The sequence below is a fragment of the Acidisphaera sp. S103 genome (assembly GCF_009765975.1).
Lineage (GTDB): Bacteria > Pseudomonadota > Alphaproteobacteria > Acetobacterales > Acetobacteraceae > Rhodopila.
The window spans coordinates 299,207-356,877 of record NZ_LMUJ01000060.1 but is presented as its reverse complement, the minus strand read 5'-3'; the positions used below and the strand labels follow the sequence as shown (position 1 = coordinate 356,877).

The 57,671-nt window shown below is 64.7% G+C and carries 52 protein-coding genes and 2 tRNA genes (1 of these 54 cut by a window edge); 28 read left to right on the top strand and 26 right to left on the bottom strand.

Features of this window, described 5'->3' with window-relative positions; translation table 11 throughout:
• The 3 genes in view from GSQ89_RS20580 to GSQ89_RS20570 are tightly spaced (at most 48 nt apart) and all read left to right on the top strand, a layout consistent with a single transcriptional unit that may run on beyond the window.
• Positions 1-251: the 3' portion of a hypothetical protein gene (locus GSQ89_RS20580; RefSeq protein ID WP_158928640.1), read on the top strand. 76 nt of this gene lie to the left of the window's left edge; only the last 251 of its 327 coding nucleotides appear in the window; its start codon lies off the left edge, out of view; the stop codon is at positions 249-251.
• Positions 235-783 (top strand): DUF6036 family nucleotidyltransferase, encoded by a 549-nt coding sequence (locus GSQ89_RS20575; protein WP_158928638.1) that lies wholly within the window; start codon positions 235-237, stop codon positions 781-783. The genes GSQ89_RS20580 and GSQ89_RS20575 overlap by 17 nt, the downstream gene beginning before the upstream one ends.
• A gap of 48 nt (positions 784-831) precedes the next feature.
• Positions 832-1,308 carry a GNAT family N-acetyltransferase gene (locus tag GSQ89_RS20570; RefSeq protein ID WP_158928636.1) on the top strand — a complete coding sequence of 159 codons (477 nt, stop codon included), beginning with the start codon at positions 832-834 and terminating at the stop codon, positions 1,306-1,308.
• On the opposite strand, the gene GSQ89_RS20565 is transcribed toward GSQ89_RS20570, so the two are convergent.
• The gene (locus GSQ89_RS20565) at positions 1,272-2,186 is read right to left on the bottom strand and encodes a LysR family transcriptional regulator (RefSeq protein WP_158928634.1); all 915 of its coding nucleotides are present in this window, start codon (positions 2,184-2,186) and stop codon (positions 1,272-1,274) included. The genes GSQ89_RS20570 and GSQ89_RS20565 overlap by 37 nt on opposite strands.
• Before the next feature lie 159 nt (positions 2,187-2,345).
• Here GSQ89_RS20565 and GSQ89_RS20560 point away from each other — a divergent pair, with 159 nt between their 5' ends.
• From GSQ89_RS20560 to GSQ89_RS20540, 5 genes are all read left to right on the top strand, one after another.
• A complete protein-coding gene (locus GSQ89_RS20560) occupies positions 2,346-3,065 on the top strand; it encodes an HAD hydrolase-like protein (protein ID WP_158928632.1) in 720 nt (239 codons plus the stop codon).
• A 67-nt stretch (positions 3,066-3,132) separates the two neighbouring features.
• A complete protein-coding gene (locus GSQ89_RS20555) occupies positions 3,133-4,449 on the top strand; it encodes an ABC transporter substrate-binding protein (protein WP_216856297.1) in 1,317 nt (438 codons plus the stop codon).
• A gap of 35 nt (positions 4,450-4,484) precedes the next feature.
• Positions 4,485-5,336, top strand: coding sequence for a carbohydrate ABC transporter permease (locus tag GSQ89_RS20550; RefSeq protein WP_216856296.1), 852 nt, complete (start codon positions 4,485-4,487; stop codon positions 5,334-5,336).
• Positions 5,333-6,175, top strand: a complete 843-nt coding sequence (locus tag GSQ89_RS20545; protein ID WP_158928628.1) for a carbohydrate ABC transporter permease — start codon at positions 5,333-5,335, stop codon at positions 6,173-6,175. Before GSQ89_RS20550 ends, GSQ89_RS20545 begins: the two co-directional genes overlap by 4 nt.
• Positions 6,176-6,183: 8 nt before the next feature.
• Positions 6,184-7,299 (top strand): ABC transporter ATP-binding protein, encoded by a 1,116-nt coding sequence (locus GSQ89_RS20540; RefSeq protein WP_158928626.1) that lies wholly within the window; start codon positions 6,184-6,186, stop codon positions 7,297-7,299.
• A gap of 17 nt (positions 7,300-7,316) precedes the next feature.
• Here GSQ89_RS20540 and GSQ89_RS20535 read toward each other — a convergent pair whose 3' ends face one another.
• Complete coding sequence (locus tag GSQ89_RS20535; protein ID WP_158928624.1) at positions 7,317-7,847, bottom strand: GNAT family N-acetyltransferase; 531 nt, start codon at positions 7,845-7,847, stop codon at positions 7,317-7,319.
• A gap of 170 nt (positions 7,848-8,017) precedes the next feature.
• On the opposite strand from GSQ89_RS20535, the gene GSQ89_RS20530 reads away from it, so the two are divergent.
• Both GSQ89_RS20530 and GSQ89_RS20525 read left to right on the top strand, forming a co-directional pair.
• Positions 8,018-9,097: a nitronate monooxygenase family protein gene (locus tag GSQ89_RS20530; RefSeq protein ID WP_158928622.1), complete on the top strand. Its 1,080-nt coding sequence runs from the start codon at positions 8,018-8,020 to the stop codon at positions 9,095-9,097.
• An 87-nt stretch (positions 9,098-9,184) separates the two neighbouring features.
• Positions 9,185-9,379: a hypothetical protein gene (locus tag GSQ89_RS20525; RefSeq protein ID WP_158928620.1), complete on the top strand. Its 195-nt coding sequence runs from the start codon at positions 9,185-9,187 to the stop codon at positions 9,377-9,379.
• Here the strand turns inward: GSQ89_RS20525 and GSQ89_RS20520 are convergent.
• From GSQ89_RS20520 to GSQ89_RS20495, 6 genes are all read right to left on the bottom strand, one after another.
• Positions 9,370-9,540, bottom strand: coding sequence for a hypothetical protein (locus GSQ89_RS20520; RefSeq protein WP_158928618.1), 171 nt, complete (start codon positions 9,538-9,540; stop codon positions 9,370-9,372). The two genes, GSQ89_RS20525 and GSQ89_RS20520, sit on opposite strands and share 10 nt — an antisense overlap.
• The gene (dapA, locus tag GSQ89_RS20515; protein ID WP_158928616.1) at positions 9,524-10,456 is read right to left on the bottom strand and encodes a 4-hydroxy-tetrahydrodipicolinate synthase; all 933 of its coding nucleotides are present in this window, start codon (positions 10,454-10,456) and stop codon (positions 9,524-9,526) included. The genes GSQ89_RS20520 and dapA overlap by 17 nt, the downstream gene beginning before the upstream one ends.
• Entirely contained in the window at positions 10,453-10,896 is a 444-nt protein-coding gene (locus GSQ89_RS20510) for a hypothetical protein (protein ID WP_158928614.1), read from the bottom strand. Before GSQ89_RS20510 ends, dapA begins: the two co-directional genes overlap by 4 nt.
• 205 nt (positions 10,897-11,101) lie before the next feature.
• Positions 11,102-12,376: an efflux RND transporter periplasmic adaptor subunit gene (locus GSQ89_RS20505; protein WP_158928612.1), complete on the bottom strand. Its 1,275-nt coding sequence runs from the start codon at positions 12,374-12,376 to the stop codon at positions 11,102-11,104.
• Positions 12,373-15,549: an efflux RND transporter permease subunit gene (locus GSQ89_RS20500; RefSeq protein ID WP_158928610.1), complete on the bottom strand. Its 3,177-nt coding sequence runs from the start codon at positions 15,547-15,549 to the stop codon at positions 12,373-12,375. Before GSQ89_RS20500 ends, GSQ89_RS20505 begins: the two co-directional genes overlap by 4 nt.
• A 236-nt stretch (positions 15,550-15,785) precedes the next feature.
• Entirely contained in the window at positions 15,786-16,778 is a 993-nt protein-coding gene (locus tag GSQ89_RS20495; protein WP_158928608.1) for an LLM class flavin-dependent oxidoreductase, read from the bottom strand.
• Between the two features lie 55 nt (positions 16,779-16,833).
• Here GSQ89_RS20495 and GSQ89_RS20490 point away from each other — a divergent pair, with 55 nt between their 5' ends.
• Entirely contained in the window at positions 16,834-18,270 is a 1,437-nt protein-coding gene (locus GSQ89_RS20490; RefSeq protein WP_158928606.1) for a YdiU family protein, read from the top strand.
• Positions 18,271-18,279: 9 nt separating this feature from the next.
• On the opposite strand, the gene GSQ89_RS20485 is transcribed toward GSQ89_RS20490, so the two are convergent.
• From GSQ89_RS20485 to dapB, 6 genes are all read right to left on the bottom strand, one after another.
• The gene (locus GSQ89_RS20485) at positions 18,280-19,287 is read right to left on the bottom strand and encodes a Gfo/Idh/MocA family protein (protein ID WP_158928604.1); all 1,008 of its coding nucleotides are present in this window, start codon (positions 19,285-19,287) and stop codon (positions 18,280-18,282) included.
• The gene (locus GSQ89_RS20480) at positions 19,284-20,327 is read right to left on the bottom strand and encodes a Gfo/Idh/MocA family protein (RefSeq protein ID WP_158928602.1); all 1,044 of its coding nucleotides are present in this window, start codon (positions 20,325-20,327) and stop codon (positions 19,284-19,286) included. The genes GSQ89_RS20485 and GSQ89_RS20480 overlap by 4 nt, the downstream gene beginning before the upstream one ends.
• A gap of 131 nt (positions 20,328-20,458) precedes the next feature.
• Positions 20,459-20,534: transfer RNA gene (locus GSQ89_RS20475), tRNA-Ala, on the bottom strand.
• 87 nt (positions 20,535-20,621) lie between these two features.
• Positions 20,622-21,293: a tRNA (guanosine(46)-N(7))-methyltransferase TrmB gene (locus GSQ89_RS20470; protein ID WP_158928754.1), complete on the bottom strand. Its 672-nt coding sequence runs from the start codon at positions 21,291-21,293 to the stop codon at positions 20,622-20,624.
• Positions 21,290-22,477 (bottom strand): methionine adenosyltransferase, encoded by a 1,188-nt coding sequence (gene metK, locus GSQ89_RS20465; RefSeq protein WP_158928600.1) that lies wholly within the window; start codon positions 22,475-22,477, stop codon positions 21,290-21,292. The genes GSQ89_RS20470 and metK overlap by 4 nt, the downstream gene beginning before the upstream one ends.
• A 120-nt stretch (positions 22,478-22,597) precedes the next feature.
• On the bottom strand, positions 22,598-23,338 hold the full coding sequence (gene dapB / locus GSQ89_RS20460; RefSeq protein WP_158928598.1) for a 4-hydroxy-tetrahydrodipicolinate reductase: 741 nt from the start codon (positions 23,336-23,338) through the stop codon (positions 22,598-22,600).
• Between dapB and GSQ89_RS20455 the strand changes: the two genes are divergently transcribed.
• Positions 23,325-23,543: a hypothetical protein gene (locus GSQ89_RS20455; protein ID WP_158928596.1), complete on the top strand. Its 219-nt coding sequence runs from the start codon at positions 23,325-23,327 to the stop codon at positions 23,541-23,543. The two genes, dapB and GSQ89_RS20455, sit on opposite strands and share 14 nt — an antisense overlap.
• Before the next feature lie 23 nt (positions 23,544-23,566).
• Here the strand turns inward: GSQ89_RS20455 and GSQ89_RS20450 are convergent, their stop codons facing one another.
• The 4 genes from GSQ89_RS20450 to GSQ89_RS20435 form a co-directional block, all read right to left on the bottom strand.
• The gene (locus GSQ89_RS20450) at positions 23,567-24,538 is read right to left on the bottom strand and encodes a quinone oxidoreductase (protein WP_158928594.1); all 972 of its coding nucleotides are present in this window, start codon (positions 24,536-24,538) and stop codon (positions 23,567-23,569) included.
• 25 nt (positions 24,539-24,563) lie between these two features.
• Positions 24,564-25,019, bottom strand: a complete 456-nt coding sequence (locus tag GSQ89_RS20445) for a methylated-DNA--[protein]-cysteine S-methyltransferase (protein ID WP_174254898.1) — start codon at positions 25,017-25,019, stop codon at positions 24,564-24,566.
• Between the two features lie 79 nt (positions 25,020-25,098).
• A complete protein-coding gene (locus tag GSQ89_RS20440; protein WP_158928590.1) occupies positions 25,099-25,653 on the bottom strand; it encodes a cob(I)yrinic acid a,c-diamide adenosyltransferase in 555 nt (184 codons plus the stop codon).
• Between the two features lie 11 nt (positions 25,654-25,664).
• A complete protein-coding gene (locus GSQ89_RS20435; protein ID WP_158928588.1) occupies positions 25,665-26,441 on the bottom strand; it encodes an energy transducer TonB in 777 nt (258 codons plus the stop codon).
• A gap of 107 nt (positions 26,442-26,548) precedes the next feature.
• Here GSQ89_RS20435 and GSQ89_RS20430 point away from each other — a divergent pair, with 107 nt between their 5' ends.
• The 4 genes from GSQ89_RS20430 (at position 26,549) to rpmG (ending at position 30,106) form a co-directional block, all read left to right on the top strand.
• Complete coding sequence (locus tag GSQ89_RS20430; RefSeq protein WP_216856295.1) at positions 26,549-27,610, top strand: phosphotransferase family protein; 1,062 nt, start codon at positions 26,549-26,551, stop codon at positions 27,608-27,610.
• On the top strand, positions 27,607-28,896 hold the full coding sequence (gene eno / locus GSQ89_RS20425) for a phosphopyruvate hydratase (protein WP_158928586.1): 1,290 nt from the start codon (positions 27,607-27,609) through the stop codon (positions 28,894-28,896). The genes GSQ89_RS20430 and eno overlap by 4 nt, the downstream gene beginning before the upstream one ends.
• A complete protein-coding gene (locus GSQ89_RS20420; RefSeq protein WP_158928584.1) occupies positions 28,893-29,825 on the top strand; it encodes a D-isomer specific 2-hydroxyacid dehydrogenase family protein in 933 nt (310 codons plus the stop codon). The genes eno and GSQ89_RS20420 overlap by 4 nt, the downstream gene beginning before the upstream one ends.
• 113 nt (positions 29,826-29,938) lie before the next feature.
• Positions 29,939-30,106, top strand: a complete 168-nt coding sequence (gene rpmG, locus GSQ89_RS20415; protein WP_104519101.1) for a 50S ribosomal protein L33 — start codon at positions 29,939-29,941, stop codon at positions 30,104-30,106.
• On the opposite strand, the gene GSQ89_RS20410 is transcribed toward rpmG, so the two are convergent.
• From GSQ89_RS20410 to GSQ89_RS20395, 4 genes are all read right to left on the bottom strand, one after another.
• Complete coding sequence (locus tag GSQ89_RS20410) at positions 30,099-31,472, bottom strand: PleD family two-component system response regulator (protein WP_158928582.1); 1,374 nt, start codon at positions 31,470-31,472, stop codon at positions 30,099-30,101. The two genes, rpmG and GSQ89_RS20410, sit on opposite strands and share 8 nt — an antisense overlap.
• A gap of 165 nt (positions 31,473-31,637) precedes the next feature.
• Positions 31,638-31,847, bottom strand: coding sequence for a hypothetical protein (locus GSQ89_RS20405; RefSeq protein WP_158928580.1), 210 nt, complete (start codon positions 31,845-31,847; stop codon positions 31,638-31,640).
• Between the two features lie 124 nt (positions 31,848-31,971).
• Positions 31,972-32,670 (bottom strand): glutathione S-transferase N-terminal domain-containing protein, encoded by a 699-nt coding sequence (locus tag GSQ89_RS20400; RefSeq protein WP_158928579.1) that lies wholly within the window; start codon positions 32,668-32,670, stop codon positions 31,972-31,974.
• Between the two features lie 220 nt (positions 32,671-32,890).
• Complete coding sequence (locus tag GSQ89_RS20395) at positions 32,891-34,090, bottom strand: CaiB/BaiF CoA-transferase family protein (protein ID WP_158928577.1); 1,200 nt, start codon at positions 34,088-34,090, stop codon at positions 32,891-32,893.
• Positions 34,091-34,149: 59 nt separating this feature from the next.
• Between GSQ89_RS20395 and GSQ89_RS20390 the strand changes: the two genes are divergently transcribed.
• The 3 genes from GSQ89_RS20390 to GSQ89_RS20380 all read left to right on the top strand — a co-directional run bounded on the left by GSQ89_RS20390 (position 34,150) and on the right by GSQ89_RS20380 (position 35,734).
• Positions 34,150-34,719 (top strand): DUF4337 domain-containing protein, encoded by a 570-nt coding sequence (locus tag GSQ89_RS20390; protein WP_158928575.1) that lies wholly within the window; start codon positions 34,150-34,152, stop codon positions 34,717-34,719.
• A 169-nt stretch (positions 34,720-34,888) separates the two neighbouring features.
• A complete protein-coding gene (locus GSQ89_RS20385) occupies positions 34,889-35,158 on the top strand; it encodes a hypothetical protein (RefSeq protein ID WP_158928573.1) in 270 nt (89 codons plus the stop codon).
• Positions 35,159-35,734, top strand: a complete 576-nt coding sequence (locus GSQ89_RS20380) for a hypothetical protein (protein ID WP_158928571.1) — start codon at positions 35,159-35,161, stop codon at positions 35,732-35,734.
• 181 nt (positions 35,735-35,915) lie between these two features.
• On the opposite strand, the gene aat is transcribed toward GSQ89_RS20380, so the two are convergent.
• Positions 35,916-36,584, bottom strand: a complete 669-nt coding sequence (gene aat / locus GSQ89_RS20375) for a leucyl/phenylalanyl-tRNA--protein transferase (protein ID WP_158928569.1) — start codon at positions 36,582-36,584, stop codon at positions 35,916-35,918.
• A gap of 47 nt (positions 36,585-36,631) precedes the next feature.
• Between aat and GSQ89_RS20370 the strand changes: the two genes are divergently transcribed.
• Positions 36,632-37,039, top strand: coding sequence for a VOC family protein (locus tag GSQ89_RS20370; protein WP_158928567.1), 408 nt, complete (start codon positions 36,632-36,634; stop codon positions 37,037-37,039).
• A 6-nt stretch (positions 37,040-37,045) separates the two neighbouring features.
• Here the strand turns inward: GSQ89_RS20370 and GSQ89_RS20365 are convergent, their stop codons facing one another.
• The gene (locus GSQ89_RS20365) at positions 37,046-37,855 is read right to left on the bottom strand and encodes a hypothetical protein (RefSeq protein WP_158928565.1); all 810 of its coding nucleotides are present in this window, start codon (positions 37,853-37,855) and stop codon (positions 37,046-37,048) included.
• A gap of 100 nt (positions 37,856-37,955) precedes the next feature.
• Here GSQ89_RS20365 and GSQ89_RS20360 point away from each other — a divergent pair, with 100 nt between their 5' ends.
• The 4 genes from GSQ89_RS20360 to GSQ89_RS20345 all read left to right on the top strand — a co-directional run bounded on the left by GSQ89_RS20360 (position 37,956) and on the right by GSQ89_RS20345 (position 41,818).
• Positions 37,956-39,674, top strand: a complete 1,719-nt coding sequence (locus GSQ89_RS20360) for a dihydroxy-acid dehydratase (protein ID WP_158928563.1) — start codon at positions 37,956-37,958, stop codon at positions 39,672-39,674.
• Positions 39,675-39,692: 18 nt separating this feature from the next.
• Positions 39,693-40,271, top strand: coding sequence for a Uma2 family endonuclease (locus GSQ89_RS20355; protein WP_158928561.1), 579 nt, complete (start codon positions 39,693-39,695; stop codon positions 40,269-40,271).
• Between the two features lie 107 nt (positions 40,272-40,378).
• Entirely contained in the window at positions 40,379-40,819 is a 441-nt protein-coding gene (locus GSQ89_RS20350; RefSeq protein ID WP_158928559.1) for a CoA-binding protein, read from the top strand.
• A gap of 69 nt (positions 40,820-40,888) precedes the next feature.
• Positions 40,889-41,818 (top strand): DUF2076 family protein, encoded by a 930-nt coding sequence (locus GSQ89_RS20345; protein WP_158928557.1) that lies wholly within the window; start codon positions 40,889-40,891, stop codon positions 41,816-41,818.
• A 243-nt stretch (positions 41,819-42,061) separates the two neighbouring features.
• Here GSQ89_RS20345 and GSQ89_RS20340 read toward each other — a convergent pair whose 3' ends face one another.
• Positions 42,062-42,838: a slipin family protein gene (locus GSQ89_RS20340; RefSeq protein ID WP_158928555.1), complete on the bottom strand. Its 777-nt coding sequence runs from the start codon at positions 42,836-42,838 to the stop codon at positions 42,062-42,064.
• Between the two features lie 187 nt (positions 42,839-43,025).
• On the opposite strand from GSQ89_RS20340, the gene GSQ89_RS20335 reads away from it, so the two are divergent.
• The 3 genes from GSQ89_RS20335 to GSQ89_RS20325 all read left to right on the top strand — a co-directional run bounded on the left by GSQ89_RS20335 (position 43,026) and on the right by GSQ89_RS20325 (position 56,107).
• Entirely contained in the window at positions 43,026-44,000 is a 975-nt protein-coding gene (locus GSQ89_RS20335; protein ID WP_158928553.1) for a GTP-binding protein, read from the top strand.
• A 67-nt stretch (positions 44,001-44,067) separates the two neighbouring features.
• The gene (locus tag GSQ89_RS20330) at positions 44,068-45,114 is read left to right on the top strand and encodes a WD40 repeat domain-containing protein (protein WP_158928551.1); all 1,047 of its coding nucleotides are present in this window, start codon (positions 44,068-44,070) and stop codon (positions 45,112-45,114) included.
• A 436-nt stretch (positions 45,115-45,550) separates the two neighbouring features.
• On the top strand, positions 45,551-56,107 hold the full coding sequence (locus GSQ89_RS20325; RefSeq protein WP_158928549.1) for a Hint domain-containing protein: 10,557 nt from the start codon (positions 45,551-45,553) through the stop codon (positions 56,105-56,107).
• A 787-nt stretch (positions 56,108-56,894) separates the two neighbouring features.
• Here the strand turns inward: GSQ89_RS20325 and GSQ89_RS20320 are convergent.
• Positions 56,895-56,980 (bottom strand) — tRNA-Tyr (locus GSQ89_RS20320).
• A gap of 225 nt (positions 56,981-57,205) precedes the next feature.
• On the opposite strand from GSQ89_RS20320, the gene GSQ89_RS20315 reads away from it, so the two are divergent.
• A partial coding sequence (locus GSQ89_RS20315; RefSeq protein WP_158928547.1) for an MFS transporter occupies positions 57,206-57,671 on the top strand: 466 nt, incomplete at its 3' end.

Genomic DNA, 57,671 nt, shown 5'->3' with positions numbered 1-57,671 from the left:
ACGACCCGCTGCTGATTGCGACTGCCCGGGATTTCGTGGAAACGGTGATGTTGGCCGATCCGCATCAACGCATCCACGCAGAAATGTGGCGAGCCTTGCTGCGGCGTTCGCCGGCCGAGATTGCCGAGGCGCTGGTCGAGGACACACCACGTGGTCAATTGCTGCGTGAAACACGTCCGGTGTTTGGCAAGGGCCTGTCCTCGCGGGAGGTGGTTGCGTTGCTGGAGGCAGCGGATGCTGCGGCGTCCTGACATCGATCATATTCTGCGTGCCGCGGCCGTTCTCAGCAATCACACACGGTTCGTGGTGGTGGGAACCGGCGCGGTGATCATCACCGCAAAGCATATCCCTGCCGCAATGATGATGACCGCGGAAATCGATTTGTATGCCGACGGTGTGGCCGACCCGGAACCGATCTCCGATCTGATCGACGCTACCATCGGCCACGGATCGATGTTTCACCGGACTTTTCACTATTACGGCGACGGTGTCAGTCCGGGCACCGCGATCATGCCAGCGGACTGGCGCACCCGAGCCACTGAATATGATGTTCCAGATGGCAGTGCGGTGGCGATCTGCCCGAGTGCAGACGATATCGCGGTGGCCAAGCTGTGTGCAGGCCGCGACAAGGATCGGGATTGGTTGCGTGCCGCCTTCCAAGCCGACGTGGCAAATGCCAAGCGCGTAGGGGCGTTGCTGCGAAAAGGTCTGCCCGAAGCAGCGCCTGATGTCAGTGAACTGGAGCGCCGACTGGCGGGACTGACTGCGACCCTACCGGAATAGCGCGGACGATACTTGAAAGCTGACCCTCTATTCCGACAGGATAGTCGGATGGAAATCCGTCAGGCCGTGATCGAGGACGCACCGGCTGCCTGTGACGTGCTCAGGCGGTCGATCGTGGAGCTTTGCGTTGCCGATCATCACAACGACCCGGCGATCCTGGATCGCTGGCTGGCGAACAAGCAGCCGGAGATCATTGCGTCCTGGATTGCGAAGCCGGGCAACACGGTGTTGGTGGCGGTTGGGGACGCTGCGATCCTTGGCGTCGGATCCGTCACCGACGCCGGTGAGATCACTCTGAACTACGTCTCCCCGGATGCTCGCTTTCGCGGCGTCAGCCGAGCGGTGATCGATGGGCTAGAACAACAGGCGATGAAGCAGGGCAACACGCGATGTCATCTGCTCAGCACCGAGACGGCGCGCGGCTTCTACCACCGGGCTGGCTACACCGAGGACGGGTCGCCCGTGGGGAAGTTCGGCTCGACTGGAAGCTATCCGATGTCCAAGCTGTTGGGGCGGACGAGCTGACCCTCGCCGGCAATGTTCGGCCGTTCGCGGCGGAACAGCAGGGCAATGGCATCGGCGACGGCGCGCAGGCGGGGTTCGTGGCGCAGGTCGTCGTTCATCAGGTAGCTCGTCTGATGGATCAGATCCGGTAGGACCTCCGACACGCGCACCAGCACCGGGTCCTGTTCGCCCAGCCACACCGGCAGCAGGCCCAGGCCGATGCCGCCGCGGACGGCTTCCAGCAGCATGAATGCGTTGTCGAACCGATGGGTCGCCGGGGCGCCGTCCGGACGCTGGCGTGCCAGCCATTGTTCGGCGGAAAAGTAACGATGGGCGGCCGTGAAGCCGACCCAGGCGCAGTCGTGATAACGGTCCGGCGAAAACGCCTGTTGCTTGTCCGCGACATAGGTCCGGCTGCCATACACCGCGAAGGCCATGCGACCGAGTTTCCGAGCGATGACATTGGCGGCGGTGGAGGTGTGATCGGTCAGCACCAGATCGGCTTCCCATCGGGCCAGGTCAGGCCAGTGCTTGTAGCCGATCTCGATTTCAATGTTGGGCAGCGCAGCGGTTAGCGCCGGCAAGTGCCTGATCAGGAACAACGCTTCCCATTCACGGGCCAGGATGCGGATTTCGGCGTGGCCGGGGCCGGCGCTGGCACGCAGATCCCCCGCCGCTGCTGCCATCCGGCTGGCGGCGGGCAGCAACGCCTGGGCCTGTGGGGTCAGGCGGTGCCCGTCGGCTCGCCGCTCCACCAGGACCACACCCAGCGATTGCTCAAGGGCACGCAGGCGGCGGCTGACGGTGGCGAGGCTGACCCCGGTGTGCCGCGCTGCTCGGGCGTAGCTTCCCTGGCTGGCGACCGCCAGAAGCAGCCGAATGTCGTCCCATTGCGGCAAAGCTTCCCTCGGATTGCTTGACCATCACAGCATGGCATCGGAAGGCGATCTTGCAAGCCGATACGGTCTGCCTGCTATCGGCAGGGGGTGCATTTCTGCAAATCCGGTTCGCCGCCGTGCGGACTGGTTCTGTCGGTGAAAGGGGCCTGTGATCGGCCGATGCAAAACACACTCCATAATGCCGGTCCGTGGCCGGCGGGGCTGCCGAAACTGTTGTCGTTCGACGTTTTTGGCACGCTCATCGACACAAATTTCGGCACCTATGCCGCCTACCGCTCGATCCTTGACGATGCCGGTGGGCGGGAAATGGAACTGCGCCCATTCTGGGCCTACTGGCAGAAGCGCAACATCGCTCACTACGGCGAGCCTTATCGGTCTTACAAGGAAATCTGCCGTCTCGCGCTTGAAGAGACCTTCGCGCATTTCGGCCTGCATGGCGCCGACGGATCGCTGATCGAGCGCTATTTCGAGGCTTATGCGCGGTTTCAACTCTACCCGGACGTGCCGCGCGCATTGGATGCCCTGGCGCGGCACCACCGGCTGGCGATCGTTTCAAACATAGACGACGATCTGCTCGGTGTTACGCCGATCGGCCGCCAGTTCGATCTGGTTTGCACAGCCGAACGGGCGCATGGCTACAAGCCCGATGGGACGTTGTTCCGGTATCTGCTGGATCATGCCGGCGTGCAACGCGAAGAAATCCTGCATTCCGGACAATCGCAATTCACTGACATGGTCGGTGGCAAGCCGCTCGGTCTGACGATCGCCTGGATCAATCGCCACGGGCTGGAACTGCATCCCAGCGTGCCGAGGCCGGATTTCGTTCTGCCGGAGGTCAGTTCGCTGGTACCGCTGCTCTATCCCGGCAATTACGTCTGAGCCGCTCGGTCCCACCAGGCGTCATCTTCCTGATGACGCCGGTCGAAGGGTTGACTAGGTTTGCCGCATGAGGGTGCCGCTGAAGCGCCCGTCAATGGGGGAAACCATGGCCAACCTGTCTCGCCGAAGTGTTCTGGCAGCCTCGGGTGCAGCGTGGGCGCTGCCGGGTATGGCGCGCGCCGACACGGTGAAGCCGCGCCTGACGGTGATCTCGCAGTGGTCGGCGGGCAGCGACGGGGCCGCGATCACCGCGCTGGGGAAGCTGTTCGAGCAGAATGGCGGCATCTGGCAGCATAACCCGGTACCGGGCTTCACCACTGAGATGATGAACAAGCTGCGGGCGGAGATCATGTCGGGCGATCCACCGGCGGCGTCCCAGCTCAAAGGGCCAGAGATCGCGGCCTGGTCGAAGATCGCGCCGACCGTCGATCTGGATGATGCCGTGGCGGCGGCGGGCTACGAGAAATTCGTCGCGCCGGAACTGGCCGCGCTGCACAAGCCGTATGGCCATTGGATCGCGCTGCCACTGCAACTCTACCGGATCAACACGCTGTTTGCCTCGAAGAAGGCGATGGACAAGGTGGGTGCCACGAAACTGCCGGCGACCTGGGCGGAGTTCAATGCGCTGGCGGCGAAGATGCAGGCGGCAGGGATCATTCCGCTCGCCAACGGCGGTATCCGTTGGGATGACGGTATGAAATGGGAGATCGCCCTGAACGGCATCAGCCCCGCTGCCTATCGCAAGGCGGTGATGCAACTGGACGCCGGCACCCTGATGGGGCCGGAGGTGCTGGCCGCGTTCGAGCAGACCCGCAAGCTGGCGGACTGGATGAACCCGTCGATCGCCGCGCAGAGCTGGAGCGTGCAGGTGGCGCCGTTCATCCGCGGTGAACTCGGCATGGTGCTGATGGGCGGCTGGGCGCAGGGCAATATCATCAACGGCGGCTTCACCTTCGCCGATTTCATGAGCGGGCCGGCGCCGCAGGATAACGGCAAGGCGGCCTACATCATGAATGCGGATGCCTTCATCCTGTGGAAGCAGAAGGCGCCCGATCTGCAAGCCGGCCAGTTGCTGTTCGCCAAGCTGGTGATGGAGCTGTCGACTCAGGAGATGTATTCGCACATCACCGGATCGATCCCGGTCCGCACCGATGCGGACCTCAGCGGCCAGGGTTGGTCGGATGCGCAGCGCAGCAGCGCGCAGGGGCTGAAAGATGCAGTGAAGGAAAACCAGGTGGTGCTGAGCCTGGCGCACAACATGGCACAGCCGAACCAGATCACCGCGGCGATGATCGATGTGCTCACCGAGTTCGTCCACAACAAGGACCTGAAGCCGAAGGAGGCGCAGCAGCGTCTGGCGGACGCGATCGACAGCGCGCGCTGATGCGGCCTGGCTGGTTGCGCCGGTCTTGGGAGGCTGTGGCGCCGGCGCTGGCAATCTGGCCGCCGCTGATCCTGTCGGCCGGGCATGTCGTGGCGTTCACGGTGTGGACGGCCTGGCTGTCGTTCACGCCCTCGACCCTGCTGCCCGAGTCCGGGTATGTCGGCTGGCGCAACTATATTGCCATCATGGCGACGCGGAATTTTCATGTCGCCTACGTCAACATCGTCATCTTCGGCGTCTGCTTCGTCGTCCTGACCAGCGCGTTGGGCCTGCTGCTGGCGATCCTGCTGGACCAACGGGTGCGCGGGGAAAACGTCTTCCGCACGATCTTCCTGTATCCGATGGCGGTGTCCTTCGTGGTCACAGGAACGATCTGGAGCTGGCTGCTCAATCCCGGCATCGGTATCCAGCGTCTGGTGCAGGGCTGGGGCTGGACCGGCTTCCGGTTCGACTGGCTGGTGGACCGGGACATGGCGATCTACACGCTGGTGATCGCCGGGGCCTGGCAGGCTGCGGGGTTTGCGATGGCATTGTTCCTGGCCGGTCTGCGTTCGGTCGATGCGGAGATCATCAAGGCGGCGCAGATCGACGGTGCCAGCGCGTGGCGGATCTATCGCCGCGTGGTGCTGCCGACCATGGGACCGATCGTGCTGGCGGTGATGGTCATCCTGTTGCAGATGGCGATCAAGACCTTCGACCTGGTACGCGCGCTGACCGGCGGAGGGCCCGGGATCGCCACCAACATGCCTGCCACCGTCGTCTACGACTTCATGTTTCAGCGGGGCCAGATCGGGCGTGGCGCGGCGGCGGCAATGCTGATGCTGCTGGCCCTGGTCGTCGTCATCGTCCCCTACAAGCTGCATGAACGCTGGCGGGCCAGGTCATGATCCGTGGCCGTTGGGTTCTCTATGCGGCGTTGCTGGCCTTGGCGGCGTTTTTTCTGACGCCGCTGGTGATCGTCGTGCTGACCTCGTTGCGGCCGAATGAGGAGATGGCGCAGCGCTCGCTGATCGGCTGGCCGCAGACCGTCACGCTGGCGAACTACGCCATGGCGTGGAGCCATTTCTGCATTGCCGAACGCTGCACCGGGGTCGCGCCGTATATCGTCAACTCATTGCTGATGACGGTGCCGGCGACGATCATTTCGACGTTGCTGGGGGCGGTGGCGGGGTTCTCGATCGCGCTATGGCGGTTTCCCGGTGATACCGCGGTGTTCGCGCTGGTGACGCTGGGGGTGTTCCTGCCGGAGCAGATGCGGCTGATCCCCTGGGTGATCGTGCTGCGCGACATCGGCCTGCCCAACACCATCGCCGGCCTGGTCCTGGTTCATGTCGTGCAGGGGCTCAGCTTTACCACGTTGTTCTGCCGCAACTACTACGCCGCCATCCCGCAGGACCTGATCAAGGCCGCTCGGATCGATGGTGCGGGGTTTTACCGCATCTTCTGGCGCATCGTGCTGCCGTTGTCGCCGCCGATCCTGATCGTCTGCACGATCTGGCAATTCACCGGCATCTGGAACGAGTTCCTGTACGGTGTCACCTTCCTGACCGGGCCGGAGCAGCCAATCACCGCGGCGATCATCGCCATCAGCGCCACCGTGACGACGACACCGCAGTACGGAGTCCAAAGCGCGGCGGTGCTGCTGGCGGCGGTGCCGACCCTGGCGGTCTACCTGTTCGGCGGAAAGTATTTCATGCGCGGCCTGACCGCCGGCGCGGTGCGGTAGGGGCAGGCATGGCAGGATTGACGGTACGCCAGGTTTCCAAGCGCTTCGGAGCAGTCGAGGTGCTGAAAGACGTCAGCCTCGATATCGAGGACGGTGCATTCACCGTGCTGGTCGGTCCGTCCGGCTGCGGCAAATCGACTCTGCTCAGCATCATCGCCGGACTGGAGACGGCAAGCGCCGGTGACATTGAAATCGGCGGCCGATCGATGAACGGCGTGGCGGCGAAGAACCGCAACATCGCCATGGTGTTCCAAACCTACGCGCTGTATCCGGCGATGACGGTGCGGCAGAATGTGACGTTCGGGATGGAATGCCGTGGCGTGCCGAAAGCCCGCCAGAAGGAAGCGGTTGAACGCGTCGCGCGCCTGCTGCAGATCGAACCTCTGCTGGATCGCCGCCCGGCGCAGCTTTCCGGCGGCCAGCGCCAGCGCGTCGCGATGGGGCGGGCGCTGGTGCGCGATCCGGCGCTGTTCCTGTTCGATGAGCCGCTGTCCAACCTGGACGCGCAGTTGCGGGTGGAGATGCGTGCCGAGATCAAGCAGTTGCACGCCCGCATCGGCACGACCTGCGTCTATGTGACCCATGACCAGGTGGAAGCGATGACGATGGCCACACGCATCGCGGTGATGAACCAGGGGAAAGTCCAGCAGTTCGCCGATCCCGACACGATCTACAACCGTCCCGCCAACCTCTTCGTCGCCCGCTTCATGGGCGCACCGCCGATGAATACGATGCAGGCTCGGTTGGAAGGCGACGGCGATGCGGTGCAGGCTGTGATCGGCACTGGAGACAACGCGGTCCGGCTGGCGGTATCCGGTGCCGCCGATCGGTTCCTGCCTTACCGGGGCACCGGCGTGGTACTGGGTATCCGTCCCGAGTGCATCGCGGAGCCACAACGGCGCTTCGGTGCCGATGATGCCCCGCCGACAATGATCGATGCGGTCGTCGAAATGACCGAACCGACGGGTGCCGAAACGATCGTGATGCTGGGCCTGGGCGGTCAGCGTACCATCGGTCGTGTCGCCGCCGATATGCGGCTGCCCGTCGGCAGTACGCAGCGGTTTTCCATCGACACGCGGAAACTATGTCTGTTCGATCCGGCCACGGAGCGTCTGATCGCGTGATTCCGGCGCGTCAGCCGTCATCGTACCTTGGCATAGCTGAAGCAGTCTCTCGGCTCTTTACTGATGGCTGGATGGACGAGGTACCGTCGCAACAGTCCCTCCCTGACCAATCCGGACTTTTCCATCACGCGGGCGGAGCCGATATTCTCCACGTCGCACACCGCGCTGATGCGGAAGATCGATGGCTGCGCCAGTCCCCATCGCACGATCTCGGTGAGGGCCTCGGTCATCAGTCCCTGGCCCCAGAATGCCCGAGCCAGCACGTAGCCGAATTCCAGGCGATGCCGGTCGACTTGTCGCAGGTCGAGGCAACCCCGAATCACGCTGTCCTTTCGTCCGACCATCACATAGGTGCGCGCCCGATGCGGCGGGGTATGGAGACAACTGCGAATATAGGCCTCGATATCCTGGCGGGTCCGGTGCGGCCGCCAGATCAGAAACTGAGTGACCTCGGGGTCCCGCGAATAGGCGCTGAAAATCGGCCCCGCATCGGCCATGGCGATCGGGCGTAACGTGAGGCGCGGCGTGCGGAAGGTGGCGGGAAGCATCCGCTTTCTATGACTCGGTTCGATGCTGATAGAAAGCGTTTGATGAACCGGCGGGATGAGGCGTGCCCGAAAATACAGGGAACATTTCAAACGATAGCAGCGATCTGATCAAAATATGACCTTACCTGGCCCTTTATTGCCTATTCTGTCCGGTGAAGGAGGCACCGATCATGCCAGCATCTCGTCCGGCTTTGGTCCGAACGGAAGCGTTCTGCGCGGCGTATGGCCTGCGCATTCCTGTGTTGGTCGCTCCGATGGCCGGTGCCTGTCCGGCGTCCCTGTCCATTGCCGTCGCCAACGCCGGCGGCCTGGGCGGTTGCGGCAGCCTGCTGATGCAGCCGGCCGCGATCAAGGCATGGGCGGCGGAGGTCCGAGCGGGGACGAATGGTGGGTTTCAGGTCAATCTTTGGATCCCAGACCCGCCGCCAATCCGTGACGAAGCGGCCGAGGCCGCGATCCGGACTTTCCTCGGCGGTTGGGGCCCCGCGGTTCCGCCCGAGGCGGGTAACACGACACCACCGGATTTCGCCGCCCAGTGCGAGGCGCTGCTGGAGGTCGGTCCCTCTGTCATTTCGTCAGTCATGGGGGTCTATCCGCGTGACTTCGTCGCGCGGATGAAGGCGCGGGGCATCAGGTGGTTCGCCACCGTCACCACGGTGCGGGAAGCGCTGGAAGCCGAGGCCGCGGGGGCCGATGCCATCGTTGCCCAGGGCATGGAGGCTGGCGGTCATCGCGGTGCCTTCGATCCGGCGTATGCCGAGGCGAGTCAGGTCGGGCTGTTCGCATTGCTGCCGGCGATCGCCGATGCGGTGAAATTGCCGGTGATCGCCGCCGGCGGGATCGCCGATGCCCGGGGTGCCGCTGCCGCGCTGCTGCTGGGTGCGTCCGCCGTCCAGATTGGCACCGGTTTTCTGCGCAGCCCGGAAGCGAAGCTGGCACCGGCCTGGGCCGATGCGATCGGCCGCACTCGGCCAGAAGAAACCGTGGTTACGCGTGCTTTCTCCGGCCGTGCTGGGCGCAGCATCACGACTGCATATGTCCGGGCGGCGGCCGCGCCGGATGCTCCGTCACCGGCGCCTTATCCCGTGCAGCGTGCCTTGACGCAGGCGATGCGCGACGCAGCGGGCAAGGCTGGTGACGTCGATCGCATGCAACTCTGGGCCGGGCAATCGAGCGGCCTCGCGCTGGCTCGGGCCGCCGGCGACATTGCCCGTGATGTTTGGGAAGGCGCGCGCGGCCTGCTGGGGTAGACGCAACCAGGTTGCATCGACGGGCGTTAGGCAAAGGGATGGCGGCGCTGTGCTGGCCACCGCAACCTTCAGTCCGAGGACCTGTGTATGCGTTTTCTGAACACCGCGATCATCCTGACGGCGGCGATCGGGCTGGCCGGCTGCGTTGTCGAGACACCAGACCATCATCGTCCCCCGCCGCCACCGCCTTTGGATTACGGGCATCCGCCTCCGCCGCCGCCCGATGGGCGCGGGCCACCGCCTCCGGGTTATCCGCCGCCGCCCCCCGGTGACTACCGGTAGGGCTGCTGGGCGATGACCATCGACGGCTGGTGGGTGGCGATCCCCACCAGTGTGTCGGTCACGTTGCGCACGACAACCGAACCATAGGCCGCCACCGCCAGGACGAGGCCGGCCCATACCAGGTGCCGAAACAGCCCCGTGCGGTCAACTCGCCAGCGCATAGCGGGGATGGGAGGAGAGCCATTCCTCTTGACTCATGATCGGGGCCATGGCTTCGGCGAGTTTTTCCTTGGTGGCTTCGGTCGCGCGGAGGAGTGGTAGCCGCACCTCGCTTGTCGCCAGGTTCAACAGCGCCAGCGCGGCCTTCAGCGGTACTGGATTACTTTCGGTGAACAGCGCGTCGTGCAGGGGCGCCAGCAGGTCACGGCCATGGGCAAAGGTGGCCAGGTCGCCCTTGTCCCAGGCCAGATGCATCGAGGCGCAAAGGGACGGCGCCACATTGGCGGTGACCGAGATGCAGCCGTGGCCGCCGGTGGCCCGATAGGCGGCGGCGGTGGCATCGTCGCCGCTGAACTGCAGGAACGCCGGCCCACACAACGCCCGCAGGCGCGGCGGACGGGCCAGATCGGCGGTGGCATCTTTGATGCCGGCGATCAGCCCGCGCTCGAACAGCGTGGCGACGGTCTCATCCCTGATCGCAACGCCGGCGCGGCTGGGCACGTCGTAGGCGATCAACGGCAGGTCGGCGGCATGCGCCAGCACGCGCATATGCGCGATGATCCCATCCTGGGATGGTTTGACATAAGGCGTCGGCGCACACAGCAGGGCGGTCGCGCCGCATGCTGCCGCGAGCTGGGCGATCGAAGCGGCTGCCTCGGTGCAGGAACCGCCGCAACCGGCGATCACCGGGATCTGGCCGCCGGCCGCCACGACGGCCATGCGGATCAACGCCGCCTGCTCATCAGGGCTCAGTGCGGCGGCCTCACCCGTGCTGCCGCAGGTGACCAGGGCCGTGGTACCGCGCTCGATCTGGCGTTGGCACAGGCGGACGAAGGCGCGCTCGTCGATTCGGCCGTCCTTGAATGGCGTGGCCAGGGCGGTCATCGAGCCGCCGAAGAGACGGGGTGTACGGTTCATGATGGCCTCCGAACATTGGCACGCAGCAGGATCAGACCGGGCAGGTGGATTGAATGCGGGGCGGAAAACCCGTTCAGCTGCAGGCGGCGCGCCAGGGCGACCGCGGCGGCCGCATGCCCGACGCCGGCGACCAGGCGGCCGTTCGGGGCGAGCGCTCTGCCGGCAAGCCGGATGACGTCATCGGGGGATGTGGCAAGCGGGACGAAGACGACGTCGTAGTTATCCGCATCGGGTTTGTCGCCGGGGTGGAGGACGGTCGCTGCCAGACAGCCTCGCCGGATCAGCCCGCACATCAAATCGAGCCCGTGATCGGCGACGATCAGCACGCGGGCGTTGGTCATATCCCCGGCCAATCGCCCGAGCGGGTCGAGGAGGTCGCTTTCCTTGGTGTCGGGCTGTGGCGGCGCCTGCAAGGGCGCGGCAACGGACGCTTGGATCATTCGAACAAATCCTCTCGGCTCGGGCGCCGATTGCATCGGCGCACTGCGCTTGGGTTTTGCCGGAAGCGGCTGCCGGCCCCCTATGGGTGACCGCCGATCTGGCGCCGAGAAGATTGGTCAGTCCGGCATAGAAGTTCGATGCATGCTGTCGAGGCGGCGAATATCAAAGCCATAGTGGGCGTCGCCAGCCCGCGTCTTTCCTAGGTCAGCGGCTGGCGGTTCGCCTGGGGGCGTTCGGCTGGGGCAGCGGACTTGCCAACTGCACCTTGCTGCCGTCGGCGAGGTCAGCCGGCGGGCTCAGGACCAGGCTTTCCCCGCCCACCAGCCCGTCGCGCAATTCCGCCGTGGTGCCGAAATCCCGGTAGATCGTCACCTTCTGGAACCGCACCCTGCTGTCGGCGTCCACCGTCGCCACTTGCAATCCACTCGCGTTGAACACCAGCGCCGCGTCCGGCACCACGATCGCCGGCGTCTGCCGCGGAATGGAAAATGCCACGTTCACGAACAGACCCGGCCGCAGAATGCCGTCCGGGTTGGGCACATCGACCTCGGTCAGCATCGAGCGTGACGCCGCCTGCAAGGCGACGGCACTGCGGGCCACGCGGCCCCGGAAGATGCGTCCGGGCATCTCCGGCACGGTCACCTGCGTCTCGATCCCGTCGCGGATGCCGACGGCGCTGCTCTGCGGCACATAGACGGCGATACGCAGCACGTCATCGCGGGCAATGCTGAACATGGGTGGGCCGCCGGCGCTGTCCTGGGTCAGCAGGTCGCCCTTGTCGACGTTACGTGCCGTGATCACACCGCCGAACGGCGCCTTCACCAGTTCGAACGCCGTCAGCGCGCTTAGCCGGTCCACTGTCGCCTGTTGCGCCTTCAGATTGGCCTGAGCGACCGCCACGCCGGCCACGGCGTTGGCGATCCCCGCGGCCTGCACCGACAAGTTCGCCGTCGCATTGTCGGCGGTCTGTTCCGGTTCCCATCCTTGCCTTGCCAAAGTTGTTTCGCGATACTTCGTCAGGTTCGCCAGCCTGGTGTTTGCCTGCGCGGATAGCACCTGCGCTTCCGCCTGCTGCACCGCCGCCTGGTTCTGGCCCAACTGCGCCTGCGCCTGGGCAAGCTGCTGGTCGAGGTCGGGGGCCTCGATGCGCAGCAGAAGGTCGCCGGCCTTGACATGGCTGCCGATATCGACCCGCCGCTCCGCCACATAGCCGGTGGCGCGCGGATACAGGTTGGCGACGTCGAACGCCTCGGTCTGGCCCGGCAAGGTCAGTTCGACGGGCGTATCGATCTTCCGCGCCTGCATCGTGCGTACCTGTGGAACGAAATCCTCTTGCTCCTTCTGAGTCTCCGCCGCGTTGGCGTAGGTCCGGAAGTGTTGGTAGCCGCCGACGCTCAGCAGCGCCAGGACGGGCACGAGCACGTAGAGCCCGATGCGCTTACGCGGTGGGGCAGGCGGTGTCCGGTCAGAGTCGGTCATAGGTAATCTTCCAGAGGTTTGGCCTCGCTGCCGCGTAAAAGCGCATAGAGGAATGGTACGAACAGCAACGTCGAGCAGGTTCCCACCGCGATTCCGCCCAGCACCGCTCGGGCCAGCGCGGCGTTCTGCTCGCTGCCCTCGCCGATGCCCAGTGCCATCGGCAGCAGGCCCACGAACATCGCGCCGGCGGTCATCAGCACCGGCCGCAGCCTGGTTTCGCCCGCGGCGATGGCGGCCTGTAACGCGCTGCATCCGGTGCTTTCCCGATGCTCCCGCGCGAAGGTCACCAGCAGGATCGAGTTCGCCGAGGCAACGCCGACACTCATGATCGCGCCCATCAGCGACGGGATGGAGAACGTGGTCTGGGTGATGAACAGGCTGGCGACAATGCCGCAGAACGCCAGCGGTAACGCAGCGAGCACGACGAATGGATCGCCCCAGTTCTGGAAGTTCAGCACCATCAGCAGATAAACGGCGACCATAGCAACGATCAGGCCGATACCGATATGCAGGAACGCCTGGTCCTTGCTTTGGATCTGGCCCCGTACCGCGATCTTGTCCGGTGCCTCCAGTTGTTTCTGCTGGTCGGCGACAATGCGGCCGAGGTCGCTTTCCACCCCGCCCAGGTCGCGGTCCTGCACCGCCGCATAGACGTCATAGGTCGGCTGCGTGTTGACATGATTGGACACCGTCTGCTCGCTGCCACGCTTCAGCGTTGCGACGTTGGACAGAAGCTGCAACGGACTGGGACCCGATGCCGAACCGGCCGAGATCAGCAGCGGCGTGTTGGTCAGCGACGTCATGCTGTCGTTCCGGTACTCCGGTGTCTGCACCCAGATCTGGTAGGGAATGCCGGTCTGCGGATCGGACCAGAAATTCGGACTGACCTGGAAGCTGCCGCTCAGCGAAACGTTCATGTCGGTGGCGACCTGCTGTTCGGTCAGGCCGAGTTCCGCGGCACGCTGGCGATCGACCTGGACAAAGAACTCCGGCGCATTGGTGATCTGCTGCACGTGGACATCGACCGCGCCGCGCACCAGCCGCAGTTTGCTGGCGATCGTCTGGGCGACCTGCAGATCCTTGGCCGGATGGCGGCCGTTAACCTGCACATCGATCTGCGCCGGCACACCGAAATCCAGGATTTGGGTGATCATGTCCGCGGCTTCGAAATAGAAGATCGCGTCCGGAAAGCGCTGGTGCAGGATTGTGCGCAGCCGCTTCTGATAGGCGAAGGTCGAGCCGTGTTCGGGCGCCAGCGTCACCAGGACCTCGCCGTCGTTATAGGCGACGAACGTGCCGTTGCCGAAAGCGAAGTTATAGTTCGACGCGGGCAGGCCGATATTGTCGATGATGGTCCCCAGTTCGTTGCGCGGAACGACCTGGCGGATCGTGTCCTCGACTTGCTGGAACAGGACTTCCGCCTGCTCGATGCGCATTCCGGGTGGCGCGCGCACGTGCAGCGTCATCTGTCCGGCGTCGATCGCCGGGAAGTAGTCCGTGCCCACGAACATGAACAGGACGGCGGCGCAGGCCATGATCGAACCCACCACGCTCAGGGTCATCACCCGGTGCAGCAAGACGGCGTGCAACAGGCCGACATAGCCCCGATGGAATTTTGTGAACCCTCGCTCGAACCCCGCTCTGATATGGCCGAACACGTTGGTCGGGGTGGCGTGGGGATCATGGCCGTGATGTTCGTGCTTCACCAGCACATCGATCAGGATCGGGACCAGGGTGCGCGACAGGACATAGGACGCCAGCATCCCGAACACCACCGCCAGTGCCTGTGGCGTAAACAGGAATTTCGGCGCGTCGGTCAGGAACGTCACCGAGACGAAGGCGCAGCAGATCGATAGTGTCGAGATCAGGGCCGGCTTGGCGATGCCGGCCGCGCCATACACCACGGCGTGCTTGAATTCCTTGCCTTCTTCCAGCAGCCGATAGGTGTTCTCGATCGCCACGGTCGCGTCGTCCACCAGAATGCCGACCGCCAGCGCCAGCCCGCCCAGCGTCATGATGTTGACCGTCTCACCCAGGGCCGCCAGCACCGCCAGCGATGTCAGGATCGACAACGGGATCGATACCAACACGATCAGCGTCGAGCGCCATGATCCCAGGAACAGCAGGATCATCAGCCCGGTTAGTCCAGCGGCGATCGCCCCTTCACGGATCACGTCGCTGATCGCGCCGGCGACGAACGTCGATTGGTCGAACAGCGGTGTGATTTTCATATCTTTCGGTGCCGCGGCCCTGATCCCCGGCAGCAACGACTTCACGGTGTTGACCACCGACAGGGTCGAGGCATTGCCGTTCTTCAGGATCGTCAGCAGCACCCCGCGTACCCCGTCCTGCCGCACGATATTCTGCTGCGGCGGTCCGCCGTCGCGGACGTAGGCGACGTCGCGCACCAGGATCGGTGACCCGTTGACGATCTTGACCGGTACCTCGTTTAGCGTGGCAATCGCCTCGGGTGTCGAGTTCAGCCGGACCACATATTGCTGCGTACCAAACTTCGCCAGACCGGAGGGAACCGTGATGTTCTGCGCGGTCATGGCGTTGGTGACATCGGCCGGAGTCAACCCGTACGCCTGCAAGGCGTGCAGGTCCAGATCGACCATGATCTGCCGCGGTGCGCCGCCGTAAGGCGATGGCAATGTCGATCCCGGCACGGTGGTCAGTGTCTGGCGGATGCGGTACTGGGCGTAGTCGTAGAGTTGCCGTTCATTCTCCTGGTTGGAACTCAGCGCCAACTGGATGACCGGAACTGTGGAGGCCGAGAAACGCATGACGACCGGCGGATTGATGCCCGGCGGCAGGGCGGCGCGCACCGAGTTGGTGGCCGCGGTGACCTGGGACAGTGCGAGATCGATGCTGACGTCCGGCTGGAAGTAGACCCGCGTAATGGTGACGCCTTGCAGCGTCGTGCTCTCCATATTGCGGATACCGTTGACGTTGTTACTAAGGGCGAACTCCGAATAGGTGGTCACCCGCCGTTCCATCGTCGGCGTGTCGAGACCCGTGTATGTCCATACGATTGTAACAACAGGAATGTTGACCTCAGGCAGCACATCCTTCGGCATCACGATGTATCCGCCGATCCCGGCGAGAAGGATCAGAACCGACATCACATAGAATGTGACTCGGAATTTAAGCGCGTAAATGACGAGACCCATACCGCATTATCAGTGGCGCGCGATGCCGCGCGCAAGTGCTGCGGTGCAGCAAAATCGTGTCAAAACGGTGGAATTGAATTAAATCCCGTTCAGGACACGGGATATCGTGACAAACCGCAACAGTGCCACTCGAATTTTTTCGATTGTAAATGCAAATTTAATTTTATCTTGACTAATACAGTCTCAATGAACAGTTTTGTTATAATGCATTTGTATTGACAATGCTGATAGCGATGTCAATCCGCCTTTGCGGCTTCCCGAGCCAGGATTTCGAAGGAATGCTTGCGGGTGGTGTGGTCGAAAATCTGCGCCGTTACCATCAGTTCGTCCGCGCCGGTCGAGGCGACGAACGCGCGCAGTCCATCCCGCACCGTGTCCGGCCCGCCCACAACCGCACACGCCAGCGCGTCGGCCAGCATCGCTCGGCCGTAGCGGTCGACGCTCGCCTCGAAGTCTTCGACCGGCGGTGGCAGCTTGCCGGGCCGGCCGCGCCGCAGGTTGAGGAACGCCTGTTGCTGCGACGAAAACAGCAGACGGGCCTCGGCATCGGTGTCGGCGGCGAAGACGTTCACACCCAGCATGACGCGAGGCGCCGCCAACCGATCCGACGGCCGGAAACGCTCCCGGTAGATCGCCATCGCTTCCCGCATCTGGCCGGGGGCGAAATGCGAGGCGAAGGCGTACGGCAAGCCCAGATGTGCCGCCAGTTGCGCACCATAAGTGCTGGAACCGAGGATCCAGACCGCGACATCCTGACCGGCGCCGGGCACGGCCTGCAGCGTCTGGCCGGGTTCGGTGGGCTGGAAATAGTGCATCAACTCGACCACATCAGACGGGAACTGATCCACGTCGCCCGTCAGGTTCCGCCGCATGGCGCGCGCGGCGATCTGGTCGGAGCCGGGCGCGCGTCCGAGGCCCAGGTCGATCCGGTGCGGATGCAGCGCCGCCAGCGTGCCGAACTGTTCGGCGATCATCAGCGGCGCGTGGTTCGGCAGCATGATGCCGCCGGCGCCAATGCGAATGGTATTGGTGGCCACCGCCACATGTGCCAGTGCCACGGATGTCGCCGCGCTGGCGATCCCCGGCATGTTGTGGTGCTCCGCCATCCAGTAGCGGCCGTAGCCCAGGGCTTCGGCGTGGCGGGCGAGGTCGACCGAATTGCGCAATGCCTGGCCGGCGTCGCTGCCTTCGGGGACCGGGGAGAGATCGAGAACGGACAATGGGATCATCCACACTACATAGTGTGGGATGCACGTGGACGGAATATCACGATAGGATCGGACCATGCACATTCCATTCGAAAACAGCTACGCCCGCCTGCCGGACCGGTTTTATGCTCGTTTGGATCCGGAGCCGGTGGCCGCCCCGAAGCTGATCCGTGTGAACGACGCTTTGGCGCGGGACCTGGGGATCGATCCTGATGCGCTGGCCTCACCGGATGGGGTTGCAGTCCTGGCTGGCAATTGCGTGCCGTCGGGGGCGGAGCCGATGGCTCTGGCCTATGCCGGACATCAGTTCGGGCATTTCGTGCCGCAACTCGGCGACGGTCGTGCCAACCTGCTGGGCGAAGTCGTGGGGCGCGACGGCATCCGCCGTGACATCCAGTTGAAAGGATCGGGCCCGACGCCGTTTTCCCGCCGGGGCGACGGACGAGCAGCGCTGGGACCGGTGCTGCGCGAATATCTGGTTAGTGAGGCGATGGCGGCGTTGGGCATTCCTACCACGCGGGCGCTGGCCGCAGTCAGCACCGGCGAGTCCGTGTGGCGTGAGACGATGCAGCCCGGCGCGGTACTGACCCGCGTCGCGGCCAGTCATATCCGCGTCGGCACCTTCCAGTATCTCGCCGCCCGAGGGGATGAGGCAGGTCTGCGACTGCTCGCCGAATACGCGATCGCTCGGCACTACCCCGATGCCGCGTCAGCGGCGGACCCGTTTCGGGCGTTCCTGGACGGTGTTGTCGGCCGGCAGGCGGACCTGGTGGCGCGATGGCTGCTGGTCGGCTTCATCCATGGCGTGATGAACACCGACAACTGCGCCATATCAGGTGAAACGATCGACTACGGGCCGTGCGCCTTCATGGAGGCGTACCATCCCGGCACCGTCTTCAGCTCGATCGATCATCACGGCCGCTACGCTTACGGCAACCAGCCACGCATCGTGCTGTGGAACCTCACCCGGCTGGCGGAATGCTTGATCCCGCTGCTGGCTGGCGGCGAAGAGTCTGCGAAGGAAGCGCTGACGGCGTTCGCGTCCCGCTTTGAGGCCAGCTATCTGGGCGGCCTGCGCCGGAAAATCGGTCTGCTGACGGAACAGCCGGGTGACGACGACCTGACGGGGGACTGGCTGAAACTGATGGCGGCGGATGGCGCCGATTTCACGCTCACATTCCGGCGCTTGTGCGCGGCGGCCGAAGATGCGGCGGTAGAGGCTCCGTTCAAGGATGCTGCCGCTTATGATGCGTGGGCGGTTCGCTGGCGTGCCCGGTTGGCCGCGGAGGTAGCGCCGGCGGCAACGATGCGTGCGACCAATCCGGCCTTCATCCCGCGCAACCATCTGGTGGAAGCGGCCATTGCCGCCGCGGTCGAACGTGCCGATTACGCACCGTTCGAGGAACTGCTGCGTGTCCTGTCCCGGCCCTACGACGATGACCCCACGTTCGAACGTTACACCCTGCCCGCTCGGGAGGAGGAGCGGGTGTTACAGACGTTCTGCGGTACCTGAGGGTAAGTGTCAGGCGGCGAAACCGCTACGCGCCAGTATGGCGTCGATCAATTCCTGGGTGGCCAGGGCTTCCTCCGCCGGTACCGCCGGATCGCGTCCGGTTACGATCGCATCCAGGAAGTCGGCCAGTACGGCGCAGTGCGCATCGTTGGGGAAATCCATGATGTTCGCGCCGCTGCCAGTGCGTTCCCCGGCATCCAGCATTTCCTGCCGTCCGTCGAGGTAATCCACTTGCAGGCTACCGCCGGCCAGCACAGCGGCGCCTTTCGTTCCGAAGATTTCGATACGTTCCGGCCGCCCCGACGGGAAGGCGGTGGTGGCAGCCAGCATGCCCGGTGCGCCGTTGCCGAGGCGGAACTGGGCGGTGACGTAGTCCTCGGTTTCCATACGATGCAGCTTGGTGGTGGTGGCCATCGCCGACACGACCTCGGAAACGCCGACCAGGGAGCGGAACAGGTCGATCGTATGGATCGCCTGGGTCAGCAGCACGCCGCCGCCATCACGCGCCAAGGTGCCGCGTCCGGGTTCGTCGTAGTAGGCTTGCGGGCGCCACCATGGCACCGTCACCCAACCCGCAGCCAGTTCACCCAGGGCGCCGTCTGTCAACAGCGCGCGCAGGCGCATAGCACCCGGCCGGAAGCGATGCTGCAGCACCACGCCGACGCGCAAGCCGGCGGCCCGGCCGGCGGCAACCAGAAGCCGCCCCCGTTCGACGGAGCGTTCCAGCGGCTTTTCCACCAGCACATGCTTGCCGGCGGACAGGCAGCGTTCGGCCAGTTCCAAATGCGCGCCGGGCGGCGTCAGCAACAGCACGGCCTGGACGGCCGGATCGGCGATTGCCCGGTCCAGATCGGTGGTGATGGGGAAGGGATAGCGGGAAGCCGCTGCTTCGGCCCGGACCTGACTGCGCGTGACAGCCCAGCGGACCTCCACCCGGTCGGCCAAGTCCAGCAGGCTTTGCGCGTGTGGCTGGGCCGCCGGCCCAAGACCGATGACGGCGATTCCAGTGCGGCTCATGCGACGGGTCCCGGGTTGGGCACGCCACCAGGCAACACGACGTGGCGGGCCTGCGCCTGTGCCTGCAACGCGAGGCGGCATACGGTGAACACATGCTGTTGCGGCATGGCGGTAGCCGAACGGTCCCGCACATCAGCGGCAAACGCTCGGAAATAGGTCAGTGGCTCGCCGGAACAGTCGATGTGGCGGGTGCCGGCGTTGTTGACCAGGAACAGATGGTCGGTGCCGGGGCGGCCCTCGACGTCGATGTATTTGCGCAGCTCGATCGTGCCCTCGGTGCCCAGCACGACCAGTCGTCCATCGCCCCAGGTCGCCAGCCCGTCCGGCGTGAACCAGTCCACCCGCACGTAGCCGCGCGCACGCTCACTGCTCAGCACGATTTCGCCGAAGTTTTCGAAGCCCAGCGCCGGCAGATCGCCGAAGCTGCCGGTCGTGCTGCTGGTTATTTCAGTGTGTTCGGATCCGGTGAACACCAGGAACTGGTCGATCTGGTGGGAGCCGATGTCGCACAAGATGCCGCCATGCGCGTCCTTCTCGAAGAACCAGGCCGGGCGAATCGCGCGGTTCAGGCGATGCGGCGCCAAATTGACGGTCTGGACTACACGGCCGATCTCACCGGCCTCGACCAGGCGCAGCGCGGCGCCGACCGCGGGCACCTGGAAGCGCTCCGAGAAGCAGATCGAGAAGATGCGGCCGGTTTCGGCAATGACCCGCTCCAGATCGGCAAGCTGGGCCAGCGTGGTCACGCCGGGCTTGTCCGACATGACGTCCTTGCCGTTGCGCATCGCCGTCATCGCCAGGGCCGCTCGGTCTCGTGGGATGGCACCGATGACGATGACGCCGATCGAGGGATCCTCCAGCAGCGTATCACGGTCGGTGACCGCCGGCAGGTCGGGGAACCGATTTTGGAAGCCCTGGAGCACGCGCGGATCGGAGGTCTCCGGCCAATAGCCAGCGCACGTCATGCCGGCGGCGATCAGCTCCTCTGTCATTTCGTAGACGTGGCGATGGTCGAGGCCGATTACGGCGAAGCGGGTCATCGGGTTACCTCTGTGGTATCGCGTGATTCACGCCTTCTGGCCTGCGGCCTCAGGCGATCACGGTCCAACAGCGTGCTACCAGTTCGCCGTCGCCGGATGGAGATTGAATGCTGAATGCCACCGCGGGGAACTGGTGGAGCCGAGGGGAATCGAACCCCTGACCTCCTGAATGCCATTCAGGCGCTCTCCCAACTGAGCTACGGCCCCGACCGGTGGAGGCAGGGGGTATAGCCACGTCGTTCCACCGGATCAAGGGCAAGTCTGCGGAAAAATTCGAAGATGTTGCAGCCAGGGTCAGCGCCGGCGGAATACCCAATACAGCGGCTGGCGCCCGGCGCGCAGGGCCTTGGCTTCGTATCGGGTCGATGGCCAGCCGTCCGGTCGAGCCGTTGCCGGTTCCTCGGTGTCGAACGATGTCTGTTCGGCCATCACGTCGCGCACCCAGGCTTGGTACGTGGGATCGTCACTGGCCACCCGCCATGTGGCCCCGGGCTTCAGCACGCGCGCCAGCAACGGCAGCGTCGCCGGGTGGACGAAGCGGCGCTTAGCATGCCGAGCCTTCGGCCACGGGTCGGGGAACAGCAGGAACAGGCGGTCGAGGCTGGCGTCCGGCAGGGTCCGCAGCAGGACGCGTGCATCGTCGGTCCACAGGCGCAGATTTGGGGGCAGCGGCGCTAGCGCCTCATCGCCTTCCGGCACCAGTGCGGACAGCAGGGAGCAGATGCCGTTCTCAAACACCTCGCAGGCGATCAACGTCGCCTCCGGATGCGCCCGCACTTGCGCCAATGCGTGTTCGCCGCCGCCGAAGCCGACCTCCAGCCACAGCGGGCCGGAGGGCAGAACTTCGGCCAACGCGAGCCGAGGCAGCGTTACCTCCAGCAGGCGTTCCTGGCGCGGCCGCAGCTTGTGGCCACGGGCGCGCCCGTACAGGCGATCCGGCGGTGGCTTGGCGGTTGTGGGATTTATCGGCCGAACGCCGCCTTCAGCGCCGGCACCAGATCGGTCTTTTCCCACGTGAAGGTGCCCTTTGCCTCGTCCGGCTCGCGACCGAAATGCCCATAGGCCGAGGTCGGCACATAGATCGGCCGGTTCAGGTGCAGATGCTCCCGAATGCCGCGCGGCGACAGGTTCATCACGTCGCGCAGCGTCTTCTCCAGCCGGGTTTCGTCCACGTCCTTGCCGGTGCCCTGCAGGTCCACATAGACCGACAGGGGACGCGCAACGCCGATGGCGTAGCTGATCTGCAGGGTGCAGCGATCCGCAAGGCCAGCCGCGACAACGTTCTTCGCCAGATACCGGCAGGCATAGGCGGCGGAGCGGTCGACCTTGGTCGGGTCCTTGCCGCTGAACGCGCCGCCGCCGTGCGGGGAGGAGCCGCCGTAGGTATCGACGATGATCTTCCGGCCAGTCAGGCCACAGTCGCCATCCGGACCGCCAATGACGAAATTGCCTGTGGGATTGACGTGGAATTCTTCCTCGCTGCACATCCAGCCGCGGGGCAGGACGCTTTCGACCAGCGGCCACAGCAGGCGCTTGATCTCGCGCTGTTCCAGACCGGCTTCGTGCTGGGTGGACACCACGACCGAGGTGGCACCGACTGGCTTGCCATCGACATAGCGCAGGGTGACCTGGCTTTTGGCGTCCGGCAGCAGCCCCTTCACCGACCGATCGCCGGCCTTCCGCAGGTCGCGGATCGTGCGCAGAATCTCGTGCGAATAATAGAGTGGCGCCGGCATCAGCGTGTCGGTTTCCCGGCAGGCATAGCCGAACATGATGCCTTGGTCGCCGGCGCCCTCATCCTTGTTGCCCGCGCTGTCGACGCCCTGGGCGATATCGGAGGACTGCGAGTGCAGGTGAACCGCGACGTCGGCGTTGGCCCAGTGAAAGCCGTCCTGCTCATAGCCGATGTCGCGGATCGCCATGCGGGTCAGGTGGGTGAGCAATTCCGGCGTGACCGTCTCCGGGCCGCGGGTCTCACCGGCGAGCACGACGCGATTGGTGGTGACCAGGGTTTCGCAGGCGACGCGGGAGTAAGGATCGGCCGTCAGGAAGGCATCCAGCACCGTGTCGCTGATCCGATCCGCGACCTTGTCGGGATGGCCCTCGGATACCGATTCCGAGGTAAAAAGATATTCGCCCGTGTCCCGCATGGGTTATCTCTCGCGTCTCGATAGGTTATGGCCAGCCAAAAAAGGCGGCTTTCGGCGGAGTGCCGAAGTCGGCGGTGTGTGACCGAAAGCGCCGCCAGGGTCAAGCTTCCTGGCCCGCCTTTAGGCCATGCCGAGGACGTCCATCATGGAATACAGGCGGGGCGGTTGCGATACCGCCCACAGCGCCGCCCGTACCGCGCCGGTCGCGAAGGTGCGGCGGTCGAAGGCCCTGTGGGTCAGCACGATGTGTTCGCTGCCGGCGGCGAAGATCAGGCTGTGTTCCCCCACCACCTGGCCGCCACGCAGGGCGGCGAAGCCGATGGCACCCGTCTTGCGCGCACCGGTATGACCATGCCGGCCGCTTTCCATCACATCGTCCAGCTTCACCCCTCGGCCCTTGGCGACCGCTCGGCCCATGCCGACGGCGGTGCCGGAGGGGGCATCCACTTTCTGGCGGTGATGCATTTCCACAATCTCGGCGTCGTAGGCGTCGGCGGGCAGGGCGGCGCCCATGCGCTCGGCCAGCGCCAGGACCAGGTTGACGCCAGCGGAGAAGTTGGAGGCATAGACGACCGGAATGCTTTGGGCCGCGGCCTGGACCGCGGCTTCGTCGGCGGCGGACAGTCCGGAGGTACCGAGGACCCATGCCTTGCGGGAGTCCACCATGATTCGGGCGTTGGCCTGTGCAGTGGCGGCGTTGGTGAAGTCGATCACGACGTCGCAGGTCGCGGCTAGAGCCGCGAGGTCGGGATTGGTCCGGCTGGTACCACCGGCCAGGGTGGCGCCGGCGGCGGCGATTTCCTCGGTCAGAAGCTGCCCCATGCGGCCGGTGATGCCGGCGATGCCGATGCGTGTGGTCATAATCCCGTTCCCCCTGGTCACCGAAGGTCAGAGCCTGTGGGCCGGCGGGCCGCTTGTCCAGCCGTCGTTGGACGCCGACCTGACGGTGTCACGCGAGCCTGATGCACGCGGCTATCGGACGGACATCAGGGTCGGCGGCGTAGAGGTCGCGACCCTTAATATCAAGGGTGAAACGTTACACCCGGACTGGAACGACACGATCTGACGCGGTCGTCCTTGGGCATCGCCTTACGGCAGCAGCACCGTGCTACCGGTCGTCTTCCGGGTCTCCAGCGCGGTGTGCGCCGCGCCGGCGTCTTTCAGGGCGAACGTCTGATTGACCCGGATTTTCACCGCGCCGCTGCCGACCACATCGAACAGGTCGGCGGCTACGCTCTCCAGATCGCTCCGTTTCGCCGTGTAGGTCACCAAGGTCGGCCTTGTCAGGAACAGGCTGCCTTTGGCGGCCAGCAATCCCAGATCGACAGGCGGTACCGGTCCCGAGGCGCTACCATAGCTGGCCATCAAACCCAGCGGCGCCAGGCAGTCGATGCTGGCCAGGAATGTGTCCTTGCCCACACTGTCATAGACCACGGGCACCATCGCCCCCCCGGTGATCCGCTTGACCTCGGAAACCAGCGTCGCATGCCCGATAACCGTGTGCGCGGCACCGTTCGCGCGGGCCAGTGCCGCCTTCTCCTCATTGGAGACGACCCCGATCACGGTGACGCCGAGGTGCTTTGCCCATTGGCACATGATCAGCCCGACACCGCCGGCCGCCGCATGCACGACGATCGTATCGCCGGATTTCACCGCATGGGTGCGGCGCAGCAGATATTGCGCAGTCATGCCCTGCAGCATCATCGCGGCACCCGTCTTGAAGTCGATGTTGGCGGGCAGCTTGACCAGGCGATCGGCGGGAATCGCTCGCTCCGTTGCGTATCCGCCCAATGGACCAGCATACGCCACACGGTCGCCGACGGCGACGTTGGTGACGTTGGCACCGACGGCCAACACCGTGCCGGCGCCTTCCTGGCCGATGACCAGCGGCAGGTTCGGTGCTTTGTACAAGCCTGAGCGAAAATACACGTCGATGAAATTAAGGCCGATTGCCTCGTGCTTGATCAGCGCCTCGCCGGGGCCGGGTTCGGGAGTCGGGACGTCTTCCCATACCATGACCTCCGGGCCGCCGTTGGCGTGTATGCGGATTGCCTTTGTCATATCGTGTCCCTATGCGGCGAGTGGTTCAGAGCAAAGTGCGATGTGGATTTTCCAAGGCCAGCAGCCAGCGCTTGGTTGGCAATCCGTCACCGCCGGAGTAGCCGCCAATGTGTGTGGCCGCAACAACCCGATGACAGGGTATGATCAGAGGGATCGGATTGTGGCCGTTGGCCTGCCCGACGGATCGTGCGCTGCCGCCCGCTTTCGCGGCGATATCCTGGTAGCTGCATGTCTCGCCATAGGGAATGCCGCAAAGCGCCTGCCAGACTCCGCGACGGTAGGCTGTACCGGCGGGTGCCAGCGGCAGGTCGAATTCCTTGAGATCGCCATCGAAATACGCATGGAGCTGCGATCGTGCCCGATCGAGGACCGGCGAAGATGCCTGATCCGGCACCCAGCCCCAATCCAGCGAGACGATCGCTCCGTCTTCCTCGAAGACGGTGATGTCTCCCACCGGCGTGTGAAGCGAAAGCTGCGGCACGGACAATGTCCCAGATCGAAGGCCAGATCGAAAGAGCGGATGCGAAACCGGCTTAAGGGGGCTGTCAAGAGTGGCACCGTCACAGCCGGTTGGCGCCTGGCACCCACAACACGTCGGTGGCGGCATTTTCGTTGAGTACGCGGGCGAGAACGAAAAGATGGTCGGACAGTCGATTCAGATAGCGCTGGACTGTCGGATTGACGCCGGTGACCGCCACCACCGTTCGCTCCGCCCTGCGGACGGCGACGCGTGCCATGTGGGCGAAGGCGGCCGCATCGGTACCGCCGGGCAGGATGAAGCTTTTCAACGCCGGCAGGGTCACGTTCATTTGCTCGACCTCGGCTTCCAGGCGCGTCACGGCGGCGTCGGTGACGCGTAGCCGGTCTTCATCGAGTCCGGGCACACACAGATCGGCGCCGACATCGAACAGATCGTTTTGCACCCGGGCCAGCATCGTGTCTTCGATCGCCCGGGATCGCGTATGGATGCGCAATACCCCGATGGTGGCGTTGGCCTCATCGACGGCACCCATCGCCTCGATCCGCGGATCGGCTTTAGAGATTCGGGTGCCGTCACCCAGGGATGTCTCGCCTTTGTCGCCACCCTTGGTCACCACCCGATCGATACGCACCATGAGACGACTCCTTAACGGGGTTCGAAAATGAACTCGAACGGAAAATCGAACGGGACGGCGTGCCCGTCCTTCATCGCCGGGTGGAAGTGCCATTTGCGGACCGCGGCGACGGCGGCCTGATCCAGTTGGTCCACCCCCGAGCTTTGCTGCACATCGACACCGGTGGCGAAGCCATTTTCCGACACGTGGATTACGACGACCACCGAACCGTGCTCGTTGTGCAGTTGTGCTTCGATCGGGTAGGTCGGCGGCCTGTTCTGGAACCTGTCATCAGGCGAGGCCGGCAGAATGCCCAGGCCCATCGCGAGCGGGTCAGTTCCGCTTTCGGTGCTCGTGAGGTCGAAGACGGGCGCTTCCTGCGGTGGTGGTGGCGTCGGTTGCGCCTCGATCGGTTTCGGGGTGGGGCGGGGGTCTACCTTGGCTGGCTGTGATGGCGGCTGTTTGGCCGGTGGAGGTACCGTTTCGTTACCATGCTCGGTGACCGGCAGCGCCGGAGTGACCTTTGGTGCCGGTGTCGCGACCGTTTGCGGTTCCGCTTTCGGTGCCTCGGTCTTCGGCGTCTCCGCTTTCTCTACGGGCGTCGGCTGGCGATCGATCGGCGAGCCCGCAACGCTGGCGCCGACGCCTTCTCGCTTCACCATCACCAGTTCGACGGTGCCCCGTTCCGTTGGCGCCGCTTCTCGCGGCAACACGCGCGGCAGGAATACAATAAGAAGCGCGGCCACGAGATGAAGGCCGACAGACAGCAAGACCGCAATCGACAGAAAGCGCCGGCGGGGCGATGCCAATGGCACCACCTGCAGTCGTCCAGCCGCGAACCCTCGTGCCGAAATCGTCTATCGTCCCGTCATGCTTAGGCGCTTATGGGGTTCCATGTAGCTGGACCAACCGGGTTTTGATACAAGGAGCATGCTGGTTTCGCGACTTCGACAAGCGCGGTAATCTGTATCCCGAGATGGAAACGCCACCCAAGGACATCATCGACGCGCTGGATCGGATGCACCTGCTGAAAGGTGCTGATCCGCGCGGGCAACCGCTGACCGGTGGCGTGTCGTCCGACATCTGGCGGATCGACCTGCCAGGCGGGCCAATTTGCATCAAGCGGGCGCTGGCGAAGCTGCGGGTCAACGCCGACTGGCAGGCGCCGGTGGAACGCAACCTCTACGAGGCGCGCTGGATGCGGGTTGCCAACGCGGTGGTGCCAGGTGCCTCACCCACACTGTTGGGGCAGGATGAGGTGACGGGCACGCTGGCGATGGAATATCTGCCGGCGGAGCGATATCCGCTTTGGAAAGCGCAGTTGCGGGACGGCGTGGTGGACGTCGGCTTCGCGGCCTCGGTCGCCCGTACACTGGGGCGGATCCATGCGGCGACGGCGGTGGATCCGTCGTTGGCGGCGGCGTTTCCGACCGATGGGATTTTCCACGACATCAGGTTGGAACCGTATCTGACGCAGACCGGGCGGGCGCACCCCGACCTGGCGGACCGGATGCAACGGCTGATCGAGACGACTCAGCGCAACAAGCGCGCGTTGGTGCATGGCGATGTCAGCCCGAAGAACATTCTGTGCGGGCCGGATGGTCCCGTGTTCCTTGATGCCGAATGCGCGTGGTGGGGTGATCCGGCGTTCGACCTGGCGTTTTGCCTGAACCATCTGATGCTGAAGTGCGTTTGGGTGCCGGCCGTTCGGGGGGGCCTGTTGGACAGTTTTCGGGCAATGACGGTGACGTACCTGCCGCTCGTCGGGTGGGAACCGGCGGCTGCCCTGGAAACCCGAACAGCGCATCTGCTGCCGGCATTGTTTTTGGCTCGGGTGGATGGGAAGTCGCCGGTCGAGTACATTACGCGGGAGGCTGACCGTGACAGGGTGCGTGTGGTCGCGCGCCGCCTGTTGGCCGATCCGCCCGATCGGCTGGCCGATGTAGCCCGAACCTGGAAAGAGGAAATTGCCGCATGACCGATACGACGATCGCCTACGTGCATGCCCGCAGGGTGTGGGATAGCCGCGGACGCCCGACGGTCGAGGCGGACGTGCTGCTGGAAGGCGGCGCGGTGGGACGGGCGATCGCGCCTGCCGGCGCCTCGACGGGATCGGGTGAGGCACTCGATCTGCGCGATGGCGGGACGGCGTTTGGCGGCTACGACGTCACCAAGGCCGTGGGCAACGTGAACACGATCATCGCCCGGGCCGTCGCCGGCATGGATGCGGCGGACCAGGAAGCGCTGGACGAGCGCCTGATCGAGCTGGATGGCACGCGGAACAAGACCCGCCTCGGGGCGAATGCGACGCTGTCGGTGTCGATGGCGGTTGCGCACGCCGCGGCCGGGGCGCTCGGGGAACCGCTGTATCGCCATCTGGGCGGGGTGGACGCGACGCTGATCCCGTTGCCGCAGATCCAGATCTTCGGCGGCGGCGCGCATGCGGGCCGACGGGTCGACATCCAGGACTTCATGATCATGTGCCCGGCGGCCGAGACGTTTGCCCAGGCGCTGGATTGGACGGCCGAGGTCTATCGTGCCGCCGGCAAACTGATGGAAGCGGCTGGCAGCCTGGCAGGGGTCGCCGATGAGGGTGGCTGGTGGCCGTCGTTTTCCAGCAACGAACAGGCGTTGGACACGCTGGTCTCGGCGATCGAGAAAGCCGGATTCCGGCCGGGCGAGCAGGTCGGTATCGCGCTGGATATCGCGGCGTCGGAATTCGGCGGGAAAGGCCGCTACAAACTGGCGCTGGATGGCAAGGACCTGAGCACCGAGGGCATGATAGACCTGCTGACCGGGTGGATCGGGCGATATCCGATCCTGTCGATCGAGGACCCGCTGGCGGAAGACGATTTGGACGGGTTCGTCGCGTTCTCGCGCGCGGTCGGTGGCAAGGTGCAGATCGTCGGCGACGATTTTTTGGTCAGCGATGCGGACCGGGTGCGCGATGCGGCGGCCAAGAGCGCGGCCAACACGGTGCTACTGAAGCCCAACCAGCGCGGCACCCTGACCGAGACGTACGATGCCAGGCGGGCGGCGGCGGAGTGCGGCTATGCGATGATCGTGTCGGCCCGGTCTGGGGAGACGGAGGATGTGACGATCGCGCACCTCGCCGTCGGCTGGACCGCCGGGCAGTTGAAAGTGGGCAGTTTTACGCGCGGCGAGCGCATGGCCAAGTGGAATGAGATGCTGCGGATCGAGGAAGCGCTGGGCGGCAAGGCGAAGTTTGCCGGTGGGTCGGTGTTGGGGCGATCCGCCGGATGAAGGTCGTCTTCCACGCCTCCGCCGGACCTGATCTGGCGGGCCGGCTGTTTCGGCTGCCCGGTCTTGATGTGTCGGTGTGCCGGGAAGACGATACCGATGCGCTGTTCCGGTTGCTGCCGAACTGCGACGTTCTCTGGCACGTGCTGCAACGCTGCACCGCCGAGATGATCGCGGCGGCTCCCGGGCTGAAGCTGATCCAGAAGATCGGGGTGGGCGTGAACACGATCGACCTGGAGGCGGCGAAGCAACGGGGGATTCCCGTCTGTAACCTGCCCGGGACCAACGCTCGGGCTGTCGCGGAGCTGGCGCTGGGTTTGATGCTGTCGGTGCTGCGGCGCATCGCCAGCTTCGATCGGGGGTTGCGGGCGGGTACGTGGACGGACGTCGCCATGCAGGACGGCCTTGGTGAATTGGGCGGACGGACGGTAGGGCTGGTCGGGTTCGGGGCGATCCCTCGGATTTTGGCGCCGATCCTGGCGGCGATGGGGTGCCGGGTGATCTACACGGCGCGCACCCGGGTGGACGATCCGGTCGCTGCCTACCGGACGCTGGATCAGCTTCTGGTGGAGGCTGACGTCGTCAGCCTGCATCTGCCGCTGGTGCCGGAAACCGAACATGTGATTGATGCCGAGGCACTGGGACGCATGAAACCCGGCGCCATTCTGATCAATACCGGACGCGGAGGCCTGGTCGATCCGGCGGCGCTGGTCGCCGCCTTGTCGTCCGGCCGGATCGCCGGTGCTGGCCTGGATGTTTTTGAGACCGAACCGCTGCCCGCCGGCGACCCGGTCCTGCTGCTGCCGAATGTCGTGGTGACGCCGCATGTCGGCTGGCTGACGACCGGGACGTTCGATCGCAGTTTTCTGCTTGCGGCAGAGAATTGCCGTCGGGTCGCCTCCGGCGATCCGCTGCTGAATCGGGTGATTTAGCGGCCCGCCGAGGATGCAACACAGCAAACGCTTGACCGCGACTGTCTTGTTGCGCATTTTCCCGCCCCTCTTCGGCGCCCATATAAGTGAGTGCCCTTTTAAGGATCAGGCTGATGGCCAAGTCGAACACCGTTCAGATCAAACTTGTATCCACGGCGGATACCGGCTTCTTTTACGTGACGAAAAAGAATGCGCGCGCGCAGACGACCAAACTGGAGCTGAACAAGTACGATCCCGTGGTCCGGAAGCACGTCCCGTTCAAGGAAGCCAAAATCAAATAGCTTCGGCGATTCGGGCCATTTCGACACGGTTCCGGCCATTCCGCTTCGCGTCGTAAAGTGCGGTGTCGGCGGCCTGTAGCAGCACCTCGGGCAAAGCGGCGGTGATCGAGGTGCATGCCACGCCGACGCTCACGGTCAACGGTATGCGCATACCCGCCGTCGCATTGAACTCGATCTCCTGGATTGCCAGCCTCAGACGCTCCGCGGCGGCGGCGGCTTCGGCCGGACCCGTGCTTGGCATGACGACGACAAACTCCTCGCCGCCATAGCGCGCCACGGAATCGAACACCCTGGTATTGACCCGCAGCGAGTCGGCGATCAGCCGCAGCGCCCGGTCCCCCGAGGCATGGCCATAGCGGTCGTTCACCGATTTGAAGTGATCGACGTCCACCATCAGAACCGCCAGTTGCCGTCCCTGGCCACTATCCATCAGGCTGCTGAGGTGACGCCGCAGATATCGCTGATTGTATAAGCCGGTCAGCGGATCGGTCAGCGCCATTTCAAGCGCCGTGCCCAGATCCGACCGCAACCGGTCCTGGTAGAATTTCCGGCGAACCTGGTTTCGTGCGCGAGCCCGCAGCTCATGCGGGTCGATGGGCTGTACCAGCCAGTCGTTCGCGCCAAGTTCGAACCCACGCAGGATGCGATCTTTCTCGCCTGGCTCACCGACCAGCAGCAGGGGTGTTTCGTGCGTCGCGTCGGACGCTCGCAGCATCGAAACCAGTTTCAGCGGATCTTCGTCCGCCAACGACAGGTTTATGACCAGAAGGTCGAAATTGACCGCGGCGGTCATCCTGGTCGCCTCGGTACAGCCGCGGGCATAGGCGGAAATCACGCCGTCACCAGCCAACGCGTCCTGGATGCTTTGTGCGCTTTGGTCCCAATCATCGACCACCAGCGCCCGCGCGCCCGCGATCGAGGGGATCAGCACCCGGTCGGTACTCAAGCCGAGGGCCCGGGCGGTATCGCCGCGGGCACGCCATTCGTCGAGGAGACGCTTAAGGCGCACCAGGCTGCGCACCCGCGCCATCAGCGTGTCGTAGTCAACCGGCTTGGTCAGGAAATCGTCGGCGCCCGATTCCAGGCCACGCAGCCGCTCCCCGGGTTCACCGAGTGCGGTCACCATAACAACCGGGATGTGCAGTGTGACAGCGTCGTCTTTCAACTGACGGCAGCACTCATAACCATCCATACCGGGCATCATCACGTCCAGCAGGATCAGGTCCGGCTGCCAATCACGGGCGATCTCGAGTGCTTCGAACCCGTCACGGGCGGAGCTGACCTGATAATATTCGGCGGCGAGCTTTGCTTCGAGCAAGCGCGTGTTCGCAGGCATGTCATCCACGATCAGAATGCGCGCGGTCATTCGGTGCCTGAACTTGCCTCTAGCTTTATGTCGTTAACGAATTGGTCACGATGGCGACAGCTTATAACCGACCCGCTCGCCAGATCAAAGGAATCCCCAAAAGCGGCATCGACACGGCCGATAGCGCGACGGAACTTTCGATTGTATCTAATTTCAGTGTTGTGCTCAATTTTCGCCAAAAATAATGAATAATCGCTGGATGCAGGAAATATCATAAAAATGGATAGCAAGCAGCGCGCGTTTGACTGAGGGGTTGCCTTGCGACGCAAGTTTCGCGGCTTTATCAATCACCAATTCCGGCATGTTCTTCCACCGATGCTTGGCGAATCCCGCCGCATGGGATCGATCGTTCCTTCTTAAGACATGTCCTGCCAACGAATCGTCCACTTGGCGGGGGTATGATCTCCCACGTAACGCTGACTTGTGGCATTCACGCAGCATGATCGGCGCTTCGTCGCCCTGAGGTGTCGAAACGCCGATCGCCCAGCGCGATCACGCCCTATCGTGGCTGAAACTGGGTTTTGCCGAACATGATTTCACGTTCCGCGTCGGTCATTTGCCCGCGGCGCTGATTTTCGGACAGAACTTCCACCCCGCGCCGCACGGCCGGACGGGACGCGATGACGTCGTGCCAACGCTTGACGTTGGGATAGTCGGCCAGGTCGATGTTCCGGCGCTCGGGATTCCGGATCCAGGGGAAATTGATGATGTCGGCCATCGTGTAGTCGGGACCGGCGAGGTATTCGGACTCGGCCAGACGCTTGTCCAGCACGCGGTGCAGGCGTTTCACTTCGTTGGTGTAGCGCTCGATGGCGTAGGGGATTTTTTCGACCGCGTAATTCGCGAAATGGTTGTACTGGCCGAACATCGGGCCGGTGCCACCCATCTGGAACATCATCCATTGCAGGCAGGTATACCGTCCGGCGGGATCGGTGGGGATGAGCTTGCCGCCGGTCTTTTCCGAGAGGTAGATCATGATTGCCGCGGACTCGAACAGCGTGAGCGGCTTGCCGCCGGGCCCGTCCGGATCGACGATGGCGGGGATGCGGTGGTTCGGCGTGATCGCCAGGAACTCCGGCTTGAACTGGTCGCCTTTGCCGATGTTGATCGGGATGACTTTGTAGGGGAGGCGGAGTTCCTCCAGGGCGATGTGGACTTTATGGCCGTTCGGCGTCGGCCATGTCCAGACTTCGATCATCGTCATCTCCCTTGATTGGTGCGTTAGACGCACCATCGCGCCTTGGCGGGTTCGGGTCAAAGGGCGGCGTCCGTGCCTGGCCGAAATTTGCATTCAACGTCGTCGGTGAACTCTGTCGGGCACCGCGATCGATGGGTGGCCTGCTCGCTGTCGCCATTGCGCGGTGCCCGCACGTTTCGATGATGGCCACCAACGGACGGTGGCGTCAGCGCCAAATTCTTTATCCGATTTCCCTGCCGAATGCCCCTTCCGCCCGCAGTTGCTCGATTGCCTCGCCTGCCAGCCCAAGCCGATCGGCGAGCACCGATACCGTGTCGGCCCCTAACCGGGGTGCGGACGTCGCCGCCACCCCGCCGCCCTCGGCCAGCTTGAAGGGTGTCCCGACCAGATCGCGGTCAACCCCCTTGGCATCCCGCGCCGTTACCCGCATGGCATTGGCTATGACCTGCGGATGCGTCATCACCTGATCCACGGTATGCAACGGGGAGCACGCGACATTCCGGGCCTCGAACCGTTCCGCCCAATAGGCGACAGGGCGGCGCCCGAACCGGTCCTCCAGCATCGGGATCAGCACGTCGCGTTGCTCGACCCGGGCGACGTTGCCGTGGAACCTGGTGTCGGCCGCCAGTTCCGGCCAATCCAGCGCCTCGCAGAACCGGGTCCAGGCCCCGTCGTTCGGCGCGCCCGCCAGCATGAATCCGTCCTGGCAGCGGAACGCCTGATACGGCACCAGATGTCCGCTGCCAGACCCTTGCGGCACCGGCAACACCCCTGACTGCATCCACGCGACCGCATGATACCCCAGCAGGGCCACCGCGGTTTCCAGCAGCGATCCCCGCACCCAGGTCCCTCGTCCCGTCACCGTTCGGGCCAGCAGTGCGGTGACGATGCCGGCGTACAGCGAAATCCCCGTGGACATGTCGATGAACGACACCCCGCAGCGAATTGGCGACCCACCGGCGGTTCCGGTGGTGGACATTACCCCGGCGAACGCCTGTACCATCAGGTCGTAGCCACGCTTGTCCGCCAATGGTCCCTCGGCGCCGTAGCCCGAGATCGTCGCCACGATCAGCCTTGGATTGCCCGCGCGCAACCGCTCCAGGCTGATGCCCAGCCGATCCGCCGTATCGGGCAGGAAACTATGGATCAGCACGTCGGCGTCCGCGGCCAGCCGCAACAGGATATCCCGAGCGGCTGGTGTCTTCAGGTCCAGCACGAGGCCACGCTTGCCACGGTTAACGGAGGCGAAATTGGCGCTGTGTCCGTCAGGCCCATGCGGCGGCCAGCCCCGATTTTCGTCGCCACCTGGACTTTCGACCTTAACCACGTCGGCGCCGAAATCCGCCAGCAGTTGGGCGCAATGCGGGCCGGCGAGAACGCGGCTGAGATCGACAACGCGGATGCCATCCAGGACTTTCATACGGTTGTTTCCTCGGTTTATGCCAAAAGCCTGCCGCAACGATGCACGGAGAAGCCAGGATGAGCGAATCGATGGAACGGGCGCACGAGACGATCGAGGAACACGCCCATCACTCCGACCCCTGGGCGCGCGGCGTGGCGATCCTGGTGTCCGTTCTCGCCGCGGTGCTGGCGCTGTCGGAGATTGGCGGCAAGGCGGCGCAAAACGCCTATCTGACGCATCACGTGGCACTGTCGAACGACTGGGCGTTCTATCAGGCCAAGAACCTGCGGTCGGTGGTACGGACCTCGGAGGCCGACCTGCTCGCCAGCCTGCCGAACGCCGCCGACCCGGCGATCATGGCTCGCATCAAGGAAGCGAAGGATTACAGCGCGCGGATGCGCGACGATCCGCAGGGCGGCGAGGGCATGAAGCAACTCGCGGACAAGGCCAGCGCGGAAGAAGCCGATCGGGATGTGGCGGAACATCGCTACCACAGCTACGAATACGCGGTGGGCGCGCTGGAAATCGCCATCGTCCTGGCATCCGTTTCGATCGTCACGCGGATGCGTGCGCTGACCTTTGGTGCCGGGGCCATCGGCGTGCTTGCCGCTGCCGGAGCACTCGCGGTCGCCATGCACCTGCTGTGAGCTTATTGACTTTTCGGGAGAAAAACTGTTTGTGAATCACGTTCCGATGAAAGTGATCCTTGACGATGCGGACGGGATTCGCCCTGCTGGACGACGAATGACCGAGTGGCTGTTCCACTCGATTTTGAACTACTAGCGTACCGAATTGGCGATGCGTGTGTGCTGTGCAATGGCTTGCGACGCGGGATTCTTTCATCAGGCACAGGCCTGTATCGATACGTTAACAAACTGTATCGCCGGAATTGCGGACTCCGCCATCGACATCGCCTTCGTCGCAATCGGTTTGACGAAGGGACAGCAGGATTGGCTGGAAGCGAGACAGGTACTCATCTTCAAAGGACTGCGGGAGCTGCCGTGTTTCGCCGGTGCGCCCGATCACGCCTATGCATTGACCTGCCGGCCCTATTTGCCTTGGATTTTTCCAGGATATGACGGGTAAGTGTGGATCGACTGCGATATCCGCTTTCTGCTGCCAACCGGCCTAGCGACCTATCTCCGGTGCCTGGCGGACCCACATGCGTCGGTCGCGATCGCCCAGGAAACCGAGGGTGCCTACTGCGTGAACGCCGACCCGAAGTTGGCCTACAATTATCACAACGGTCGTGTGACGCGCTTGCTGGAGGTTTACAATCCCGCGTTGGTGGAACAATGCCGGTATTATACGCCGTTCAACAGCGGGGTGTTCGCCGCCCGCCGCGATTCACCGATTTGGGGGCAGTTCCGCCACAACCTGCATCTGTCGCTCGCCGCTCGATATGACAGGATGCGGGAGCAGGACGCCTTGAACATCGCCATTCTGGAACCGGGACGGGCGATACGAATGCCGTCGGTCTGCAACTGGTTGTGCTCACTGGCGCTGCCGGTTCGGTGGGCGGACGGCACATGGCGCCATCCGCATGAGCAGGACCGGGTGATATCCGTCGCGCACCTGACAAATTCGTCGGACGTCATCGAGACCGACGCTGGCCCATCACGCTTCTATGACCTGTACAAGCGCATGGGCCTGACGGCCTAGTATCGCGCATCATAGAAGCGCGATACGCCGGTCTTGGCCGGACGTATCCGATTCACGCGGCGAGTCGTGGTCGCGTTGCGACTCACGGCTTCTTCGCGACCGGGTACTAGTTCTTTGTTTTCAGTGGCCTGCCGATCCCAGAAATCCGTCGCAGAATGCGACGAACTTCTGGGGCAGAACACTAGTCTGCAGTTCGTCCCGCGAGCCGGCGGAACTCCGCCGCCAGCATGTCCGGGTCCGGGTCGGTCAGCCAGACAGCCGGATGATCCACCGCATCCGCCAAAAGCTGCTTGTAGACCTCACGCGGGATCTCCGCCGCGCCGAACTGCGCCAGATGCGAGGTGACAAACTGCGTGTCCAGCAGCCGGAAGTCACCTAGCCGCAGGCGTGCGACCAGATGCACCAACGCGACCTTGGAGGCGTCGCGGGCGAAGCTGAACATGCTCTCGCCGAAGAAAGCGCCGCCAAGGGCCACGCCATACAGCCCGCCCACCAAGGTGCCGTCCTGCCAGGTCTCGACCGAGTGGGCGTGACCCATGCGGAACAACGCGGTGAACAGCCGTTCGATCTGCGGGTTGATCCAGGTATCGGCACGATCCGGCACCAGCGTGGCGCAACCGGCGATGGTGCCGGCGAAGTTGCGGTCGGCGGTCACGGTGTACAGATCCGACAGGACCGTGCGCAGCAGCCGGCGCGACAGATGGAATTCGTCCAGGGGCAGGATTCCGCGCTTGATCGGGTCGAGCCAGAACAGCTTGTCGCCGGCCCGTCCTTCCGCCATCGGGAACAGCCCATGGCGGTACGCGCGCAGCACAAGGTCCGTCGTGACTTCCACGGAGCGTCGGGACATGATCGTATAGTGCTGTCTTGGTAAGCGGATTGGAAGGGCGCGACGCGATGCTGACGATCAGGCACCTCGATCACCTGGTACTGCGGGTGACGGATTTGCGGGCCATGATGGCGTTCTACGCCAACGTGCTGGGCTGTCAGGTGGAGAAGGTGCAGGAGGCATTGGGCTTGTATCAGCTTCGGGCCGGCAGCGCGCTGATCGACCTGGTGCCGGTGGATGGGCCGTTGGGCTCGAAGGGCGGTGCGGCGCCCGGCGAGGAGGGCCGCAACCTGGATCATTTCTGTCTACGAGTTGAACCGTTCGACGCCGATGCCATCATCGCGCATTTGCGGGCGCATGGTGCCGATCCGGCGCCGGTCGCGTCCCGGTATGGTGCCGAGGGTCAGGGGCCGTCGATCTACGTGGCGGATCCGGAAGGCAACATCGTGGAACTGAAAGGACCGCCCGACCCGTAGCCCACGTCAGGGGGTGGCGCTGCCAGTCGGCTTGGCGTCCTGCGTCGTGGGCTTGGTGCCGTCCAATGCCGCGGCGACGGCTGGTGCTGGCTGGGCATCACTCGATGCCGGCGCAACGGTTCCGGGCACAACGGTTCCGGGTGCGACGGCTCCGGGGGTGGAAGACGTTGCCGGCTTGGTGTCATCCAGCGCCCCCGCGACGGACGCGGCGACCGCCGGTGCGGCCACCGTCCCGGCCGGCTGCGTCGTTTGCGGCACGGCCGCGGCCGGTTGCCCATCTGCGGCCTTTGCTTCGGCCGGTTTGGCCGTTGCCGCGGCAACTTCGGCCTTGGCCGCCGCTTTTGCTGGGGGTGACAGAAGCGGATCGGTGTAATCCGGCACGACCCGAGCCTGGTTCCCGGCGATTACCAGCACTTTCTCCCCGAGGGTCAGCGGCACCTTGTCCCTCTGGGTGACACTGACCAAATCGCCGGTCGTCTTGCGGACGATGTACTCGAAGGCTGTCGTGTCGGACGTGACGTGTTCGGCCGCCGATCCGGCGAGGCCGCCCACCAGCGACCCGCCCAGTGCGGAGAACGCGCTGGTCGGCCCGACGCCAACCTGGGCGCCGGCGATGCCACCGGCCGCGGCACCCGTCACCGTGCCGACAGCGCCCGACGCGGAGACCGCGACGTTGCGCACGCCGACGACGACGCCCTGCTCGACCTTGTTCTCTTTCTGCGCCGCATCGCTCGCATAAGTATTCGGCGAATAGCTCGGCCCGCACCCCGACAGGCCAGCCAGAACCAACGCCGGGATCAGGAAACGGAATGTCAAACCGCCATGCTCCTTCGTTTGCCGGCGCTTGGTAGCCGATGACGCGGGGAAAGTCACAGGTCTTTGCAGCAGGGCCATATCCGGGCGTAACATGGTGGCCATGACAAGCACCCCTCCCAAGCGTGATCCCGCGGCCAAACACGGCCTTGCCCGCAACACCGCCAACTACGGCGACAAGGATTTTGCGCTGTATCTGCGACGATCCTTTGCCAAGTCGATGGGCTACTCCCAGGCGATGCTGGATCGTCCGGTGGTGGGGATCGTCGATACCGGATCGGCGTACAACAACTGCCATCGGACCGTGCCGGAACTGGTCGAGGCGGTGAAGCGCGGTGTCCTGGGTGCCGGCGGGTTGCCGATGCCGTTTCCAACGGTGTCGCTGTGTGAGCCGTCGCTGTTCCCGACTTCGATGCACTACCGGAACCTCGCCGCGCTGGATACCGAGGCGATGTTGACCGCTCAGCCGATGGATGCGGCCGTGCTGATCGGCGGGTGCGACAAGACCGTGCCCGCGCAGTTGATGGGGGCGGCGTCTGCGGACATCCCGGCGGTGCAACTGGTGACCGGGCCGATGCTGGCGACTCCGTTTCAGGGGGAGCGACTGTCGGCCTGCACCGACTGCCGGCGGTACTGGGCGCAGTACCGAGCCGGAACGGTCAGTGAGGAGCGGATCGGGCTGCTGGAGGGTCGCCTGGCGACGACGGCGGGAACATGCGGTGTGATGGGCACGGCATCGACAATGGCGTGTATCGCCGAGACACTGGGCATGGTGCCGTTGGGGCATGGGACGATCCCCGCGGTACACGCGGATCGCCTGCGGGCGGCGGAGGAAGCTGGCGCACTGGCGGTGCGATTGATTGCGAACCCGATCAAGCCGTCGCAAATCATGACCCCCCACGCGATCGAGAATGCCTTGCGCGTGCTGCTGGCACTCGGCGGGTCCACCAATGCTCTGATCCACCTGACGGCGATCGCCGGGCGGCTTGGGGTCAAGATCGATCTGCACAAACTGAACGCGTTGTCGGATTCCACCCCGGTGCTGGTCGATCTGAAACCGACCGGTGAAGGGTATATGGAGGATTTCCACGCGGCGGGCGGGATGCCGGCGCTGTTGTGGGAATTGCGCGACCTGCTGCACCTCGACCCTATCGATGTGGCTGGTGTTTCGTTAGGCGAACGACTAGTCGAGCCGGCTTTCGTCGATCGGCGCTACATACGGGCTCGGGCCGAACCGGTGTCGCCGGTGGGCGGGATCGTTGCGCTGTTCGGGTCCCTGGCGCCGCGCGGGGCGATCCTGAAGCGGAGCGCGGCGACCCCGTCGCTGTTCGAGAAAGAGGCGCGGGCGGTGGTTTTCGATGGGCTGGAGGATCTGGCCAACCGCATCGACGATCCCGCGCTGGATGTAACGGTTGACGATATCCTGGTGTTGAAGAACGCTGGATCGTTGACGCCGGCCGGGATGCCGGAGGCCGGGTATCTGCCGATCCCGTCGCGGCTGGCTCGGGCAGGGGTCAAGGACATGGTACGCATGAGCGATTGCCGCATGTCGGGCACGGCGTTCGGCACGATCGTGCTGCACATTACCCCCGAGGCGGCGGCTGGCGGGCCGTTGGGACTGGTGGAAAGCGGGGACCGGATCAGGCTGTCCGTGAAGGATCGGTCGCTGGATCTGCTGGTCCCCGAGGCGGAACTGGCACGGCGGCGGGCGTTGTGGAAACCTCCGGCCAAGCCGAAGCGCGGGTGGGACAGGTTGATCGTGGATCAGGTGTTGCAGGCGGATGAGGGGTGCGATCTGGCGGTGCTGCGGGCGGAGGGGTGATGTGATAGGGTAGTTTTATTGAGCATTGCTCTTCGCGCACCGATGAGTTTGGAGGAATTCCTTGCGTGGGAGGAACGGCAGGAATTCGATGGATTCGAACCGGTGGCGACGACCGGCGGGACGTCGGACCATTCGGCGATCGAGCGTAACCTGATCTTCTCACTGACGGGCCGCCTGCGTGGGAAACCATGCCAGCCCTATACCAGTAATCTGAAAATCTTCGTGGCCGGGTCGATCCGCTGTCCGGATGCGTTTGTTGTGTGCTCGCCAATTCCACGTGGAACCTTGGTGGTGACAGAGCCGGTTGTCGTGTTCGAAGTGCTCAGTCCAAGCACGGCCAGCACCGATATTGGGGTGAAAAACGAGGAATACCGCGATACGCCGTCGGTCAAACGCTACGTCATGCTGGCGCAGGACCGTCAACTAGCCACGGTGTTCACGCGTGTCGGCGATGATTGGGTGGGACATATTGTCTCGGGCGATGCGATCCTGGGCATGCCGGAAATCGGAATCGACGTTCCATTGGCCGGACTATATGAACGTGTTTCATTCGACCAGACGGCTGAGCCAGACGTCCAGGCCACCGTTCGCCTTTAGCGCAAGAAGATACCCCGCGCGGCCGGCCGTCATCCACGGTTCCGCCGGCGGCGTAACGCAAGTGATCGTGTGTCTTCTCGTCCATGCCACCATCAACGGACACCACAATGCTCGACGGCAACACAGACGACACGATCCGGGACATCCTGACGACGACAAGCCGCATCGCACTGGTCGGCGCGTCGGCAAAACCGTGGCGCGCCTCGCACGAGGTCATGCGGTTCCTGCTCGACCGAGGCTACGACGTTACCCCCGTCAACCCTGGCCTCGCCGGCCAGACCATCCACGGCCGTAATGTCGTCGCCACCCTCGCCGAGGCGGCACCGCTCCAAATGGTCGACGTCTTCCGAGCCTCCATCCACGTCGCGGCGCTTACCGATCAGGCCGTCCAGCTTGGTGCCACGATCATCTGGATGCAGTTGGGCGTCATCGACCAGCAGGCCGCCGCCACGGCGCGCGCCGCCGGGCTTATCGTCGTCATGGACCGTTGCCCGGTTATCGAGGACCGCCGCCTCGGCCCCTTCGGCACCGTCCGTACAAAGCATTGAACCCAACCTTGATAAGCGCCACATTCCGGGCGTTCGGCCTATCCTGACGGACCCACCAGGGGACATCCCATGACGAACGAAGAACGCGACATCATCGGCCAGTTCATCGCCCGTGTCGGCGGCGCGGCCCAGCCCTCGGGTTTCGCGAGCGGATCGGTTCCCGCCACCCAACCGGCCTTGCCGCCGGTCGACCGGGACGCCGACGCCTTCATCGGCCAGTCATTCACCCAGTATCCGGAGGCGCGCTACCGCATCACCCAGCTCGCGTTCGTGCAGGAACACGCGCTTGCCGAAGCGCAGAACCGCATCCAGCGGCTGGAGTGGGAACTGCAACAAGCCCAGCAAGCCGCCCAGCAGACGCAACAATCCGCGGCGAAGCCCGCTGGCGGCGGTTTTTTCGGTAGCTTGTTCGGTAGCGCCGCACGGCCTCAGCCTCAGCAGGCCCCACCTCAGGGCGGCGATCCACGCTGGGGCGGCGGACAGGCGGCCCCTGGCTATCAAGGCGCCCAGCCACAACAGCCCTACTACCAACAGGCGGCCCCACCGCCGCCGCAATACCCGCCGAACTACCAGCAAGGCATGTTCCAGCAACGCGGCTCCGGTTTCCTCGGGTCCGCCCTGACCACGGCCGCGGGCGTCGCCGGTGGCATGGTCGCCGGTGAGGCGCTGATGAGCCTGTTTTCCCCACACCGGGGCTTCGAGGGTGGCGGCGCTTTCGGTGGTGGCGGCTACGGTGGCGGCCCGGGCGCCAGCCCGTGGGCGTCGCCACCCCCTCCGAACCAGGACTACGTCGACACCGGAAGCTGGGACCAGGGCGGCGGCGCGGCCCCCGCCAGCAACCAGGACTACGTCGACAACGGCACCTGGGACCAACCCAGCGGAGGTAGCGGCGGCGGCAACGATGGCGGCTGGGACAGCGGCAGCGATAACAGCAGCGGCAGTGACGGCGGTTGGGACAGCGGCGACAGCGGAAGCGGCAATTCCGACGACACTTTCTGATCCGCCGGCCCGCGGACGAAAAAAAACGGCGGTGCTTGTGGCACCGCCGAAGTTTAGGGAGGAAACGTCCAAGAAAGCAGTGCGCCTAAGCGCGGTCTGCGATCCAGAGAATGGCCTTTGCACCCGCAGCATGCAAGAGGTTTTTTGCTGCGCCGCAGCATTTATACGCCGAGCAGCCGATGTGTTGCATATATGCTACATAACTGAGCATGCCTCTATACATCCGCCCATACCGCACACCAATCAGGCAGCATCGCCCTGCGTTGCCTTCGCCAGGGCAATCACCGTGCCTAAACTATTGGCCATGTCGGTCGGGATCAGCACTGTCGTCCCCCGTTCCTTGTTCATCTCGTACAGCAAATTCATCTGCCGCAGCTTCAGCGCGTTCGGATCGCTGCCATATAGCTTGGCAGCCTCCAGTATCTGTTCCGCGATCGCCTGCTCCGCCGAGGCCAGTGTGACACGAGCATCCTTCTCTCGCTCCGCCTGCGCCTGACGGCTCATCGCGTCCTGCAGCTCTCGCGGGATCGAGACATCCTTGATCTCCACGCTGCTGGCGGTGACGCCCCAAGTGCTCGTTTTGCCGGTGATCGCCGCCCGCAGCAGCTCATCAGCCGTCTTCCGATCGGATAGCAGCCTCGACAGGTCGGTGGACCCGATCATCTCCCGCAGGCTGGTCTGCGCAACCCGCTCGATTGCCTGGCGGTAGTCGGCGATGCGGATGGCGGCGGCTTCAGCATTCTCCACCTGCCAGAACACGATCGCATCGACGCCCACCGCCACGGTGTCGCGGGTCAAGGCCTGTTCCGCGGTGATCGTGGTGGTCTGGATGCGCAGATCGATCACCTGGGCGACCGCATCGACGATCGGAAACACCAGATAGATGCCTGGCCCGGCGACCCTGTCGAAACGCCCGAGCCGCAGGATCACCGCTCGCTGCCACTCCGAGGCGATGCGGATCACACGCCCCAGGATCACCAAGACCAAGAACACAATGATGACGACGAACGCGAGGCTCATGGGACGTCTCCCCGATTATGCCGTCATTATACGCCATCCCGAAAGCCCGCGTAACATCGTCACGGTCGGGACGCGAACACATGGTGGTTGACGGGTCGCACCACACCTATATTGCTAAGCCAAACAGCACGCGGTCCGACCCCCTCGCGTCAGGCGGATCGGCCCGCCAATCACGGAGCCAACCACCATGGCTGACATCAACCCCCAAGTGCCGGTGACGGTGCTGACCGGCTATCTCGGCGCCGGCAAGACCACGCTGCTCAACCGCATCCTGACCGAGAATCACGGCCGCAAATATGCCGTGGTGATCAACGAATTCGGCGAACTCGGCGTCGACAACGATCTCGTCGTGGATAGCGATGAGGAAGTGTTTGAGATGAACAACGGCTGCATCTGCTGCACCGTGCGCGGCGACCTGATCCGCATTGTCGGCGGCCTGATGAAGCGGCGCGACAAGTTCGACGGGATCATCATAGAGACGACCGGTCTCGCCAACCCCGCCCCGGTGGCACAAACCTTCTTCGTCGACGACACCGTCAAGGCGAAGACCCGCCTGGACGCGATCGTCACCGTCGTGGACGCCAAGCACCTGCCCGCCCGCCTGGCCGACAGCCATGAAGCGGCGGACCAGATTGCTTTTGCCGACGTCATCGTGCTGAACAAGACCGACCTGGTGACGCCCGAGGAGCTCGACGCCGTCGAGGCCACGATCCGCAAGATCAACCGCTTCGCCATTATCCACCGGACGCAACGGGCCGAACTGCCGATCGCGCAGGTGATGGACCGCGGCGCCTTCGACCTGGCCCGCATCCTGGCGCTGCACCCGGACTTCCTGGATGGCGACGACGACCACGAACACAATGAAGATGTCTCCTCCATGAGCTTCGAGGTCGAGAAGCCGATCGACCCGGAGAAATTCAACGCTTGGATTGGCGTGCTGCTGCAGGACAAGGGCGCGGATCTGCTGCGGACCAAGGGCATCCTGTATTACGCCAACGAGGACCGGCGGTTCGCCTTCCAGGCCGTGCATATGATCGCCGACGGCGACTTCATCGGTCCGGCAAAGGACGGCGATCCGCGGGCCAGCCGCCTGGTGTTCATCGGCCGCAACCTGAACCGCCCGCAACTGCGCCGCGGCTTTGAAAGCTGCGTGGCGGATTAGACTCCCACCCTGCCGAAAAAGGCGAAGGCCTCCCTCACGGCAAGACGCGTAGAGAAACAGGACTCGCATGAGCCAAACCGCCGAAGCCACATTCCTGCTGCAGACCCGCGGCACCTTCCGCGCTCTTGACGCGTTCGTCGTCGGCGCCCGTTTCTCCCGCGACGGCCGGCGTGTCGGGTTTGCCCTGGGGGATGGGACCGTACATATCGCCGCCGTAGGTGGGCCGAGCGACCGGAACGCCGTGACCGTTCATGACGGGGCGGTCCTGGACTTCACGTCCGACCCCGCGGGCGACGGCTTCATCTCCGGCGGAGACGACGGCAAGCTTCGCCGTCTCACCGCCGACGGCGCCGTGTCCGATGTGGCCAGCTTCGGCGGGAAATGGGTCGAGCACGTCGCCACCTACGCGCTCGATAAGGGCAAGGGGCTGATCGCCGCGAGTGCGGGGAAGATCGTGCGTCTGTTCGACCAGTCGGGCCAACTGCTGAAGGAACTGTCCCACCCGTCCACCGTCACCGGCCTGGTGTTCGACGGCAAGGGCAAGCGGATCGGCGTCTCGCACTACAACGGCGCCTCGTTATGGTTCGTCGCCGCCAAGACCGACACGCCGCGCAGGCTCGAATGGAAAGGCAGCCACACCGGCATCATCATCCACCCGGAAGGCGATGCGGTGGTCACGGCGATGCAGGAGAACGCCCTGCATGGCTGGAAACTGCCCAACGGCGAGCATATGCGCATGAGCGGCTACCCCGCCAAGACCGCCAGCCTGTCGTTCACGCGCAGCGGCAAATGGATGGCCAGCAGCGGCGCCGACGCGATGGTGCTGTGGCCGTTCTTCGGCGGCGGTCCGATGGGCAAGGCACCGCTGGAACTTGCGGGCGGTGACGGCATCATCTGCACGCAGGTTGCCTGCAATCCGAACAACCTTGTCGTCGCCGGCGGCTTCGCCGATGGGTTGGTGGTGGTGGCGGATATCGATTCCTCCCGCGTGCTGCCGATCGTGCCGCCCGAACATGGGCCGGTCAGCACCCTGGCCTGGAGCCCGAACGGCGTGCTGCTGGCCGTCGGCACCGAAATCGGGTTCAGCGCGGTGATCGATTTCGCCAAACGCTGAGGCCCGGTGCAAGGATGTTCACTTCTCGTTCCTATGAGCGATGTAAGAACAAAGTAAGAAAAACGCCTCGAAGCACATGGGGCCTAAACGGTTGACGCGCATTTATCCTTGAAGCTCGCGTCATGGTCGGTAAGGCACATCAAATCGTATCCAGATTGCTACCAATGGTTGAATAACTTGACCAAGCCGTGCATCATGGGTGTATGCATTGCCAAACCTCTCTATTTTTCAACAAAAATTTAGGACTACTGCGGCTTTTTCGCTCGATCCGCGATTGCCGTGTTCATCGCGATTACACGCGAAATGACATGCGATTCCCACCTTATACAACCTATCGGCCGACCCCGGCCGACGTAACCGCCTGGGTTCGCTGCCGCTCAGCCATCCGCCGAACCACCCATGATATAGCCACCAACATGACGGGAAACGTCGGCCCATGACCACCAAGACCCTCCCCGATTCAACCTCCTCCTACTACACCTACACCGGATCCGGCGTCACGCTGGTCAACACGGGCGTCCAGGGCAAGCCGGGCGCCAGTGGCCTCAATTTCGGCTTCATCGTCAGCGGCAACAACGACACGCTGGTCAACGACGGCACCGTTTTTGGTCAACACGTCCCGGTTTACATCACTGGCTCCGGCGGCAGCGTCATCAACGCGGCGGGAAAATACATCGCCGCCACCGAACCCGTTCAGGGCGGTGTCAATTTCTACAATTTCAGCGGCACCGTCACCAACTACGGCACCATCAGCGGCGCTCCCAATGCAACCAACGGCGAAGGGGGCAACGCCGTCGAGATGCGGCACGGCGGCCTCGTCACCAACTTCGGCACGCTGGAAAACGGCGGCGCTTTGTTCCGCCTCGCGCCCGGCACGCTCGTCAACACCGGCGTGATCCTCGGTAACGCCGCGTACGGCGGCGTCTATATGCAAGCCGGCGGCACCGTCACCAACCTGGCCGGTGGTCAGATCTCATCGAACGGCGCCACCGAGTCTTACCACGGTGCGCCTCCGTACGGCGTATTCATCCATGGCGCCGCTGGCACGGTCACCAACGTCGGAACGATCGACGGCGGATCCGGCAACGCGGTGTTGCTGTCCACCGGGTTCCAGAACCGGGTCATCGTCGACCCCGGCGCGGTCTTCGTCGGAACCATCAACGGCGGTACCGCCGTTGATGCCACGCTGGAACTGGCCTCCAGCGTCAGCCAGGGTGTTCTGAGCGGGATCGGCACCCAGTTCATCAACTTCGGCACCCTCGCCTTCGATCCGTCTGCATCCTGGCGGGTCAACGCCACGACATCCATCGCCTCGGCGACGATCACCGGCTTCGGCGCCACCGACACCATCGATCTGGGCGGCTTCGTCGCGGTCAGCGACACGTTCTCGGCCAACACGCTGGTGCTGACCAACGCCAGCAACGCCCATGTGACGCTGCACATGCAGGGCACGTTCGCCACCGCCAATTTCACCCTCGCCAATGACGGCGACGGCGGTACCGACCTCGGCTTCGCCACGCTCGCGCCCGCCGCCCTGGTCTACGGCCAGACGATCGACGAAACCGGCATCGTCGCGACGACCGAAACCGTCAGTGCCGGCGTCATGACCTTGTTCAACGCCGGCGGCACCGCGGTCGGCACCATCAGTGTCGGCACCAGCCTGGCCACCGGCGATTTCACGCTCCGATCGGATGGGTCGGGCGGCACCGACGTCATCGTGGACACGATCTTCGGCACCTACGAATCCGGCGTGACGCTGCTGACCAACCCCACGACCATCGCCAGCACCGCGTCTGTCAGCGCAACCACCGGTGCGGCCCTGTCCAATCCCGGCGGAGCCAACTGGTCCATCACCAACTATGGCTCGGTCAACGGCGCGACCAACGCCAACGGCATTCAACTGGGCAACGGCGACACGCTGGTCGGCGGCAGCACGATCACCAACGAAGCGGGTGGCTTGATTCGCGGCCGATATGGCATGCTGCTGTACAACGGCACCAACGACCTCATCGTCAACCTGGCAGGCGCCACGATCGCGGCAGCCGGAGCGACCGCCGACCGAGCCATCGATATGGAGGTCGACTCGGGCGTGGTGGTCAACGCCGGCCTGATCCTCTCCCAGACGGGCGGGGCATTTGACGTCGGCGTGGAACTGGATGGTGGCGGCTCGCTCACCAACACCGCGACCGGAACGATCACCGGCGGCTGGGGTGTGCTCGTTTCGGGGACGGGCACCGTCACCAACGCCGGCACGATCAGCGGCGCTTTCAGCGGCGAATTCGCCGTGGCGCTCGGTAGCGGCGATCGCCTGATCGTCGATCCCGGCGCGGTCTTCTCCGGTGCGGTCAACGGCGGCTGGATCGGCGGCAGCAGCACGTTGGAGCTGGCGTCGGCGGCCAGCGCCGGAACCCTGTCCACCACCAACTTCACCAATTTCAGCACGATCGATTTCGACACCGGCGCGACATGGACGGTGCAGGGTTCGACCACAGCACTGTCCGGGTCCATCTTCGGCTTCACCCTCGGCGACACCATCGACCTGACCGGCTTCGCCGCCGTCAGCGAAACCTTCGTCAGCAATACGCTGGTACTGACGAACGCCGGCGGCACGCACCAGACGCTGCACGTCCAGGGCAACCTTCTCACCGGCAACTTCGCTATCTCCAATGATGGCGACGGCGGCACCGACATCGCCTTCGGCACGGCGCCGCTGCTCTACGGCCAGACGATCGATGAAGCCGGCATCGTCGCCGTGACCGAAACGGTCAGCACCGGCGTCATGACGCTGTTCAACGGCGGTGGAACGGCGGTGGGCACCATTGCCGTCGGCGGCACCTTGAACAGCAGCGATTTCACCCTTGCGCCCGACGGGTCCGGCGGCACCGACGTCATCGTGTCCACCGTGTTCGGCACCTATGCCAGCGGCGTGACGCTGTTGACTAACCCCACAACGATCGCGAGCAGCGCCACCGTCAACGCCACCTCGGGAGCCGCGTTGTATGGCCCCGGTGGCACCAACTGGACCGTCACCAACTACGGAGCGGTCAACAGCACCACGGGCGCCAATGGCGTTCAATTGGGCGGCAACACGCAAATCGGGTCCGGCGCACTCACAAACGCCGCCGGCGGCGTGATCAGCGGCCGATATGGCATCCAAGTCTACAACAGTTCTGACGTCGACATCGTGAACCTGGCGGGTGGCACGATCGCCGCAACCGGAACGACCGCCGACCGGGCCATAGATATGGAGATCGGCGCCGGCACGGTCACCAATGCCGGCCTGATTGCCTCTCAACCGAATGGGGCGTTTGACGTCGGCGTCGAATTGGACGGCGGCGGCACGGTCATCAACACCGCCACCGGGACGATCGCGGGCGGCTGGGGCGTGCTCATGTCGGGCGCGGGCACCGTCGTCAACGCCGGCACGATCAGCGGCACTTTCAGCGGCGAATTCGCCGTGGCACTCAATAACGGCGATCGGCTGATCGTCGACCCAGGCGCGGTGTTCGTCGGTGCGGTCAACGGTGGCCGGATCGGCGGCAGCAGCACGCTGGAGCTGGCCTCGGCGGCCAGCGCCGGAACCTTGGCCGCCACCAACTTCACCAATTTCAGCACGATCGATTTCGATGCCGGTGCGGCGTGGACGCTGCAGAGTGCCACCACCGCACTGTCCGGCGCGATCGTCGGGTTCACCTTCGGCGACACCGTCGACCTGACCGGCTTCGCCGCGGTCAGCGAAACCTTCGCTAGCAATGCGCTGGTATTGACCAACGCCAGCAATGCCCATGTCACGCTGAACGTCCAGGGCAACTTCGCCAGCGGCAACTTCGCCTTGTCCGACGACGACGATGGCGGCACCAACATTACTGAGCAACCCTATCTGGCGTATGGCCAGACCGTGGACGAAACCGGCGTCGTCGCGACGACCGAAACGGTCAGCGCCGGCGTCATGACGCTGTTCAACGGCGGCGGAACCGCAGTCGGCTCAATCGCCGTCGGCGGCACGTTGGACGGCAGCGACTTCACCCTTCGATCGGATGGCGCCGGCGGCACCGACGTCATCGTGTCGACGATATTCGGCACCTACACCAGCAGCGTAACACTGCTGACCAACCCCACCACCATCGCCAGCACCGCCAGTATCAGCGGGACGGTGAGTGGCGTCCCCAGCCTGTTCGGACCGGCTGGCACCGCCTGGACCGTTACCAACGAAGGAACCATCCACAACGCCGGCACCAGCACTTACGGCATCAGCTTTGCCGGCGGCGGCACGATCACCAATGCGGCCGGCGGAGTCGTCTACGGCCACAACGGCGGGATCGCCATCTATGGCACCGGCGCCAGCGTGCTCAATCTCGGCCATGTCCAATTCTCGGAATATGGCCCCGGTGTCATCCTGAAGAACGGCGGCACCGTCATCAACGGGCAGGCCGGCGGGACGGCCAGTTCGGCATCGATTTCAGGGTACAATTACGGAGTCCAAATCCAATCCACCGGCACGGCCGGTGAAATCGGCAGTGTCGTCAACTACGGCACCATCGACTCGCCAGGCGGCAAGGGCGTCTCATTGGTCAACGGCGCGTTCGTCAACGGACCGAGCGGGGCGACCGGCGCGCTGGTCGATGCGTATGTCGGCGTCTGCATCACCGAGTCGGGGACCGTCATCAATTTCGGCTCCATCGCCTACACCGGCGGCGGAAACGGCAACTACGGCATCCTCATGGTGGGTGCCGGGACGGTCGGCAACGCGGGACTGATCGAAGCGCAAATCGGGATCGAGGCCCACGCCGACGCCTTCGTGCTGAATGCGGGCAGCATCATATCCACCGGCGGTACATCCGGCGTAGCGATCCAGTTTGCCGGCGGAACCAACCTGCTGGTCGCAGAACCGGGTGCGGTGTTCGTCGGCAGCCTCAGCGCGGCCGGCACGACGACGCTGGAGTTGGGATCGGGCGGCGCCGGCACGCTGGCTGGGTTCGGCGATACCGTCACCAATTTCACCTCGCTGGTGTTCGAAGCGGGCGCGCAATGGACCGTCGCCGGCGATGATTCGGATGCCGGCTTGGGTACGCTGGGTATCGGCGGCTTTACCTTCGGCGACACCATCGACCTGACGGGATTCGCCGCGGTCAGCAGCACCTTTGCCAGCGACACGCTGGTGCTGACCGATGCCGGCGGCGGGCACGACACGCTGAGCATCGAGGGCGCCTTCGTCAGCGGCAATTTCCATCTATCGAGCGACGGCACTGGCGGCACCGACATCGCCTTCGGCGCCCCGCCGTTGCTGTATGGCGAGACGATCGATGAGGTCGGGATCATCGCGACGTCGGAAACCGTCACCACCGGCGTCATGACCCTGTTCGCCGGCGCCAGTCCGGTCGGCACGATCGCCGTGGGCACCACGCTGGACACCGGCGACTTCACCCTGCGGCCGAACGGCCCCACCGCCACCGACGTCATCGTGTCCACGGTGTTCGGCACCTACACCAGCAGCGTCACCCTGCTGACCAACCCGACGACCATCGCCGGCACTGCCAGCATCACCGGTTCGGTCACCGGCGGGATCGGGGTCATCGGACCGTCCGGTACCACCTGGACCCTGGTCAACCAAGGCCTGATCGACGAAACCGGCATAGCCAGCCAGGGCATCAGCTTCGCGTCCGCCGGCACGATCACCAACGCCACCGGTGGTGTCATCGAGGCCACCAACGCCGGTATCCGGCTCAACGCCGGCGGATCGGTCACCAACCAGTCGGGCGGCACGATCAGCGGCAAATACGGGATCTACGGCCAGGGAGCCGCTGCCACGGTGGTGAACACCGGCAGCATCGTCGCCAACCCCACCTCGGGCTTCGCCGTTCTCCTGACGTCGGGCGGAACTGTCACGAACCTGTCGGGCGGCACGATCAGCGGCCTTTACGGCGTGCGCGCCTCGACGGACCCCGCCACGGTGGTGAATGCCGGCAGCATCGGCAACGGCTCGTCACTTTCGACGGGCGAGGCGATTGCGCTGCGACACGGCGGATCGGTCACCAATCTGGCCGGCGGCCAGATCATCGCCGGCCGGGAAGGGATCTACATCGGCGGCGCCGCCGGCACGGTGGTCAACGCCGGCACCATCAGCGGCGGATCGGCGGCCGGCTTCGGCATTATTATCGCGACGGCCGGTGCGATCACCAACCAGTCCGGCGGTGTGATCACCGGCCAATATGGCATCCGAGGCGATGAGGCGGCTGTTACCGTCATCAACGCCGGCAGCATCGACGGCAACCTAACCGTCGGTGAGGGTATCTATTTCAACAGCACCGGGTCGGTCACCAACCAGGCCGGCGGCATCATCACCGGGCTCAAGGCCGTCGAAGTGACCGGCGGTTCGGTCACCAATGCCGGCGCCATCGGCGGCAACACGACGCTGGCCACCGGGGCCGGCGTGGCGTTGATCTCCGGCGGGTCCTTCACCAACCAGTCGGGCGGGACCGTCACCGGTTTCGTCGGCGTCTACGGCAAGACCAGCGCCGCGACGGTGGTGAATGCCGGCGGTATCTACGGCAACACGATCAGCGGCCGAGGCGTCTCCCTGGCCGCCGGCGGTTCGGTCAACAATCTGACGACCGGCGTGATCACCGGCTTTGACGGTGTCTTCGCCGCCGGCGGCGCCACCGTGGTGAACGCAGGCAGCATCGGCGGCACCAACGCCGTGATATTCGCGTCCGGCGCAGCCAACCGGCTGGTGTTCGACCCCGGCGCCGTGTTCAGCGGCCTCGTCGACGGCGGCAACGCCATCGGCGCCACCGCGGCCAGCACGCTCGAACTGGCACCCAACGACGACGCCGGCACGTTGAGCGGCCTCGGCACCCAGTTCATCCATTTCGCCCAGGTTGTCGTCGATGCCGGCGCTCGTTGGACGCTCAGCACCGCCAACACCGTCGCCACAGGCGTCACGCTGACCAATGCCGGTTCGCTGACCGCCACCGGCACGCTGCAAAATGACGGCAGCATCATCGGCACCGGCGGCACGGCCGGCGACTACGGCATCGTCATCGGCGCGGCCGGAATCCTGAGCAACCTGGGCGCTGGGTCACTGATCCAGGGCTACGACGGCGTCCTGGTCGGCGTCGGCGGCACCGTGACCAACGCCGGCACGATCGGATCGACCCAAGGCGTCGACGGAGTCGCGCTGCGCTTCACCGGCGGTACCGCTCGGCTGATCGACGATCCCGGTGCGGTGTTCGCCGGCACCGTCAACGGCGGCGGCAGCGCAACGCTGGAACTGGCATCCGCCGCGAGCGCCGGCGTGATCACCGGCCTCGGCGTTTCGGTCACCAACTTTACCTCGCTGGTATTCGATGCCGGCGCACAGTGGACGGTGGCCGGCAACGATGTGCCCGGCGGTCTCGGTACGCTTGGGATCGGCGGGTTCACCCTCGGCGACACCATCGACCTGACCGGCTTCGCCGCCGTCAGCGAGACATTCGCCAGCAACACGCTGGTGCTGACCAATGCCGGGGGCGACCATGATAGCCTGAACATCCAGGGCGCCTTCGCCACCGACAATTTCCTGATCGGCAACGACGGCGACGGCGGCACCGACATCAGCTTCGTGATACCGCCGACCATCGCCGCCGGCGGCACCGTTACCTTCACCGGTGGCGGGCCGGCGGTCACGCTCGACAGCACGCTCAGCATCACCGATCAGGACAGCACCACCCTGGTCGCCGGCACGGTTTCGATCGGCGGCTTCCTGGCCGGCGACACGCTGAACTTCAGTAACCAGAACGGCATCATCGGCAACTTCGACACGGCCACCGGCACGCTGACGCTGACCGGTTCGGCGACGGTGGCGGACTACCAGGCCGCGCTCGACTCGATCACCTACGGGTTCGACCCGACCGACGGCGATCCGACGGACGGCGGCGACACCACGCGCACCATCAACTGGACGGTGAACGACGGAGCCGCCTCCAGCCCGTTGGCCACCAGCACGCTGGACACCGTACACGTGGCGCCCACGATCACCACCGAGGGCACCGTCAGCTTCACCGGCGGCGGCAATTCAGTAGCTCTGGATCCCACCCTGACGCTGACCGACGTGGATAGCGGTGGCCTGCTGAACGGCGGCACGGTCAGCATCGCTGGCTTCGTCTCGGGCGACATCCTATCGGCCGACACGATCGGCACGTCGATCACCGCCAGCTTCGACTCCCTGACCGGCGTGCTGACGCTGACCGGCAGCGACACCCTGACCGACTATCAGGACGTGCTGCGCAGCGTCACCTACAGTTTCAACCCCACCGATGGCGATCCTACTGGCGGCGGCGGCGATACCAGCCGCACCATCGACTGGCTGGTCACCGACGGCGCCACCACCAACGCTGTCAGCAGCACCGGCACCAGCACGCTGGACACCGTCCATGTCGGCCCGACGATCACCGCCGCCGGGACGGTCGCGTACGTCGCCGACGGCACCGCCACGGTGCTGGATTCCGCCGTCACCATCACCGACGTCGACAGCACCGGCACCGTCCACGCCGCGACGGTGTCGATCGGCAACGGCTTCACCCTTGGCGACCTACTGAACTTCACCACCCAGAACGGCATCATCGGCAACTACGACACCGCCACCGGCACGCTGACCCTCAGCGGCGATGCGACGATCGGCGACTACCAGACGGCACTGGACTCGATCACCTACACGTTCACGCCGGACGGCGGCGATCCCACCGCCGCGGGCACCGACCCCAGCCGCACCATCAGTTGGACCGTCAACGACGGAGTCGACACCTCCGCCGCCGCGTCCTCCACGCTCGATATCTCGCTGCCGTCCCCGGTGATCGACGGGACAGCCGCCGGCCAGGCCACCACGGATGAAGCAACGATCGATCCGTTCTCCGGCGTTTCGATCACCGATCCGAACAGCGGCCAAACCGAGACGATCACCATCACCGTCAGCAATGGCGGCACCCTGAGCGATGCCGACGGCACGCTGTCGGGCACCGGCCTGACCAAGACCGGCACCGGCACCTACACGCTGGCGGCCGGGTCCCCGACCGCGGTGACGGCGGAGCTGGATGCGCTGGTCTTCACCCCGACCGCCCATCAGGTCGTGCCTGGTGGCACGGTGACCACCGGCTTCACCCTCGCCGTCACCGACACCCTGAGCCAGAGCGCCACCGACAGCAGCACCAGCGTGGTGGCCACCGCGGTGAACGACCCGCCGGCCATCACCGGGGCCGTTGCCGGCCAGACGACCACCGACGAAAGCACCTTGTCGCCGTTCTCCGGCGTGGCCATCAGCGACGTCGATATCGGCCAGACCGAGACCGTGACGGTCACCTTGTCCGATACCGCGAACGGGGCCCTGTCCAACCTGGGCGGCGGCGGCTACGACAGCGTTACCGGCGTCTACAGCGTCACCGGCAGCGACAGCGCCGTCACCATCGCGCTGGATGGCCTGGTGTTCACGCCGACGGTTCACCAGGTGGCGCCCGGCGGGTCCGTCACCACCACCTTTACCATCGCGGCGACCGATACCGCGGGCGGTACCCACAGCAACAGCACCACAAGCGTGGTGGCCACCGCGGTCAACGACCAACCGGTCATCAGCGGTGCGGTCGCCGGCCAGATCACCACCGACGAAGCGACGATCGATCCGTTCTCCGGCGCCGGCATCAGTGACGTCGATTTCGGCCAGACCGAGACTGTCACCGTCACCCTGTCCAATGACGCCAACGGCACGCTGTCGAACCTGGATGGCGGCAGCTACGACAGCGGCACCGGCATCTATAGCGTCACCGGTAGCGATGCCGCTGTCACCACCGCCCTGGACAGCTTGGTCTTCACGCCCACCGCCCATCAGGTGGCACCGGGCGGGTCCGTCACCACAACCTTCACCATCGCGGCGACCGATACCGCCGGCGGCATCGCCAGCGACGACACCACGACCGTCACCGCCACCGCCGTGAACGACCCACCGGTCATCACCGGCACCGTCGCCGGCCAGAGGATGAGCGACAACGCCACTATCCGGCCGTTCTTTGGCGTAACGATCAGCGATCCCGACGTCGGCGCCAGCGAAACCGTCACCATCACGTTGACGTATGGCGGCACGCCGACGGACGTGTACGGCACGCTGTCCGGCGCCGGATTGAGCAAGATCGGCAACGGCATCTACACACTGGCCGCCGGCTCGCCGGGTGCGGTGACCACGGCGCTGGACGCGTTGATCTTCACCGCCATTCCAGACCAGGTCGTCCCCGGCCGCACCATCACCATCGGCATGACCCTGTCGGTCACCGACGGCATCGTCGGCACCCCGACGACCGATACCACCACGTCGGTGAATTCCATCGCCTGCTTCGCCGCCGGCACGCGGATCGCCACCCCGCGCGGCACCGTCACGGTCGAACGCCTGCGGGAGGGCGATGTGGTGCTGACGGTCTCCGGCAAGGCACGCCCCGTCCAGTGGATCGGCCGGCGCACCCTGGACTGCAACCGCCACATCGCGCCGGAGCGGGTGAAGCCGGTCCGCATCGCGCCGCACGCGTTCGGTGAGGACCGGCCGAGGCGCGCGCTGCTGCTGTCACCCGATCATTCGGTGTTCATCGAGGACGTCATGATCCCGATCAAGCACCTGATCAACGGCTCGACCGTGACGCAGATCGATGTGCCGAGCGTGACGTATTATCATATTGAATTGGAGAGCCATGATGTGGTGTTGGCGGAGGGATTGCCAGCGGAGACGTATCTCGAAACGGGCGGCCGTTCCGGGTTCGAGAACAGCGGCGGCGTGATCGACCTTCACCCCGATTTCGCACCGGATGAAAACCGGGTCGGCATGGTCTGGCGGAATTTCGCCTACGCGCCGCTGATTGGGACCGACGGGCAACTCGATCGTGTTCGGGTTCGGTTGACGTTGCAGGCTGTGATGCTGGGGCAGCAGGGCAGGGGCGAGCCACAACGGGAGAAGAGGGTGCGGAGGGCGGCGAGGCCTTGAATGCTGTCATCGTTACGTTTCACGCCACAGGAAACCATGCGTCGCGATTTTATCGCACTACGTGGACAACCATACCGAAATGACAACGTAGTGATATCGATATGTTGCAAATCCATATCAATCTTTCCCATGAGTTATCCCTCGATTGTGTGGACGTGGGCGCGCGCGCAGGTGCACTTGGATGCAAATACATACTTGCCAAAGTCACGGGAGCCGGCCCGTCTGTGCGGTAGAGATGCGGTCTGAGTTGTCAGTTCGGCATGGAATTGGGGTTCGATAATGGATTGGCGACTTACTTGGATCATCTTCGAAGGTATCAGGCGGCGCATAATGAGGTGAGCCGACTCAAAAGCGTGATCGTGGATGCCGGAATGTATCTTGATCGATACGCCTTCCGCTGGCCAAGAAGTCGGACGCAAACCATGGTACAACGCTATATGGCTGCCCAGCACCCAAACCGTGAGTGCGAAATTGATCCGAGTTCCTGGCCCCGCAGGTAAACGATCGCCCCTGTGGCCGCTGTGCGCGAGATTGCCGGCGAGCAAATCGCTATCTTACACAACCTCCTGTCGGTCGACGTCGCAAAGGTCGTCTCGGATCCCTCCTAAACGCAGCAGTGCAAAGGGTGTCCCTCTGGGAACGGTCCCAATATCCATAAACGTTGTGCGAATATAGGTACGGCAGATCGCGGCGGACCGCCGAGGGTGTCGGCATCAGCAGCCGATTGACAACGATGACGGATTTCCGTGGTTTTTGGGGCTGAAATCGACAGGAAACCGAGGGTTTCTGGTGGAGGGGGTTGGATTCGAACCAACGTAGGCGCACGCCAGCGGATTTACAGTCCGCCCCCTTTAGCCACTCGGGCACCCCTCCAGACCGGGAAGCGGGGACTAGAGCCAAACCCCTATCCCTGTCAACGCGCGCGTTCGAAGCCGCCGGTTTTCCCACGCCCATGCCGTCAGGCCCACCCATGACACCAACCATCCGGCACCCTTTCGTCGCCTCTTGACCCCACCGCCATTTTCCCCGCACCTCTCCCCCAAACAAAAACCGCCCGGGACGACGTTCATCCACACCCAACCGTAAGACCACGCCAGGATGAGCATCCAAGTCTCGACCCGCACCGCCCACCCCACCTGGCTGCCTTCCCTGCTCGGTCTGTTCATCGCCGTCGGCCCTGCCGCGACCGACATGTATTTGCCCGCCTTCCCGGCGGTGGAGGCCAGTTTCGGCACCGAACCCGGCACCGCGCAACTCACCCTCGCCACCTGGTTCGCCGGCCTCGCCGTCGGCCAGATCACCCAGGGCACCCTGTCGGACCGTTTCGGCCGCCGCATCCCGCTGATGGCTGGATTCCTGGTGTTCACCCTGGCCACACTCGGTTGCGCGCTCGCCCCCAGTCTCACGACGCTGGCCGTCTTCAGGGCCATCGCCGCGTTCGGCGCCTCCGCCGGCATGGTGATCGCCCGCGCCGTGGTGCGCGACCTGTCGGAGGGCCAGGCCGCCGCCATCATGATGTCCCGTCTTGTCCTGGTGATGGGCGTGGCGCCGGTCCTGGCCCCCA

Coding starts and splice junctions, on each gene's coding strand:
- dapA (WP_158928616.1), bottom strand. CDS start 10,456: ATGAACCGTACACCCCGTCTCTTCGGCGGCTCGATGACCGCCCTGGCC.
- GSQ89_RS20420 (WP_158928584.1), top strand. CDS start 28,893: ATGAAGGTCGTCTTCCACGCCTCCGCCGGACCTGATCTGGCGGGCCGG.
- GSQ89_RS20340 (WP_158928555.1), bottom strand. CDS start 42,838: ATGAGCCTCGCGTTCGTCGTCATCATTGTGTTCTTGGTCTTGGTGATC.
- GSQ89_RS20325 (WP_158928549.1), top strand. CDS start 45,551: ATGACCACCAAGACCCTCCCCGATTCAACCTCCTCCTACTACACCTAC.
- GSQ89_RS20480 (WP_158928602.1), bottom strand. CDS start 20,327: ATGACCCGCTTCGCCGTAATCGGCCTCGACCATCGCCACGTCTACGAA.
- GSQ89_RS20450 (WP_158928594.1), bottom strand. CDS start 24,538: ATGACAAAGGCAATCCGCATACACGCCAACGGCGGCCCGGAGGTCATG.
- GSQ89_RS20525 (WP_158928620.1), top strand. CDS start 9,185: ATGCGTTTTCTGAACACCGCGATCATCCTGACGGCGGCGATCGGGCTG.
- GSQ89_RS20395 (WP_158928577.1), bottom strand. CDS start 34,090: ATGAAAGTCCTGGATGGCATCCGCGTTGTCGATCTCAGCCGCGTTCTC.
- GSQ89_RS20530 (WP_158928622.1), top strand. CDS start 8,018: ATGCCAGCATCTCGTCCGGCTTTGGTCCGAACGGAAGCGTTCTGCGCG.
- aat (WP_158928569.1), bottom strand. CDS start 36,584: ATGTCCCGACGCTCCGTGGAAGTCACGACGGACCTTGTGCTGCGCGCG.
- GSQ89_RS20485 (WP_158928604.1), bottom strand. CDS start 19,287: ATGAGCCGCACTGGAATCGCCGTCATCGGTCTTGGGCCGGCGGCCCAG.
- GSQ89_RS20350 (WP_158928559.1), top strand. CDS start 40,379: ATGCTCGACGGCAACACAGACGACACGATCCGGGACATCCTGACGACG.
- GSQ89_RS20490 (WP_158928606.1), top strand. CDS start 16,834: ATGCACATTCCATTCGAAAACAGCTACGCCCGCCTGCCGGACCGGTTT.
- GSQ89_RS20560 (WP_158928632.1), top strand. CDS start 2,346: ATGCAAAACACACTCCATAATGCCGGTCCGTGGCCGGCGGGGCTGCCG.
- GSQ89_RS20330 (WP_158928551.1), top strand. CDS start 44,068: ATGAGCCAAACCGCCGAAGCCACATTCCTGCTGCAGACCCGCGGCACC.
- rpmG (WP_104519101.1), top strand. CDS start 29,939: ATGGCCAAGTCGAACACCGTTCAGATCAAACTTGTATCCACGGCGGAT.
- GSQ89_RS20410 (WP_158928582.1), bottom strand. CDS start 31,472: ATGACCGCGCGCATTCTGATCGTGGATGACATGCCTGCGAACACGCGC.
- GSQ89_RS20500 (WP_158928610.1), bottom strand. CDS start 15,549: ATGGGTCTCGTCATTTACGCGCTTAAATTCCGAGTCACATTCTATGTG.
- GSQ89_RS20510 (WP_158928614.1), bottom strand. CDS start 10,896: ATGATCCAAGCGTCCGTTGCCGCGCCCTTGCAGGCGCCGCCACAGCCC.
- GSQ89_RS20520 (WP_158928618.1), bottom strand. CDS start 9,540: ATGCGCTGGCGAGTTGACCGCACGGGGCTGTTTCGGCACCTGGTATGG.
- GSQ89_RS20455 (WP_158928596.1), top strand. CDS start 23,325: ATGCGTGTGGTCATAATCCCGTTCCCCCTGGTCACCGAAGGTCAGAGC.
- GSQ89_RS20555 (WP_216856297.1), top strand. CDS start 3,133: ATGAGGGTGCCGCTGAAGCGCCCGTCAATGGGGGAAACCATGGCCAAC.
- GSQ89_RS20540 (WP_158928626.1), top strand. CDS start 6,184: ATGGCAGGATTGACGGTACGCCAGGTTTCCAAGCGCTTCGGAGCAGTC.
- dapB (WP_158928598.1), bottom strand. CDS start 23,338: ATGACCACACGCATCGGCATCGCCGGCATCACCGGCCGCATGGGGCAG.
- eno (WP_158928586.1), top strand. CDS start 27,607: ATGACCGATACGACGATCGCCTACGTGCATGCCCGCAGGGTGTGGGAT.
- metK (WP_158928600.1), bottom strand. CDS start 22,477: ATGCGGGACACGGGCGAATATCTTTTTACCTCGGAATCGGTATCCGAG.
- GSQ89_RS20545 (WP_158928628.1), top strand. CDS start 5,333: ATGATCCGTGGCCGTTGGGTTCTCTATGCGGCGTTGCTGGCCTTGGCG.
- GSQ89_RS20505 (WP_158928612.1), bottom strand. CDS start 12,376: ATGACCGACTCTGACCGGACACCGCCTGCCCCACCGCGTAAGCGCATC.
- GSQ89_RS20535 (WP_158928624.1), bottom strand. CDS start 7,847: ATGCTTCCCGCCACCTTCCGCACGCCGCGCCTCACGTTACGCCCGATC.
- GSQ89_RS20335 (WP_158928553.1), top strand. CDS start 43,026: ATGGCTGACATCAACCCCCAAGTGCCGGTGACGGTGCTGACCGGCTAT.
- GSQ89_RS20400 (WP_158928579.1), bottom strand. CDS start 32,670: ATGATCGAAGTCTGGACATGGCCGACGCCGAACGGCCATAAAGTCCAC.
- GSQ89_RS20345 (WP_158928557.1), top strand. CDS start 40,889: ATGACGAACGAAGAACGCGACATCATCGGCCAGTTCATCGCCCGTGTC.
- GSQ89_RS20385 (WP_158928573.1), top strand. CDS start 34,889: ATGGCTTGCGACGCGGGATTCTTTCATCAGGCACAGGCCTGTATCGAT.
- GSQ89_RS20575 (WP_158928638.1), top strand. CDS start 235: ATGCTGCGGCGTCCTGACATCGATCATATTCTGCGTGCCGCGGCCGTT.
- GSQ89_RS20440 (WP_158928590.1), bottom strand. CDS start 25,653: ATGGTGCGTATCGATCGGGTGGTGACCAAGGGTGGCGACAAAGGCGAG.
- GSQ89_RS20390 (WP_158928575.1), top strand. CDS start 34,150: ATGAGCGAATCGATGGAACGGGCGCACGAGACGATCGAGGAACACGCC.
- GSQ89_RS20570 (WP_158928636.1), top strand. CDS start 832: ATGGAAATCCGTCAGGCCGTGATCGAGGACGCACCGGCTGCCTGTGAC.
- GSQ89_RS20370 (WP_158928567.1), top strand. CDS start 36,632: ATGCTGACGATCAGGCACCTCGATCACCTGGTACTGCGGGTGACGGAT.
- GSQ89_RS20495 (WP_158928608.1), bottom strand. CDS start 16,778: ATGATCCCATTGTCCGTTCTCGATCTCTCCCCGGTCCCCGAAGGCAGC.
- GSQ89_RS20360 (WP_158928563.1), top strand. CDS start 37,956: ATGACAAGCACCCCTCCCAAGCGTGATCCCGCGGCCAAACACGGCCTT.